General features: G+C 66.4%; 50 protein-coding genes, 5 pseudogenes and 1 riboswitch (1 of these 56 running past the window's edge). Of the genes and pseudogenes, 31 read left to right on the forward strand and 24 right to left on the reverse strand.

The window, feature by feature from the left end:
* Positions 1-780 (forward strand): TRCF domain-containing protein (locus B3I25_RS04110; protein WP_349676522.1); only part of this gene is annotated, 780 nt, incomplete at its 5' end.
* A gap of 144 nt (positions 781-924) precedes the next feature.
* Here B3I25_RS04110 and B3I25_RS04115 read toward each other — a convergent pair.
* The gene (locus B3I25_RS04115; RefSeq protein WP_240505671.1) at positions 925-1,281 is read right to left on the reverse strand and encodes a hypothetical protein; all 357 of its coding nucleotides are present in this window, start codon (positions 1,279-1,281) and stop codon (positions 925-927) included.
* Between the two features lie 194 nt (positions 1,282-1,475).
* On the reverse strand, positions 1,476-2,294 hold the full coding sequence (locus tag B3I25_RS04120; protein WP_404821099.1) for a purine-nucleoside phosphorylase: 819 nt from the start codon (positions 2,292-2,294) through the stop codon (positions 1,476-1,478).
* 364 nt (positions 2,295-2,658) lie between these two features.
* Here B3I25_RS04120 and B3I25_RS04125 point away from each other — a divergent pair, with 364 nt between their 5' ends.
* A complete protein-coding gene (locus B3I25_RS04125) occupies positions 2,659-4,095 on the forward strand; it encodes an NAD(P)H-quinone dehydrogenase (RefSeq protein WP_082943397.1) in 1,437 nt (478 codons plus the stop codon).
* A 130-nt stretch (positions 4,096-4,225) separates the two neighbouring features.
* Here the strand turns inward: B3I25_RS04125 and B3I25_RS04130 are convergent, their stop codons facing one another.
* The 3 genes from B3I25_RS04130 to B3I25_RS04140 form a co-directional block, all read right to left on the reverse strand.
* A complete protein-coding gene (locus tag B3I25_RS04130) occupies positions 4,226-5,632 on the reverse strand; it encodes an MFS transporter (protein WP_131333262.1) in 1,407 nt (468 codons plus the stop codon).
* 244 nt (positions 5,633-5,876) lie between these two features.
* A complete protein-coding gene (locus B3I25_RS04135) occupies positions 5,877-7,682 on the reverse strand; it encodes an acetyl/propionyl/methylcrotonyl-CoA carboxylase subunit alpha (protein ID WP_286737903.1) in 1,806 nt (601 codons plus the stop codon).
* Between the two features lie 104 nt (positions 7,683-7,786).
* The gene (locus tag B3I25_RS04140; RefSeq protein ID WP_098053336.1) at positions 7,787-8,425 is read right to left on the reverse strand and encodes a Maf family protein; all 639 of its coding nucleotides are present in this window, start codon (positions 8,423-8,425) and stop codon (positions 7,787-7,789) included.
* A 156-nt stretch (positions 8,426-8,581) separates the two neighbouring features.
* Here B3I25_RS04140 and B3I25_RS04145 point away from each other — a divergent pair, with 156 nt between their 5' ends.
* The 10 genes and pseudogenes from B3I25_RS04145 to B3I25_RS04190 all read left to right on the forward strand — a co-directional run.
* Complete coding sequence (locus tag B3I25_RS04145; protein WP_143470032.1) at positions 8,582-9,274, forward strand: hypothetical protein; 693 nt, start codon at positions 8,582-8,584, stop codon at positions 9,272-9,274.
* Positions 9,275-9,413: 139 nt separating this feature from the next.
* Positions 9,414-9,590: pseudogene (locus B3I25_RS04150) on the forward strand (IS481 family transposase); the annotation flags it as partial.
* A gap of 66 nt (positions 9,591-9,656) precedes the next feature.
* Positions 9,657-10,523, forward strand: a complete 867-nt coding sequence (locus B3I25_RS04155; RefSeq protein WP_286737958.1) for an SDR family oxidoreductase — start codon at positions 9,657-9,659, stop codon at positions 10,521-10,523.
* A gap of 590 nt (positions 10,524-11,113) precedes the next feature.
* Positions 11,114-11,701: a class I SAM-dependent methyltransferase gene (locus tag B3I25_RS04160; RefSeq protein WP_286737904.1), complete on the forward strand. Its 588-nt coding sequence runs from the start codon at positions 11,114-11,116 to the stop codon at positions 11,699-11,701.
* Positions 11,702-11,875: 174 nt separating this feature from the next.
* Positions 11,876-12,820, forward strand: a complete 945-nt coding sequence (locus B3I25_RS04165; protein ID WP_286737905.1) for an abortive infection family protein — start codon at positions 11,876-11,878, stop codon at positions 12,818-12,820.
* A 262-nt stretch (positions 12,821-13,082) separates the two neighbouring features.
* Positions 13,083-13,667 (forward strand): annotated as a pseudogene (locus B3I25_RS04170) (DUF2726 domain-containing protein); the annotation flags it as partial.
* 723 nt (positions 13,668-14,390) lie between these two features.
* Positions 14,391-14,849: a DDE-type integrase/transposase/recombinase gene (locus B3I25_RS04175; RefSeq protein ID WP_286737906.1), complete on the forward strand. Its 459-nt coding sequence runs from the start codon at positions 14,391-14,393 to the stop codon at positions 14,847-14,849.
* Positions 14,850-14,955: 106 nt separating this feature from the next.
* A protein-coding gene (locus B3I25_RS04180; RefSeq protein WP_096257316.1) for an IS3-like element ISAar43 family transposase occupies positions 14,956-16,106 on the forward strand; the annotation gives its coding sequence in 2 pieces (ribosomal slippage) (positions 14,956-15,226 and positions 15,226-16,106; 1,152 coding nt in all).
* A 143-nt stretch (positions 16,107-16,249) separates the two neighbouring features.
* Positions 16,250-16,693 (forward strand): nuclear transport factor 2 family protein, encoded by a 444-nt coding sequence (locus B3I25_RS04185; protein WP_286737908.1) that lies wholly within the window; start codon positions 16,250-16,252, stop codon positions 16,691-16,693.
* A 27-nt stretch (positions 16,694-16,720) separates the two neighbouring features.
* Positions 16,721-17,109 (forward strand): annotated as a pseudogene (locus tag B3I25_RS04190) (integrase core domain-containing protein); the annotation flags it as partial.
* Here the strand turns inward: B3I25_RS04190 and B3I25_RS04195 are convergent.
* From B3I25_RS04195 to B3I25_RS04230, 8 genes are all read right to left on the reverse strand, one after another.
* Complete coding sequence (locus tag B3I25_RS04195; RefSeq protein ID WP_144999006.1) at positions 17,103-17,573, reverse strand: DUF779 domain-containing protein; 471 nt, start codon at positions 17,571-17,573, stop codon at positions 17,103-17,105. The pseudogene B3I25_RS04190 and the gene B3I25_RS04195 sit on opposite strands and share 7 nt — an antisense overlap.
* 389 nt (positions 17,574-17,962) lie before the next feature.
* Entirely contained in the window at positions 17,963-18,280 is a 318-nt protein-coding gene (locus tag B3I25_RS04200) for a hypothetical protein (protein ID WP_286737909.1), read from the reverse strand.
* 47 nt (positions 18,281-18,327) lie between these two features.
* Positions 18,328-18,606: a hypothetical protein gene (locus tag B3I25_RS04205; RefSeq protein WP_286737911.1), complete on the reverse strand. Its 279-nt coding sequence runs from the start codon at positions 18,604-18,606 to the stop codon at positions 18,328-18,330.
* Positions 18,607-19,263: 657 nt separating this feature from the next.
* Positions 19,264-19,890: a hypothetical protein gene (locus B3I25_RS04210; RefSeq protein WP_286737913.1), complete on the reverse strand. Its 627-nt coding sequence runs from the start codon at positions 19,888-19,890 to the stop codon at positions 19,264-19,266.
* A 125-nt stretch (positions 19,891-20,015) separates the two neighbouring features.
* Positions 20,016-20,567, reverse strand: coding sequence for a hypothetical protein (locus B3I25_RS04215; protein ID WP_286737915.1), 552 nt, complete (start codon positions 20,565-20,567; stop codon positions 20,016-20,018).
* Positions 20,568-20,663: 96 nt separating this feature from the next.
* Positions 20,664-21,218, reverse strand: a complete 555-nt coding sequence (locus B3I25_RS04220) for a hypothetical protein (RefSeq protein ID WP_286737916.1) — start codon at positions 21,216-21,218, stop codon at positions 20,664-20,666.
* Between the two features lie 149 nt (positions 21,219-21,367).
* Positions 21,368-21,955 (reverse strand): hypothetical protein, encoded by a 588-nt coding sequence (locus tag B3I25_RS04225; protein WP_286737917.1) that lies wholly within the window; start codon positions 21,953-21,955, stop codon positions 21,368-21,370.
* A gap of 650 nt (positions 21,956-22,605) precedes the next feature.
* Positions 22,606-23,187, reverse strand: a complete 582-nt coding sequence (locus B3I25_RS04230) for a hypothetical protein (RefSeq protein ID WP_286737918.1) — start codon at positions 23,185-23,187, stop codon at positions 22,606-22,608.
* A gap of 311 nt (positions 23,188-23,498) precedes the next feature.
* On the opposite strand from B3I25_RS04230, the gene B3I25_RS04235 reads away from it, so the two are divergent.
* The 5 genes and pseudogenes from B3I25_RS04235 to B3I25_RS04250 all read left to right on the forward strand — a co-directional run bounded on the left by B3I25_RS04235 (position 23,499) and on the right by B3I25_RS04250 (position 26,761).
* Entirely contained in the window at positions 23,499-23,924 is a 426-nt protein-coding gene (locus B3I25_RS04235; protein ID WP_286737919.1) for a transposase, read from the forward strand.
* A pseudogene (locus B3I25_RS12455) lies at positions 23,924-24,268 on the forward strand (DDE-type integrase/transposase/recombinase); the annotation flags it as partial. The gene B3I25_RS04235 and the pseudogene B3I25_RS12455, both read left to right, overlap by 1 nt.
* A 58-nt stretch (positions 24,269-24,326) precedes the next feature.
* Complete coding sequence (locus B3I25_RS04240; RefSeq protein WP_286737920.1) at positions 24,327-25,724, forward strand: IS30 family transposase; 1,398 nt, start codon at positions 24,327-24,329, stop codon at positions 25,722-25,724.
* 7 nt (positions 25,725-25,731) lie between these two features.
* Positions 25,732-26,022: pseudogene (locus B3I25_RS04245) on the forward strand (integrase core domain-containing protein); the annotation flags it as partial.
* A 604-nt stretch (positions 26,023-26,626) separates the two neighbouring features.
* Positions 26,627-26,761: a hypothetical protein gene (locus B3I25_RS04250; RefSeq protein WP_286737921.1), complete on the forward strand. Its 135-nt coding sequence runs from the start codon at positions 26,627-26,629 to the stop codon at positions 26,759-26,761.
* Positions 26,762-26,894: 133 nt separating this feature from the next.
* On the opposite strand, the gene B3I25_RS04255 is transcribed toward B3I25_RS04250, so the two are convergent.
* The 7 genes from B3I25_RS04255 to B3I25_RS04285 form a co-directional block, all read right to left on the reverse strand.
* On the reverse strand, positions 26,895-28,418 hold the full coding sequence (locus tag B3I25_RS04255) for an aldehyde dehydrogenase family protein (RefSeq protein WP_286737922.1): 1,524 nt from the start codon (positions 28,416-28,418) through the stop codon (positions 26,895-26,897).
* 172 nt (positions 28,419-28,590) lie between these two features.
* Positions 28,591-30,021, reverse strand: coding sequence for a dicarboxylate/amino acid:cation symporter (locus B3I25_RS04260; protein ID WP_064846903.1), 1,431 nt, complete (start codon positions 30,019-30,021; stop codon positions 28,591-28,593).
* 112 nt (positions 30,022-30,133) lie between these two features.
* Complete coding sequence (locus tag B3I25_RS04265) at positions 30,134-31,861, reverse strand: DUF885 domain-containing protein (protein ID WP_414672688.1); 1,728 nt, start codon at positions 31,859-31,861, stop codon at positions 30,134-30,136.
* 197 nt (positions 31,862-32,058) lie between these two features.
* On the reverse strand, positions 32,059-33,204 hold the full coding sequence (locus B3I25_RS04270) for a MauE/DoxX family redox-associated membrane protein (RefSeq protein ID WP_286737925.1): 1,146 nt from the start codon (positions 33,202-33,204) through the stop codon (positions 32,059-32,061).
* 72 nt (positions 33,205-33,276) lie between these two features.
* Complete coding sequence (locus B3I25_RS04275) at positions 33,277-33,600, reverse strand: acyl-CoA carboxylase subunit epsilon (protein WP_242670450.1); 324 nt, start codon at positions 33,598-33,600, stop codon at positions 33,277-33,279.
* A complete protein-coding gene (locus B3I25_RS04280; RefSeq protein ID WP_064846904.1) occupies positions 33,597-35,177 on the reverse strand; it encodes an acyl-CoA carboxylase subunit beta in 1,581 nt (526 codons plus the stop codon). Before B3I25_RS04280 ends, B3I25_RS04275 begins: the two co-directional genes overlap by 4 nt.
* Before the next feature lie 152 nt (positions 35,178-35,329).
* Positions 35,330-35,620, reverse strand: a complete 291-nt coding sequence (locus B3I25_RS04285; protein ID WP_064846905.1) for a YciI family protein — start codon at positions 35,618-35,620, stop codon at positions 35,330-35,332.
* 126 nt (positions 35,621-35,746) lie between these two features.
* Here B3I25_RS04285 and B3I25_RS04290 point away from each other — a divergent pair, with 126 nt between their 5' ends.
* The 4 genes from B3I25_RS04290 to B3I25_RS04305 are packed head-to-tail and all read left to right on the forward strand — an operon-like array spanning position 35,747 to position 39,348.
* Complete coding sequence (locus B3I25_RS04290) at positions 35,747-36,673, forward strand: biotin--[acetyl-CoA-carboxylase] ligase (RefSeq protein ID WP_286737931.1); 927 nt, start codon at positions 35,747-35,749, stop codon at positions 36,671-36,673.
* Positions 36,670-37,281, forward strand: a complete 612-nt coding sequence (locus B3I25_RS04295) for a hypothetical protein (RefSeq protein ID WP_098053332.1) — start codon at positions 36,670-36,672, stop codon at positions 37,279-37,281. Before B3I25_RS04290 ends, B3I25_RS04295 begins: the two co-directional genes overlap by 4 nt.
* Positions 37,274-38,434: an adenylate/guanylate cyclase domain-containing protein gene (locus B3I25_RS04300; protein ID WP_286737934.1), complete on the forward strand. Its 1,161-nt coding sequence runs from the start codon at positions 37,274-37,276 to the stop codon at positions 38,432-38,434. Before B3I25_RS04295 ends, B3I25_RS04300 begins: the two co-directional genes overlap by 8 nt.
* Positions 38,431-39,348: a PP2C family protein-serine/threonine phosphatase gene (locus B3I25_RS04305; RefSeq protein ID WP_286737935.1), complete on the forward strand. Its 918-nt coding sequence runs from the start codon at positions 38,431-38,433 to the stop codon at positions 39,346-39,348. Before B3I25_RS04300 ends, B3I25_RS04305 begins: the two co-directional genes overlap by 4 nt.
* 135 nt (positions 39,349-39,483) lie before the next feature.
* Here the strand turns inward: B3I25_RS04305 and B3I25_RS04310 are convergent, their stop codons facing one another.
* Together B3I25_RS04310 and B3I25_RS04315 are read right to left on the reverse strand one after the other, a co-directional pair.
* Positions 39,484-41,598 (reverse strand): acyl-CoA dehydrogenase, encoded by a 2,115-nt coding sequence (locus tag B3I25_RS04310; RefSeq protein ID WP_064846910.1) that lies wholly within the window; start codon positions 41,596-41,598, stop codon positions 39,484-39,486.
* Positions 41,598-42,299, reverse strand: coding sequence for a TetR/AcrR family transcriptional regulator (locus tag B3I25_RS04315; protein ID WP_286737936.1), 702 nt, complete (start codon positions 42,297-42,299; stop codon positions 41,598-41,600). Before B3I25_RS04315 ends, B3I25_RS04310 begins: the two co-directional genes overlap by 1 nt.
* Positions 42,300-42,371: 72 nt before the next feature.
* Between B3I25_RS04315 and B3I25_RS04320 the strand changes: the two genes are divergently transcribed.
* The 7 genes from B3I25_RS04320 (at position 42,372) to B3I25_RS04350 (ending at position 52,064) form a co-directional block, all read left to right on the forward strand.
* Positions 42,372-43,781, forward strand: coding sequence for an acetyl-CoA C-acetyltransferase (locus tag B3I25_RS04320; RefSeq protein ID WP_064846912.1), 1,410 nt, complete (start codon positions 42,372-42,374; stop codon positions 43,779-43,781).
* A gap of 50 nt (positions 43,782-43,831) precedes the next feature.
* The gene (locus tag B3I25_RS04325) at positions 43,832-45,214 is read left to right on the forward strand and encodes a 3-oxoacyl-ACP reductase (protein ID WP_064846913.1); all 1,383 of its coding nucleotides are present in this window, start codon (positions 43,832-43,834) and stop codon (positions 45,212-45,214) included.
* Between the two features lie 4 nt (positions 45,215-45,218).
* Positions 45,219-46,295, forward strand: a complete 1,077-nt coding sequence (locus B3I25_RS04330; RefSeq protein ID WP_286737939.1) for a MaoC/PaaZ C-terminal domain-containing protein — start codon at positions 45,219-45,221, stop codon at positions 46,293-46,295.
* Between the two features lie 88 nt (positions 46,296-46,383).
* Positions 46,384-48,669 (forward strand): NAD-dependent DNA ligase LigA, encoded by a 2,286-nt coding sequence (gene ligA, locus B3I25_RS04335; RefSeq protein ID WP_286737940.1) that lies wholly within the window; start codon positions 46,384-46,386, stop codon positions 48,667-48,669.
* A gap of 8 nt (positions 48,670-48,677) precedes the next feature.
* Complete coding sequence (locus B3I25_RS04340; RefSeq protein WP_286737941.1) at positions 48,678-49,535, forward strand: inositol monophosphatase family protein; 858 nt, start codon at positions 48,678-48,680, stop codon at positions 49,533-49,535.
* A 434-nt stretch (positions 49,536-49,969) separates the two neighbouring features.
* On the forward strand, positions 49,970-50,692 hold the full coding sequence (locus tag B3I25_RS04345) for a transglycosylase family protein (RefSeq protein WP_286737942.1): 723 nt from the start codon (positions 49,970-49,972) through the stop codon (positions 50,690-50,692).
* Positions 50,693-50,933: 241 nt separating this feature from the next.
* Positions 50,934-52,064, forward strand: coding sequence for an NAD(P)/FAD-dependent oxidoreductase (locus tag B3I25_RS04350; RefSeq protein ID WP_286737943.1), 1,131 nt, complete (start codon positions 50,934-50,936; stop codon positions 52,062-52,064).
* On the opposite strand, the gene B3I25_RS04355 is transcribed toward B3I25_RS04350, so the two are convergent.
* Positions 52,043-54,385 carry a S9 family peptidase gene (locus tag B3I25_RS04355; protein WP_286737944.1) on the reverse strand — a complete coding sequence of 781 codons (2,343 nt, stop codon included), beginning with the start codon at positions 54,383-54,385 and terminating at the stop codon, positions 52,043-52,045. The two genes, B3I25_RS04350 and B3I25_RS04355, sit on opposite strands and share 22 nt — an antisense overlap.
* A 68-nt stretch (positions 54,386-54,453) precedes the next feature.
* Here B3I25_RS04355 and B3I25_RS04360 point away from each other — a divergent pair, with 68 nt between their 5' ends.
* Positions 54,454-55,218, forward strand: a complete 765-nt coding sequence (locus B3I25_RS04360) for a CPBP family intramembrane glutamic endopeptidase (RefSeq protein WP_349676523.1) — start codon at positions 54,454-54,456, stop codon at positions 55,216-55,218.
* A 51-nt stretch (positions 55,219-55,269) separates the two neighbouring features.
* Here the strand turns inward: B3I25_RS04360 and B3I25_RS04365 are convergent, their stop codons facing one another.
* Positions 55,270-55,908: a VOC family protein gene (locus tag B3I25_RS04365; protein ID WP_064846920.1), complete on the reverse strand. Its 639-nt coding sequence runs from the start codon at positions 55,906-55,908 to the stop codon at positions 55,270-55,272.
* A gap of 188 nt (positions 55,909-56,096) precedes the next feature.
* Between B3I25_RS04365 and B3I25_RS04370 the strand changes: the two genes are divergently transcribed.
* Both B3I25_RS04370 and B3I25_RS04375 read left to right on the forward strand, forming a co-directional pair.
* On the forward strand, positions 56,097-56,408 hold the full coding sequence (locus B3I25_RS04370) for a hypothetical protein (protein ID WP_286737946.1): 312 nt from the start codon (positions 56,097-56,099) through the stop codon (positions 56,406-56,408).
* Positions 56,373-56,493, forward strand: a riboswitch (SAM riboswitch). (Overlaps the previous gene by 36 nt.)
* 76 nt (positions 56,494-56,569) lie before the next feature.
* Positions 56,570-57,671, forward strand: the 5' portion of a protein-coding gene (locus tag B3I25_RS04375) for a bifunctional o-acetylhomoserine/o-acetylserine sulfhydrylase (protein WP_286737948.1). The gene runs 287 nt beyond the window's last position; only the first 1,102 of its 1,389 coding nucleotides appear in the window; the start codon lies at positions 56,570-56,572; the stop codon falls past the right edge of the window.

Here is a 57,671-nt window from a genome sequence, read left to right on the forward strand (position 1 = left end):
GGTCGCGTGGGCCGTGGGCGTGAACGTGCCTACGCCTATTTCCTGTATCCCACGGAGAAACCGCTCAGCGAGACGGCACTGGAACGGCTCAAGGCCGTGGCCGCCCACAACGAGCTCGGCTCGGGCTTGCAATTGGCCATGAAGGACCTCGAGATCCGCGGCGCGGGCAACCTGCTGGGCGGGGAACAGTCCGGACACATCGCGGGCGTGGGCTTCGACATGTACCTGCGGCTCGTGGGGGAGGCGGTGGCCGAGTACCGCGGCGACCAGGACACGGGTCCCGCCGAGATGAAGATCGAGCTGCCCGTCAACGCCCACCTCCCGCACGACTACGTGCCCGGTGAGCGCTTGCGGCTCGAGGCGTACCGCACGATCGCGAACGCCGCCACGGAAGAAGCCGTCGCGGAGGCCGGCGAGGAACTCAAGGACCGTTACGGCCCGCTACCCACCCCGGTGGAGAACCTGCTCGACGTCGCCCGGTTGCGGATCCGGGCGCGCGCCGCGGGTCTCACGGACGTGGCCACCCAGGGCACCATGATCCGGTTCTCGCCGGCCGAGCTCACCGAGTCCCGCGAGATGCGCCTGACTCGGATGTACCCGGGCGCGCAGGTGAAGTCGGTCCCGGGGGCGGACACCCGCATGGCGCTGATCCCCAAACCCAAGACCGCGCGGATCGGGGGCAAGGACCTCGTGGACGGGGAGATCCTCGCATGGGCACGGGAGGTGCTGGACGCGATCTTCCCTCCGGTACAGGCACCTACGGAGGAGGTCTCCCAGTAGGGATAGCGCGGCCCCGTCCGGGCGCCGCCTCGCTCGGGTACTGACTCACCCCGGGTACCTTGGCGCGGCGTCGTCGCAGGTCCCCACACGGAAACAGCCCCACTCATCCGGGTGGACGAGTGGGGCTGTCGTGGATGTGATGCGTCAGTGGCTCACGTTGTCCTGGCGCTGACCCGCTCCAATGGGCTGGCGGGCCATCTCGGAGGCGTCGCGCGGGAGGTCCAGGGTGACTTCCTTGCCACCCGTGGAGTGCTTGGCGGTGCTGCCGTTGAGGATCGTGGTGGGGACCATGAGGGCCAGACCGTAGGCCAGGATCCCGAGCAGGAACAGCAACCAGCTGTCCGGGTAGGACGCGAAGAGGTAAAGGCTCACCAGGATGGTGATGAAACCGCCGCCGAAGAGGATGGCGTTCTTCACGACGTCGTCCTGGCCAGAGTACTGCGGCTTGCGGCGGGACGCGGAATCGTGGTCGGAGCGGGCGGCCCGGTGGTCCTCGGTCACCGCGTGGCTGCCATCCTCCACCGTGCGCCCAGCGGAGTACTGATCGCTCGTGTGTGTTTCGGCTCTTCTGACCATGAGTTCACCCTTTCAGACCGCCGCGGCGGGCCCATTACGTTCCTGCGCCCAGTCTAGTGCCTGGGACCGGAACTTGCCGACATTCCGTCGATATCGAGCACCCGAACCGGCGCGCGTTCTCACAACTTCGCGACGACGTCCGCGAGCAGCCGGGAGATCCGGGGACCGGCGGCCTGGCCGGCCTCGAGCACTTCCTCGTGGGACAGGGGCTCGTCGCTGATCCCCGCCGCGAGATTGGTCACGAGGGACATCCCCAGCACCTCGAGGCCAGCGTGGCGCGCGGCAATCGCCTCGAGCGCCGTGGACATGCCCACGAGGTCCGCCCCGAGCACCTTGGCCATCCGAACCTCCGCCGGTGTCTCATAGTGCGGTCCGGTGAACTGGGCGTAAACGCCCTCGTCGAGTCCGGGGTCCACCTGGTGGGCGATGTCCCGCATCCGCCGAGAATAAAGGTCGGTGAGGTCCACGAAGGTGGCGCCCTCGAGCGGGGAATGGGCGGTGAGGTTGATGTGATCGCGGATCAATACGGGGGTCCCGGGCGCCCATGCGGGGTTCAGTCCGCCGCATCCGTTCGTCAGGATCATGATCTCGGCTCCGGCCGCGGCGGCCGTGCGCACGCCGTGGGCCACGGCCCGCACACCCTTGCCCTCGTAGAAGTGGGTGCGCGCCCCGATCACCAGGGCGTGATCCCCGTTCGTGAGCCGGACGGAGCGCAGGGTGCCGCCGTGGCCCTGCAGGGCGGGGGCCGAGAAGCCGGGGATCTCGGTCGCGGGGATCTCGTGCTCGGTCTCACCGATGAGGTCCGCGGCACCGCCCCACCCGGAGCCCAGGGTCAGGGCGATCCGGTGGGTCTGCACGCCGGTGCGCTCACGCAGGACGTCCGCGGCGCGGCGGGCGAGGTCGAAGGGATCCGTGGAAGCAGTTGCGTTCTCAGTCACGGTCATCACTCTAAGCCGCGATCCACCGCTCGGACGTGAAGGGCCCGGGCAATGGACCTGCCGGCCAGGGGGTCGTCCTCAACGATCGGCGGGAGGTGCACCCCGCACCACGTGGCCATTGAGCGGAGGGGCCGGATCGGACGCGGGCGGGCGCTGCCGGCAGAGTGAGGCCGTGAGAACCACCCCGACGACCAGGACGACGACCAGGACGACGAAAAGGACGAAGCCCAGAACGACAACGAGAGCGACGGTGGACATGTCTCCTCCTACGACGTGTGTTCGCTGACTCGGCCATTCGTAACCGGCCCGCGGAAGACCCGGACCACCATCATGGGCGGTAGCACCCGGGGTAAATGCTGCAACAATGGGGACCGTGAGTGTGCAGACTGAATTTGCGAATCCGAAGCTCGTGATCATCGGCGGCGGCCCCGGTGGTTACGAGGCCGCACTGGTCGCCGCGTCCCTCGGTGCGGAGGTCACCGTGATCGAGGAACAGGGCATGGGCGGTTCCGCCGTGCTCACGGACGTGGTCCCCTCCAAGACCCTGATCGCGTCCGCGGACACCATGAACCGGTTCGCGGACGCCAAGGACCTGGGCGTGCACGTGGGGGACGGTCAGGACGCGAGCGAGGAGTTGAACAATCTCCGCGTGGACCTGGACACCGTCAACGTGCGCCTGCTGCGCCTCGCCGCCACGCAATCCCGTGACATCAAGCGCGGACTGGAGCGCGTGGGCGTGCGCGTGGTGCAGGGCCGCGGCCGCCTGGCCGATCAGCACACCGTGGTGGTCAGCCCCTCCGACGACGACGCCGAGTACGAACTCCACGCGAACGTCGTCCTGCTCGCCGTGGGCTCGCACCCCCGGGAGATGGACACCGCCAAGCCGGACGGCGAGCGGATCTTTAACTGGAAGCAGATCTACCAGCTCACCGAGATCCCCGAGAAGCTGATCGTGGTGGGTTCGGGTGTCACCGGCGCGGAGTTCGCCTCCGCGTACAACGGCCTGGGCTCGGAGGTCACCCTGATCTCGTCCCGCGAGCAGGTGCTGCCCGGTTCGGACACCGATGCCGCCCAGGTGCTTGAGAACGTCTTCGAGCGCCGCGGTCTGCGCGTGCTGTCCCGCTCCCGCGCCGACTCCGTGGAGAACACTGGGGACGGCGTGCGCGTGACGCTCTCTGACGGGCGCAAGGTGCGCGGTTCGCACTGCCTGCTGGCCGTGGGCTCAATCCCGAACACCGCGGACATGGGTCTCGAGGAGGCCGGGGTCGCCATGGACGAGCGCGGTCACATCAAGGTGGACTCGGTCTCCCGCACGTCGGTCAGCGGGATCTACGCCGCCGGTGACTGCACGGGCGTGCTGCCCCTGGCCTCCGTGGCCGCGATGCAGGGCCGGATCGCCGTGGCCCACATCCTGGGTGACACCGTGCACCCGCTGCACACGGACGAGGTCGCGTCCAACATCTTCACGTCCCCGGAGATCGCTTCCGTGGGCATTTCCCAGTCGGACGTCGAGGCAGATCCCGCGATGTTCACCGGCATGACCATGAAGCTGTCCACCAACCCGCGCGCCAAGATGATGGCCGTGGACGACGGTTTCGTGAAGATCTTCGCCCGCCGCGGCAGCGGGACGGTCATGGGCGGCGTGGTCGTGGGACCGCGCGCCTCCGAGCTGATCTTCCCGATCGCGCTCGCGGTGACCCACCGCCTGGGCGTGGACGACCTCTCCGACACGTTCGCGGTCTACCCGTCCCTGTCCGGCACGATCGCGGAGGCCGCGCGCCGCTTGCATGTCCACCGCTGACTGCCCCGCTCGGGCGAGCACCGCTCGTTCCGGCCGGGCACGGTTCGCACCCCGGGTACGACGGCGCCGCGGTGACCTTCCGTACGGAAGGTCGGTCACCGCGGCGTCGTCGTCCGTGGAAGCGGAAGGCCTACTTGGCGGCCTTGGTGCGCACGGTGTACATGTTCACGTGCCGGGTCTCGGGGGAGAACCACAGCGCGATGAGCGTAATGACGGCGGCGAAGGACAGGTACAGGCCCACCGCGCCCACGCCGAAGCGCGCGTTGAGCAGCACCGCGATGTAGGGGGTGATCGCCGCACCCAGGATGGACGCCACGTTGTACGCAATGCCCGAACCGGTGTAGCGCACGTTCGTGGGGAACAGTTCGGGCAGGATCGCGGACATGGAACCGAACGTCAGGCCCATGAGGGTCATGCCGATCGTGAGGAAGACCAGCACGCGCAGCAGGGACGCATCCGCGCCCGTGCCCACGAGGTCGGGGTTCATGATCAGGGCGAAGCTCAGGCCGAACAGCAGGATGAGGCTCGTGATCACGAGCTGCGAGGAGCGGCGGCCGTAGCGGTCCGCGAGCCAGCCCGAGACGGGGACCATGGCGGCGAACAGCAGCACGGCGAGCAACTGCAGGATCAGGAACGTGCGGTACTCGATGCCCAGGCCACCGGTCTCCGGCTTGCCGATCCCGTAGGACAGCACCCACGCGGTCATCAGGTAGAACAGAACGTACGTGGCGAGCATGATGAACGTGCCCTGGATGATCTGCACCCACGACGTCTTGAAGACCTCGGCCACGGGGGCCTTGACCTTCTCACCCTGCTGTTCCGCGCGCTGGAACACCGGGGTCTCCTCGAGCTTGATCCGCACCCACAGACCCAGCAGGACCATGACCACGGACGCGAGGAACGGGATCCGCCAGCCCCACACCAGGAACGGGTGGCCCGTGCCCAGGTGGTGACCCGCGGTGCCGAACTGCATGACCACGGTCAGCAGCAGGAAGAAGCCGTTGGCCAGGATGAACCCGAACGGCGCGCCGAGTTGCGGCCACATCGCGGCGCGGGCCCGTTTGCCCTCCTCCGCGTACTCGGTCGCGAGCAGGGAGGCACCGGACCATTCGCCGCCCAGTCCCAGGCCCTGACAGAAGCGCAGGATCGTGAGGATCAGGGGAGCCCAGATGCCGATCTGGTAGAACGTGGGCAGCAGGCCGATCAGGAACGTGGCGATACCCATGGTCAGCAGTGCGCCGATCAGGGTGGCCTTACGCCCGATCCGGTCCCCGTAATGACCGAAGATCACGGAGCCGATGGGCCGGCCGAAGAACGCGGCGGCGAACGTGGCCATGGAGGCCAGCAGCTTGGCGGTGTCGTTCTCGCCCGTGAAGAACAGGGCGGGGAACACGGCCACCGCAGCGGTCGCGTACACGTAGAAGTCGTAGAACTCGATCGTGGTTCCCGCGAGGGACGCCAGGATCACGCGGCTGCGGGGCACACGTGATTGCTCCGCGGGGGATCCCGGATCCACGGTGGACACGGTGGAAGACATGAAGAACCTCACAGGGACTCAGGGGCGAAATGCCTTCAAGATAAGACCGGCCATACCGCATGATGAATTGTGGTGTCCACATTCTGAGATGGAACCTCGACGTCGCTCAGTTCGTGTGCTGGGCCGGTCTCGTCGTCGAGCGGGTGCGTAGCGGCCCCGGTCCTGTTCCGAACCGGGCCACTACGACGGATTGGTGGGAGCTCCGGGGCGATGCCCCGGCCCCGTAAGGCGATGCGCCGGGGCGTCAGCCCGTGATGGAGGCCAGCACGGTGCCGGCGGAGACGGTGTCCCCCTCGGACACGTCCAGGTCCTTGATCACACCGGACTTGTGGGCGGTGAGCGGCTGCTCCATCTTCATGGCTTCGAGCACCACGATCAGGTCCCCCTCGGAGACCTCGTCCCCGTTGGCCACGGCGATCTTCACGATCGTGCCCTGCATGGGTGAGGAGAGGGAATCCCCCGAGGCTCCGCGGGCCGCCGTGCCGCGTCCGCTGCGCTGCTTGCGTGCCTTGGGCTGGGCTGCGGCCGGGCGGGCCGCACCTCCCAGCAGCGGCATGGTCACCTCGAGGCGCTTACCGCCCACCTCCACGACGACGCTCTGCCGTTCGGGTTCGTCCGCCGAGGGTTCGGGTGCCACGGTGAAGGGTTCGATCCGGTTGTCGAACTCCGTCTCGATCCACCGGGTGTGCACGGTGAAGGGGGTGTCGTCCGGGGTTGCGAATGCGGGATCGCTCACCACGGCCCGGTGAAACGGGACGACAGTGGGCATGCCCTCGATCGTCAGTTCCTGCAGGGCCCGGCGGGACCGTTCGAGGGCCTGCGTGCGGGTCGCACCGGTCACCACGAGCTTGGCGAGCATCGAGTCGAAGTTCCCGCCCACGGTCTCGCCGGCCTCCACGCCGGAGTCCACGCGCACGCCCGGCCCGGAGGGCACGGTGAACGTGGTGAGCGTGCCGGGGGAGGGCATGAAGTTGCGGCCGGCGTCCTCGCCGTTGATCCGGAACTCGAAGCTGTGTCCGCGGATCTCGGGGTCGTCGTAGCCGAGGGCCTCACCGCGGGCGATGCGGAACTGCTCCCGCACCAGGTCCAGTCCCGAGACCTCCTCCGACACGGGGTGCTCCACTTGTAGGCGCGTATTGACCTCCAGGAAGGAGATCGTCCCGTCCTGGCCCACGAGGAACTCGCACGTCCCCGCGCCCTGGTACTGGGCTTCCTTGAGGATGGCCTTGGAGGACTCGTAGAGCCGCTCGATCTGCTCGTCCGACAGGAACGGCGCGGGTGCCTCCTCCACGAGCTTCTGATTGCGCCGCTGCAGCGAGCAGTCGCGCGTGGACACCACGACGACGCTGCCGAACTGGTCCGCGAGGCACTGGGTCTCCACGTGGCGGGGTGCGTCCAGGAACCGTTCCACGAAGCACTCACCGCGGCCGAACGCGGCGGTAGCCTCGCGCACGGCCGATTCGTAGAGCTCGGGGATCGCGGCGCGCTCACGCACCACCTTGATGCCGCGGCCGCCACCACCGAAGGCGGCCTTGATCGCGATCGGCAGGCCGTGTTCGTCCGCGAAGTCCAGGACCTCCTGGGCCGAGGACACCGGGTCGGCGGTGCCGGGGACCTGCGGCGCCTCGACCTTCTCCGCGATGTGGCGGGCCGCGACCTTGTCACCGAGCTGGGCTATCGCCGCCGGGGGAGGGCCGATCCATGTGAGTCCCGCCGCGATCACCGCGGAGGCGAATTCCGCGTTCTCGGACAGGAACCCGTAACCGGGGTGGACGGAGTCGGCACCGGCGCGTCGGGCGGCGTCGAGGATCTTGTCGATCCGCAGGTAGGAGTCCGCGGCGGTCGTCCCGCCCAGTGAGTACGCCTCGTCCGCCATGCGCACGTGCAGGGCATCCCGGTCCGGGTCCGCGTAGACGGCCACGGAGGTGATGCCCTCGTCGCGCGCGGCGCGGATCACGCGCACCGCGATCTCCCCTCGGTTGGCCACGAGGACCTTGGTGACGGGGCGGGTTGCGGTGGCGGCCTCTTGCTGCCGCGAGGTGGTTGTCACGTGATAGCTCCTTGTCGACTCTCTGCCGAAAGGTTAGTGCCCCGCGCCGGGGAACGCCTAAGCGCGGGGGCACCGCGGTGCGGTAACTGTGGAAGATCTACAAATCATTGCGCCCCGCCCTGTGCTGCGGCACCCCACCACGAGGACGCCCGGATCCCTACCCCGGCGAGCAGGGTACGCAGGGTGGACAGGCTCAGCCCGATCACGGCGTTCGGATCCCCGTTCACCCGTTCGATGAACTGGGATCCCCGCCCGTCCAGGGTGAAGGAGCCTGCGACCTGGAGGGGCTCACCCGTGGCCACGTAGTCCTCGATCTCCGCGCGTGTCATGGTGGCGAAGTGCACGTCCGCGGAACAGACCAGGCCGTTGCCGGAAGCCTCGCCCGTGCGCGCATCCACGAGCCAGTGGCCCGTGTGTAGCGTGCCCGTGCGCCCGCTCATGGCGCTGATGCGCTCGATCGCGACGTCCGGCTCGTACGGCTTGCCGTAGGGGACGCCGTCGAGCTCGAACACGGAGTCGCAACCCAGCACGAGCCGCCCCTCCGCTTCCGGAAGCGCTGCGACGGCCTCCGCCTTGGCCCGTGCCAGTAGCAATGCGGTCTCTGCGGGGGTCTCGGGGGCTTCCGCGGCCACGAGGGCGTCCTCGTCCACGTGGGAGACGACGGCGCGGTACGGGATGTGCGCGCGTTCCAACAGGGATGCGCGCGCCGGTGATTGCGAGGCCAGGACGAGAGCGGGGTGCACGCCCCTCACTCTACGGCGGATCGGGTGAGGGGACGTCGGTCCGGTGAGGAGGGGTGTGCTCGCGGGAGGGCTGCGATCATACAAATAGGGACAACCTCAAGCATCTGGATGTACCCTGTTACGTCGGCCGCGCGCGTGGAGAGGGAGGTGGCCCGGATGGTCGAGATCGTGCGTCGTGGTGCGCGCATCCCACGGGACCTCCCCGGCGTCACCGGGTCCCGACCAGCGACAGCATCCCATGCCTCGAACGGGCCCGCGCTGTCCCTCGGGACCGGGCTGGCGAACGGGCCGTCCATAGGAGCCGGGCTCCCGCACGGGCCGTGGCTCTCGGACGGCATCGGCCTTACGAACGCCACCGGGACACCACCGGCGCGGCCTTCGCGATGGCTGTCCCGCCCCCTGACGTCGATACTGCTGGACGCCCTGGCCGTGACCCTGGCCCTGATCCTTGCCAACCAGGTGGTGGCTCGAGGCGCGGTGATCGCCCTGCCGGGCGACGCCGGACTCACGTACCCGCAACTGTCCGTTCCACTGGGAACGGGGTGGCTCGCGGCGCTCGCCACATGCCGACGGGTCGTGCGGCTGCCCCGTGGTTATTGGCGCACCGAGTGCCGCTGCATCGCTCGTGCCGCGTTCATCGTGCTCGGTGCGGTGTGCATGGCGGCCGTGGTCCTACCGCTCGACATCGACCGCCCGTTCACGGCCGTGACGTTCGCCGCGGGGCTGCTCCTGCAGCTCGTGAGCCGGTGGCTCATCCGGCGCGCCGCCCTCCGCCGACGGGACGACCGCGCGCGAACGGCGGGTCCGCACCTGGGATCCGAGGCGCGGAGCGCCGCCGTTCACGAGTGACGCGGGCCCGATGAAGGTGCTTCCTAGGTGTTGTGGGGGATGGGGTTGTTGGTACGGCTGTGGTGGTGAAATGAGGGACGGGCTGCTCGTCGCGGGATGGAAGTTCCTACACCACCCACCCGTACGAGAGAGCCCGTTCATGACCCACGCTAATGCACCCCTGACCCCGACCGGCCCTCTGCGGATGGTGCACCGTCATCTCCACGATGGTGTGCCCCAGGCTCACGTGGCTGCAAAGTTCCGGGTTTCCCGGCCGGCCTACACCGAGGCCCTCGAGGATGAGAAAGCAGCCACCACAGTCGGGTTCTTCTCCCGGCTTTTCGGAAGTAATCGAAAGGTGGGGCGGTTATACCTTCCGTCGAGGACCCCATGGAAGGACATCATGAGCATCGTTATCACCGGAGCTACCGGCCAGCTTGGCCGCCAGGTCGTGGAAACACTGCTGGAGCGCAACGTTCCGCCGCAGGAGATTGTGGCCGCAGGGCGTGCAGTTGACAAGATCGCGGATCTGGCACAGCGCGGTGTCCACGTGAGGAAGCTGGACTACACCGACGCGGCCTCCGTAGGAAAGGCCTTGAAGGGGGCCAGCAAAGTCCTCCTGATCTCAGGTTCCGAGGTGGGCCAGCGGGTGGAGCAGCACCGTACCGTGATCGAGGCCGCTCAGCGCGAGGGTATCCAGCTGGTCGCCTACACGAGCATCGCCAACGCAGACGGCAGTGGGATGAAGCTGGCCGTCGAGCACCAAGCCACCGAGACCCTCCTGGAGCAGTCCGGCGTTCCTTTCGTCCTGTTGCGCAACAGCTGGTATCTGGAGAACTACACCGACCAATTGCCGGGCGTGCTCGCTCAGGGTGCCCTCGTGGGCAGTGCCGGCAATGGTCGGGTGAGCGCCGCCTCCCGCGCAGACTATGCCCAGGCGGCCGCCGCGGTGCTGCTGGCCGACGACCAGGCCGGCAGGATCTATGAGCTCGGCGGTGACGAGCCGTTCACCATGGCCGAGCTTGCGGCAGAGATCAGCGCCGCGGCCGGCCAGCACATCTCCTACCAGGACCTGCCGCCGCGCGAATACGCCGCAATGCTCGTCAGGGTCGGAGTGCCCGGGGGGGGGGGCGCGGAAATCCTCGCAGATTCTGATCTGGGAATAGCCCGCGGAGACCTCCTGGTGAACTCTGGAGACCTGAGCAGGCTTATCGGACGCCCGGCCACGTCCATGGCTGAGGCTGTTCGTTCGGCTGTCGCCGCAATCTAACCTCTCGGTAGAACCTGCATGAGTGGGTAGTTCTGTTTGTCCACCCTTCCAACCGGACAACCAGAACTACCCGCCGACCCCGCCCCTGCCGGCAAACCCCACACTGACGTCCGATGGTGACGTCTGCCGAGGGGTGTCCAGATTCTTCTATGTCGGTCAAGAGCCATTCACGCTCGGGGTCGTAGCGTTGAGGGTTCGATAGACGTGACGGGCTAGGTAGTGCTTGATGCAGCGGCGGATCTCTCGATCGTTCCTTCCTTCCGCTCGGCGGTTGGTGACGTATAGCCACGTCTGGGCGTCGTAGGTCACCTTGGTGGTCGAGACCGGGCGTGGGGAACGAGTAGGTGACGACTGATCGTTAGCGTTGAGAGGCGCTGGCGGGGAGGATGTCATCATGCCCGGTCCTCATCCCAGAGAGTTCCGGGAGGACGTTATCGCGGTCGCTCGGGACTGCAGCGCGCCTCGCGGACGTTGCACGACCGTCAGGAACCTGCCGGTCCCCCCCCGAGCAAGTCAAGGACGATCGATCCGCCACCATGAGGGGCAGACGAAGCGCCCGGTGGAGACTGCGGTGTGGGAGGCTGGCCGGCGTGGGAACCCAACCCGGCTACGACGCCCTGGCCGAACAGTACGAGCTTGCCTTCCCGGACCCGTTCCAGACACCTTTGGAACGGCATGCGGTCGCCGCCTTCACGGACATGGTCCTGCAACACCACGGCGAGGGCGCCGTGGTGGACATCGGGTGCGGGACCGGGCACGTCACCGCCGACCTCGCCCACCGCGGCCTTCACGTCGTGGGCATCGATCCCTCAGAAGCCATGCTGGATATCGCCCGCAGGTCTCACCCCGAGGTGGTGTTCCGGCGTGGTGAGGCGAACCTGAACGACTCCTTGGAGTCGACCGATCAGCGGGTTCCGCTGCGGGGCGTGCTGGTCCGGTTCAGCCTGATCCACGTCGAGCCCCACCACATCGGCGGGGTGCTCGCCTCCTGGGCCCAGCGCATGCCAGTCGGCGGCGTGGTGCTCCTGGCCTTCCAGAGCATCGATGACGAGAGACAAACCGGCGGTGCCGTTCGGTCACGCGGTGGCACCAGCCTGGCGCTGGCACCCCGAAGAGATGAGCCGGCAACTTTCCTGGGCTGGATTCGACGAGGCCTGGCGCACGGTGAGCCGGCCTGATCCACTGCACCGCTTCCCCGAATGCCAACTGGCCGCCGTACGTCGCCCCTGACAGCAACCCCCATTGCGCCACGGCGTCAGTGGCTGTGCCACCCACCAACGAGTCGAGGCACATTCCAAGTTAGGAAGCTCGCCCTTCGGTATTTAGAATGCGCCCTCAGATACGATCGAAGCATGTCCATGAACACCAGGCAGATCACCGAAATCACTCGCCGCAAGCTTCTTGATTCGATCGCGTTGTCCGGCGTCTGGTGGGCTGGACGGCTCGAGGAGCCCGACTTCCTGGCACGCATCTACGATTTGGAATCTCTACCAAGCACCGATACCCGGTTCAAGAATGCCGCCGGCGATATCAGGCAACACCGAGTCAATAACCCCGCTGACTGGGAAGACGACTGGATCTTCAATGACAGCCGGTTCCAACTGCAGAGCGGCGATGACGGGATCATCCTCCGGTTCCTCTCGGAAATGCTGCACCCAGTGGTGCGTGCGGACGAGCAAGAGGTCGCCACCCTTCTGGCATCGTTCAACGAGGCACTCACCAGGGATGGCTATGAGCTCTATCCGGCAGACTGGATCAGCGGGCACGCCGTCTATAGCTGGCGCCGACGCGGCAGCTTCCACGGTCTGAGCCCAAAGCTGAAACTACGCGAACGGGCTCTTCTTACCGATCCGCAAGTGCTCGAGGAGCATCTCACCCGGATCCGGGACGGGCTAACCGCGGACCCTCCGGCTACGATCTCGTCCTGCAAGAACCTGCTGGAAAGCCTCTTCAAGATCATCCTTGACCGCAGTCAGGTTGAGTACGACACCAAGGACGACATCCCAAAGCTGTACCGCGAGGTAGCGACCCTTCTCACCTTGAACGCAGAATCAGTGCCCGAGAACGCACGGGCCAGCAAGACCTCTCAACAGATACTGCGCACACTGGTCACGACTGTGAAATCACTGGCGGAACTTCGAAACGAACTTGGCATCGGTCACGGCCAATCCCAACCAAGCATGGCACTTGCCCGCCACGCCAGGCTGGCGCTCAATAGCACTGTCGCCGTCGCCGAGTTCATTCTGGACACCTGGCAGGCACGCGTCGATTCAGGCCAGCTCGATCCTAAGACCTGACGTGCGAAATGACGTTCGGCGGTATGTCGAAAGAAATTCCGGACACGTTCCGCTCCAGACTTGTGGATGGAACGGCACGACCGAAGGCCTAGCAGACAGCTGGAGCCCTTTGGGTGTCTGCTATGAGTGATATTAATAACCCATGACGCATGGTCATCGAGGTGTGAAGCCGTTATTGGTAAACCGCTATGAAAAGGTGACCCATCATTTATTGACCACGGCGGCGGCTGATAACGGAGATGAGCTGTGAGCCAAGGTCCGCCTTGCTGATGTCATCAATGAGGCGGGCTACACCGGTCGGCTCAAGAAGTACGCACTGAGCGCACATCTAGATTTTGTCATGGTCGATCCCGCGACCTCACTGCCCCGATTTGCCGTCGAATTTGACGACAAACAGCACTTCACCGACCTCGCTACTCGGGAGCGAGACCGCCTCAAGGACACCCTGTGTCTCGAGGCGGAACTTCCTTTGTTGCGCATCACCAGTGAGTACACCCGTACTCAAGGCCGCTGGAGAATACTCAGCTACGTGGTGGAAGGCTCCTATCACTCTCTGGCGTTCTTTGAAGCTCAGGAGCATGGGTACATTCCGCCAGACGAGCCCTATGACTTCGGCAACGTGATTGCCACCGTCGAAGACGGTCGGCTGCTGTTTAACACTCTTGATGCCGCCACCCGCCTTCACCTGCTCGAACTGCACAAGGTTAACCATCTGTCAAGCTTTTGTCCCAACGTCTACCTGACCACGAATGCCACCGAGGGCTCAGTAGACGTGCACGCTTTCATGGCAGTAGCAAGGGATCGATATCTTATCGGCCGAACTCGCCTTCGTGATTGTCGATTCTAAGGCGTCAGTCCGCATGAGATCGCTGAGCAGCTGGCTGTGGTTGAGGTCGGCTCTCTCGCTGATCAGTGGTTGGCAGGCCAGCCGGCTGCCTGCAACGGAGCCACCCTTGTCAGATCCATGGAGAAGGTACAGCAGCCATCGACACTGGTGGACTCCTTTCGGTCGCGGACGGTGGCGCCCTACAGGCTGGAGGCCCCCTACTGTTCGACATCACCATCCAGTACCCCTGAACCGAAGCCGACAGCGTCACCATGGCACCGTCGAACTATGCGGAACGCACCCCCAACTGCATCGTCGACCCCGTGGGCGGTGTCCGGTAGCCGGGCCATATGTAAAGCGCACGGGTGTCGGCAAAGCCTTTGATGGCCGTGAACTTTGGGGACTTACCGTCTCCCTGCAGAGCGCCCCAGAGGCAAGCCAGGCCAAGATGACACCTGATCGTGCGGGAGTCCCCTCGCCGTCGTGAGAGCGGAGTCACCATCAAATAGATTGCTACCGACTTCGGTATCAGCGAAGCGACCCATGCAGAACTGGCTCCGTCAGGTCGACTGTGATAAATGAAATCAGCCTGGTCAGACTGCGTCGGACGCGGCGGATGCTGGGGAGCTGAAGAAGTGGATCCGCCTCCTGGGGCAGGACAGCGAGGTGCTCAGCAGGGCTGCGGCGTATTTGTCGCAAGCGAATCTGCGCCTCGGCGGCTGCCCACACTGACATACCCGCTCGTTGCCGAGCGCGCCGGCGCGGGAAGGGGAAGACAACGGGCCCGCCGGTGTTCGAGGACCACCTCCAGCGGTCTTCCGCGCCGACGGGCCGGACCGGCTCTGGCTGAGGGATATCACGGGGGATTGGACGAGGGAGGGCGCGCTCTACTGTTGCGCGATCAAAGACGTGTTCTCCAACCGCGTCGTCGGATACTCGATCTCGAACTGGATGACCGCGAAACTCGCCGTCGACGCGGTCCGCAACGCACTCGCCCGCCGAGGCGACGTCGCCGGGTGCATCCTGCACGCCGACACAGGGAGCCAGTTCCGTGGTCGCGCGATGGCCCGGCAGCTGCGCCTGGCCATCGTGGTCTGGATCGAGTGGAAGTATCACCGTCAACGAGCCCAGGACAGACTCGGCGGGTTGACGCCCCTCGAGTTCGAAGCCAAACTAACCAAGCCGCTCACACTCGCGGCCTAAACCGAAACCGTCACCGGTTCGTTTGGGCTGACCCCGTTTGGTAGGTCCGGTGGTTGTGTGAGTCGTCCTGTTGCCCGGGGGTTCGGGCAGTGAGACTGGTCAGATCATGACGAACAGCAGGAAGCGTCACACCTCGGAGCAGGTCGTCCGTAAGCTCGGGCAGGCCGACAGGATGCTCGCGGGCGGTAGCGACATCGCCGGGGTGTGTCGAGAGCTCGGAGTGTCCGAGCAGACGTACTACCGGTGGCGGAACCAGTACGGCGGGCTGAAGGCCGACGACGCGAAGCGGCTGAAGGAGCTCGAGAAGCAGAACGCCACGCTCAAGCGGCTGCTCGCCGAGGCAGAGCTCGAGAAGGCCGCGCTCAAGGAGCTGGCTGAGGGAAACTTCTAGGCCCGGGCAGGCGCCGCGCCGCCGTCGACCACCTCAAGCGCAAGCTGCGGGTGAGCGAACGAATGGCGTGCCGTCTGGCCGGGCTGAGCAGGTCCGCATACCGTCGCCCGCTCCAGGGTGAGACGACAGCCGACCCGGACCTGGCGTTGCGGGACTGGCTGCGGGCGTATGCGAAGAAGCACCCGCGGTGGGGATACCGCAGGGCCTACCACGATGCCCGCGGCGAGGGGTGGGTCGTGAACCACAAGAAGATCCAACGGCTCTGGCGCGAGGAAGGGCTGCGCGTCCCGCAGCGGCGTCGCCGCAAACGCGTTGGGTCTTCGACCGTCGACGCCCCGGCAGCGGTCGCACCGAACCTCGTGTGGGCGGTGGACTTCCAGTTCGACGCGGACGAGCAGGGCCGTCCGATCAAGATCTGCTCCATCGTCGACGAGCACACCCGCGAGTGCATCGGCGGGCTCGTCGAACGGTCGATCACCGCGGACCGGCTCACCGCCCACCTCGAGGACCTCGTCGCCGTCCGCGGCGCCCCCGCGGTGCTCCGATCCGACAACGGCCCCGAGTTCATCAGCGACGCGATGGCCGACTGGGCCGGCACCCGCACCGGCCTGTTCTACATCCCGCCCGGCTCGCCCTGGCACAACGGGTACGTCGAGTCGTTCAACAGCAGGCTCCGCGACGAGTGCCTGAACATCAACAGCTTCTACTCGCTGCTCCACGCCCAGGTCGTGATCGGCGACTGGAAGACCGAATACAACCACGACCGCCGGCATTCATCGCTCGGCTACCTCGCACCCGTCGACTACGCTCGGCAATGCACCCATCAATCGGAAACCGACGACTCGCACAGCGACCGGACCGAATGAAGGGGGCGGCCCACGTTCCCTACTCCCAACGTCACGCCCTCTTACAACTGGTACAAGAAGGCATCGAGTACCACCCGGCGCCACCCACGTGGCCAACGCCGCAAACCACTGACACATCCGCTCCCAGGTCAAGGAGCCATCACATGACCCAAACCCGTAACCCCATCCCACCGTTCACCGCCGAAACCGCCGCCTGCAAGGTACAGGCCGCCGAAGACGCCTGGAATACTCGCGATCCCGAGACGGTCGCCCAGGCCTACAGCGTCGATACCGTGTGGCGAAACCGTGACCAGACGATCACCGGCCGGGACCAGGTGATTGCCTTCCTCACCGCCAAGTGGGATCGGGAACTCGACTATCAACTCCGCAAGAACCTGTGGGCGTTCACCGAGGATCAGATCGCCGTGCGATTCCAGTACGAGTGGCACGACCATGACGGCCAGTGGTGGCGCTCCTACGGCAATGAGCTGTGGCGTTTCAACGCACACGGCTACATGACCCATCGCGAGGCCAGCATCAACGACCGTCGCATCGGTCAGGAGGAGCGACGCGTCACCCCAGGCCACGGCGAACTTCCCACCTGGTGAGCCTGTCGCCCAGCGATTGAATGCCCCGCCGAGATCCACGACGACGACATTGCCCTCACCGCCACTGCCGTCCTCGTCCGGGCCGTCGAGTGGTTCAACCAGCGTGGTGTCGCCGTCGAGAGGTGCTGTCCGACAACGGCGGCGCCTACCGCTCACACTTGTGGCGAGACACCTGCATCGACCTCGGCATCCGGCACAAACGCACGAGGCCGTCTCGGCCGCAGACCAACGGGAAGATCGAGCGGTTCCACCTCACCCTGGCCGACGGCTGGGGCTACGCCCGCTGCTAGACGAGCGAGGCCGAGCGCCGCGGGAAACTCGAGGGCTGGCTGCACTACTACAACCACCACCGCCCCCACACAGCCTGCGGGAACCAGCCACCCTTCTCACGATTGACCAACGTCTCCGATCAGTACACCTCGATCCCACACAGTTCGCTGCGGGTGAGGAAGCGCCGGCCCGTAGGGGCCTCGAGGGAGAAGCCCCCACCGCGGCCGGGAACGGCGTCGATCACCAACCGCGTGTGCCGCCAGTACTCGAACTGCTCGGCGGAGATCCAGAACTCCAGGCCCCCGAGATCCTCGCCGGTCGGGGACGGCAACCGGGCGGTGCCCAGCAGGACATCGGCCGCGCCCGTGCGGAACTCACCGGCGGGGAAGCACATGGGCGAGGAACCGTCACAGCATCCCCCAGACTGGTGGAACATGAGGGGTCCATGTTGCTCCCACAGTTCCTGCAACAGGGCCACTGCGGGCCCGGTGAAACCGACCCGTGAGGTGGTCTCACCGGGTACCGCAGCGGTCGCCTCGAGCACCACGGGGTGTTCGGGATCCGCGATGTCCGCCGGGGACGGGTCCGCCGGTGATGAAGGGGTGCTCATGACGGTTCCTCGCCTTCCGGTCAGGGTCTAGAAGAAGCCCTGCGCGTTCTCGGTGTAGCTCACGAGCATGTTCTTGGCCTGCTGGTAAATACCTCAATAGTAACCGATCTAGTTGAACTAGCTGCCTTGAAACTAGGGGTTTTAGTCATTTTGTAACAATGATTGTATTGCCGTTGTGGGCTGAGATGGTGCCAAAAAGTGCCATCATACTGATTCTGCCAAATTTTAATAGAACTTGGCACCAGGTTGTGTCAAGTGCGGTACCAAGTTTACGCGGGGCTACCGGGGGGCGCAAGAGGGAAGGAGGGGGCAGTGGAACCTCTATCATTTTTGTCGGGCTACAAAAGTGATAGGGGTTGGTGGTTCTTGAGGCGGGAGCCAGGCGTCCCCTACCGACGGCAGTTGACCTCGATAATCTGTTTTATGGAATCAACCGCGACCTTGGCTAGCCACTCGAGCATTTCCCAGACTGCTACGGCGATGCGCACCCCCGATTTTACGTCGCCCATGAGGATCAAAACGAACTCAAAGAACTGGGGTGCCTGATGAGTGTAAAGCGTTCCTGCTTCGATCAACTCATCAATGAGGATTTGGATGGCCACAAAGTAGGGGATGCCATCAGCTTTCATGGCCGCCAGGAGGATAGTAAGCGCTTCGATGACCTCGGGGTCGCGGTGAACGGGCTGCTGGAAAAGTTTACGGGGCACTCAGTCATTTTATGGGGTGGTGCTGCGCCCACGGGTCCAACACCTCTTTAAATACTGAACGGAGCCTTCTCGACCATATCCTCTATGCCGGGGGATTTGATGACGACGCTGATGCCAAATTCATTCTTGCTGACGGCGGCCAGCTTGAATCGGTTCTTGGCTGCACATAGGTCAACGGAGGTTTCCGGGCGATCCAGATCAACCTTGCGAGTAGCGTCTAAGGCTTCATCTGTGCTGAGGCCGGTGCTGGCGGCGTAGTCAGCGGTGTAGGCACGAGAGTGGTCGTTGTCGAGGCAAGAGGGTGGGTGTTCGTTGCTGGTGCCCATGGTCGTTTCCTTCCGAATGGGTATGGGTCCGGTCCTCTAGTTATCGACCGCTAGTAGTCAAAATCAGCCATTCAGAAGGCAAAACGTCCCCAATCCCAGTGGACAAAAATCGCCGGAAGGTTAAACGGACAACCCCTATCACTTTCGTCGGGATACAAAATTGATAGGGGTTGTCATTGAAGGGTTATCGAGCCAGCCAGGCTCAGGCCATTATGCGCTGCTGGACCGCTACCAGCCGCTCAGCCAAATGCTCGGGGCTGAAAGGTGACCGGATGACGGTGACACGGCGGGGTAGTGGCAGGCAGCCGAGAACGGCCGATACAGCTTCCTCAGCACCCTATACACGCCTCCGCGTCCCACCACACACACTCGTATTCAACCGCCACGCGCTCAGACCACCGCCACGCCGCCGAGAGCGAGTTACTAAGTGACTCCTTGCTTACGCCACAAGGGGCACTGCCGAGAGCAACATGATCGGCAATAAGGACATCGATTATAGAGTCAGAAGGCCCGATTTGGGCGGTCATGAGGGTCCGCAGATCCGTGCTGGGGTTCCAGGTATTGGCCGCTGGCTACTAACGCGTAGACGTGTTCTGGTAGCTGTTGGTCCAGCCGTTGCGTGGACAGGACTGTATTTGCCTCGATCATCGCGCCCTCCTACTGGTCCTCTTTGGCTTCACCCTTTCTATCGACAGTTGAAAGTTTGGCGTGTGACCTACGACCTTGGATAGCAACTGTCTGGTTCAAAGCTCTGAACTCGCCCTGGACATGTGTAAAGAGGGCTGCCAGGGCGTCGCCCGACGCGTCTCTGTGAGCTACAAAATCAGCTTCCACGGCATCTAGGTCTGGGTTAGCAATATCCGTGTAAGAAAGGAATATGTTGTAGGCGGAAAGGGTGGTTTCGCCCACTTTTTCAAGCAAGTCGAGCACTACTGGGTCTGTGACAACGAGGAAGCATGGCTCTTGTGCTGCTTCGAAGCTAGAGAACAGGTCATGATGATTGGTGCTGATATACCGCTCATAACGGCGTCCCAAGTGAAGGTCGTTGCGGACTTCCAGCAAGTATTGGAGGATATCTGACTGAGCTTGCCCTATATTAACCAGAGCTTGATGAGCTGTGGTCCAGGACCATTGCTGATACTGAGCATCCAAGTTGCGATTATGAGACTCCCCATCACGCTTCGAACTGTGGAAGGCACCGAACAGCGCTATAGCGCCCGTCCATACCGCGCCTACCGCCGCACCTACCAGCGTTATGACTGCCGTCCAAGCGGCCTCGGGCACCCTGTCCAGCATAGCTTCTAGCCGGGGGCAATAGAATGGACATACCTTGATGCTATCCAACTAAGGAGCAAGGGACACTCCTTTACCTCCGAAAACAGTTCATCGGCTGGTGTGTGCGCCAGCCCTCAATCAGATTCCTGCCACTTTGACCTTTTGCGTGGTTTTCCCTTTGGCAGTTCCGAGTCCTTGGTCATGACTAGGATGTTACCGCTCACCAACTCCTCTAGTTCTGACCGCGTCGTGATAGAGGTATCAATCGCCGCTCTGACCTGACGCCCGAAAGTCCGTTTGCTCTCGCAGGTGGTCCCGTGGAAGTTGAATAGAAGATCGGCAACACGGTTGGTTTCATCCCGCAGCGCCAACGCCTTGTCTTTAATCTTTGGATTGGGGGTAACAAACGATAGACGGGACACCGCACCAGTAAATGGAACCGATAGACTGTAGTGCTCCGGTTTATCGTCCATGGCTGATGCGCCGTGCTCCTTGGTCCATTCATCGAACCTTGCTTCCGAGGCTTCTTTCTGGGTAGGTTTGACGCCCTTCACCGTGTAATGCCCCGTTATGAGCGCCGCGAGCGTGGAACCGAGAACGGTGAGGAAAATGGTCCAGACGGCCTCTGGAACTTGGGGGATGAGGTCCAGCACCTTGTGAAAGCCTGTGAGGGGAACGGTGAACATAAGCACACCTTAGCGCGCGAGGTGGCTGATATTATACACGTTGCTCGCCGTCCGAGTCATCTATTCGGCGTCTAGGCTGCCCCCACTTCTAATGGGTTATTTTATCGCTGAGAGCAAGTCATTCTGGACATGCTCGACCAGCCGATCTCGCGCCTGTTTACTGCTGCTCACCGCTGCCATAAATTGTGGAACAGTGGTTTCATGAGAATTTTGGAAAGGTAGATAAGTCAACCCAAGACCATGTGACCTTTCGAATGCGGCCTTGAAATCTTTCAGTAGATGTAATGTTTTTTTGTTAGATATAAGGATGCTGAACCGCGACAACTTGTTTCTGAGCTGATTTACTGAATCAATATACTGCTGGTGGGAGTCCTTAGAAGTTGACATGATTGTTGCGCTCGGCGAGTCGATTGGCATTTGATGGTTTGCGATTTTCCGGTGGAGGAAATCAATATCACCCATCAGCTCATATACATTGTTCCATGACCACTCATTGAATTTTTGGTTCTGTAGTTGTCGGTCTTTTATTATTCCGAAGGTTCCAGTGACGATCGCACCCAACAAGGTGCCGCCTATGGATATGAGAGCCACCCAAGCTTCCATGGGGAGCCGTGGGGTGTTCTGAGCGGTCTCGGCCAGCAGGGTCAGCATGGATCAATCCTAGTGGGGGGTTCGTGCTTGGCACCCTCCAGACCGCTCCTGGGGGGCCTGTTGTAACCAAGACTTTCAGGTCCTGACGCTGAGATTGGTCAACCAATCGGGGGGTGTATTGGGAAGGGCAGTGTGCGTCTTGACATTTATTAGCGTTTTCTAATTGTATTTAGCTTCAATGTCATAAATGTCCCTTGAGCCAATTTTACTAGTGCTATCCGCGCCTCGGTAGCTGAGTTAGTTGCGTCCTCGTATTTCTGGTTATCCTCCTCACTCAATTGCCAATTACCTTTAGGCATATCAACTACTATATCGCGCACGTGATTATTGCGCTCTCGAAGCGTTGCGACTTGATTTAGAATGTCTGTATTATTTGTAATGAGTTCCAGTCGTGAGCAATAGTTGTTGAATTTGTGAACTAGCTCTTTGTATTCCTTGAACTTATCGGTGTCGGTTCTGTGCGCTGCCCTGGATGTCTTTACGTAGCTGATTCGACACTGCGCCATTCGCCTGTGTGTGTCGTCTATATTGCTGAACACATCGTAAGCATGGTTCCAGATCCACTCCTCGTGACTGGATTTTCGGGCAGCTCTATGGGTCAGCCATATGCCCACCAGTCCGAGGATGCCCGTGATGAGCACGCCCGATAGGGTGCTGATGAGTGACCAGCCCCCTTCTGACGGGCCTGCTGGTTGATCACAAACTGCGGGTGTGGCCTTAACTAGGAGCAGTATCATGGGTCGAGGGTAGTCCCAATGAAGGGGTGGGGCTATACCTACTCTGGTAAACGAGCGGCATCCCGCACCGGTTGAGAACCTCGAGACCGGCTTCCAGAAATCAGCAATTTCTCTGAACCCTCCATCCACGTCACACTGTTGGGGAGCGATGAGGTTACCTGCTGCGGGGCAATCAGTAGCGAGATCCCCGTTAGAGGCCCGGAACTATCCACCGTTTATCTGGATATGAAGGCTCTGGTGGATTCCACCCAGGGCAAGGCTGCTCGATCGGTCATTAAGTTATCACTCAGCATGACTTCCAGCATCCAGTAACCTCGCTGAGTAATAGTCCCTGATGATCACCTCGTAGCACGTATCCCATGACCACTCAAAAACCGGGCATCCAGACTTGCTCGGTCGCGTCTAACCCAAACCGTCCATTGGGCAGCATCGATGCCTGTCCCCGCGGCGCTTACGGCGGCTCCGTTGAGCGTTTGCCACGCGCGTTCGGACATTGAGTCATGGAACGCATCGATGGCTACCAGCGTGAGTATTAGCATAGCTCGACCGTAAGGCAGTCTGGGATGTCGGTGGGGTCGTGCGGACGTATAAGGTGATCGTCGCGTTGGAGTTCGAGCCTAACGGGATATTGATTTATGTTTCCAAAAAATCTACCGTTTTGGATTCTTTGGGGCGACCGACAGTAAATTCCCCTGAACTAATCTGATGTGAGAGTCCCTTTCTTTGTTAGCTAACTCCTCGTCACGCCAGAATGCCGCCCTGTATTCCTTGCGCGATAGCGTTTCGGCTTTCGGGAACTTCTGAAGGCTTTTGCCCGCAGCACGGGTGCTGGTTCTGACTTTTTCAACCTGATCCAGCATTTGCTTTTCATTCGTCAAGATTACAAACCGGGAAATGGCATTTGCCAGGCTAGCCGAGAGGTTATAATAATCCGCTTCGGAGGTTCGATTAAAGGGGCCTTTTTTGAGCACGGATTCAAAAATCCGAACACGGTTCTGGCAAAGTCTCCGGTGGAGGCTGTCAATTTCGCCCAGAACTTGATAACAATTGTCCCACGTCCACTCCTCGTAGCGGCTCCGTTGATTGTCCCGATTCGACGTTCTGTTATTCAATAGTGTGAAGCCGCCAGCAAGCAGTCCTCCAAGCAAGACACTTCCAAGTGGAATAAGTGCTAACCAGGGATTCAGAGAGGGTTCGCTGGGGGTGGCTTGGGTCTCAGTTAATAGCATCATCTTGGATACAGGTTAGGCTTAAAGGGCTGTAAGAACCATACTTGGTGACTGATAATCAACGACCAGCATCGGTAAGGTAGCCTATGGAACCGTGCTTGCGAACGGCACTGTAGGTCGTGTTCATGCTGCTTGTAGGGCTGGTCTGAATAGCGTGGAGGCCTGTAGAAATAAGGGAATGGCATCGTTCACACCGGGATACTCCATCGAAACCGACTCGAAGCCGGTGAGCGTGGTGTTCCATCGGGACTGTTGTACGGATAGGTGACATCTGATCTGGCTTGCCCACCGGGCGGCCTGGAAGGTTGTGCACCATGCCCGCTCCCTATCCCCAGGAGTTCCGCGACGATGTCGTGCGGCTGGCCCGGACTCGTGAGGACGGCGTCACCATCGCGCAGATCGCGAAGGACTTCGGCGTCCACGAGATGACGCTCCGCACGTGGATCCGCCAAGCTGACATCGACGACGGCAGCCGCCCCGGCCGCAGCCGTGAGGAGTCGACGGAAATGCGCGATGCGAGGAAGCGGATCCGCCTGCTCGAGCAGGAGAACGAGGTCCTCCGCCGCGCAGCCGCCTATCTCTCCCAGGCGAATCTGCCCGGGAAAAGGCTCTTCCCCCGCAAGCGGGAGGTGCCCCCACCGCTCGTGAGCGAGCTCGCCGCCGATGGAATCCCCGTCGCGACGACCCTGCGCTCGGCTACCGATTCCTCGCAGATGAAGCCGCCATCGCTGGCGAGGTGATGAGCCAACGAGCAGCGTGGAAGATCTGTCGGGACAACCAGTGGTGGTCGGTCTTCGGCAAGAAGCGCGGTAAGAACGGTAAGAGCCCCGGACCCCCGGTCCACGACGACCTGGTCCGGCGCGACGTCACCGCGGATGACGTCAACGAGCTCTGGCTTACCGACATCACTGAGCACTGGACCGACGAGGGCAAGCTCTACCTCTGCGCCATCAAGGACGCGTTCTCCGGTCGTATCCTCGGCTACTCCATAGACTCCCGGATGAAGGCTCGCCTGGCGGTGAACGCCCTGAACAACGCTGCTTCGCGGCGTGGCGACGTGGCTGGTTGCATCGTGCATTCGGACCGCGGATCCCAGGGCGAATTCAATTGGTCGTCGCAACACCTTGTTCAGGAGGTGTTAGATGGTTCGTCGTCAGCACGCCGCGGACAGGGCGATTCGGCCGAAGCTCCGCTCGCCGGGGCATCCGAGGTTCCAGAAGCTCGTCGAGGCGGCGTTCTGGGGCGAGATCGCGAAGGGTCTGCTTGCGGAGGAAGCGGCAGGGGTTGTCGGCGTGGCGCCCTCGGTCGGCGCGAGATGGTTCCGACACGCTGGCGGCATGGCGCCGTTCGACATTACCCAGCAGTCATCGGGTCGCTACCTCTCGTTCGTTGAGCGCGAGGAGATCGCGATTCTCAAGGAGAAGGGCAAAGGCGTTCGCGAGATCGCCCGCGCGATCGGTCGTGATGCCGGGACGATCTGTTGTGAGCTGCGGTCCAACGCGGCCACGCGGGGCGGGAAGCTGGAGTATCGGGCGTCGGTCGCGCAGTGGAAGGCGGACATGGCCGCGAAGCGACCGAAGGTTGCGAAGCTCATCGCGGACCCGAGACTGCACGCGTATGTCGCCGATCGCTTGTCGGGGAAGATCACCCGCCCCGGTGGCACGATCGTCACCGGTCCCGAGCCGCCGCGGTTCACCGGCAGAGGCAAGCCGCATTGGAAGGACAGGGCATGGTCGTGGGCTTGGAGTCCAGAGCAGATCTCGCATCGGTTGAGGATCGATTTCCCGGATGATGAGTCCATGCGCATCAGTCCGGAGGCGATCTATCAGTCGCTCTATATTGAGGGTCGTGGCGCGCTGAGGCGCGAGCTCGTCTGGAACCTCCGCGCGGGCCGGGCGTTGCGCGTCCCGAGGGAGCGGTCGCGGCGGAAGACCTGGGCGCACGTGACGCCGGAGACGCTCCTCAGCGAGCGCCCGGCGGAAGCCGCAGATCGTGCTGTTCCGGGGCATTGGGAGGGTAATTTGCTGATCGGGTTGGAGCGTTCCGCGGTCGGCACGGTCGTCGAGCGCAAGACCCGTTTCACGTTGCTCGTCCATCTCCCTCGGGAAGAGGGATACCGGCACAAGGCGACACCGAAGAACGGGCCGGCGTTGGCCGGCTACGGCGCGATCACGATGAAAAACGCCCTGGCGAACACGATGTCGACGCTGCCGGCGCAGCTGGCACGGTCGTTGACCTGGGACCGCGGCAAAGAGATGTCGGCGCATGCGCAGTTCCGCGTCGAGACGGGCATCCCCGTGTTCTTCACATACCCACAGTCGCCCTGGCAACGCGGCACGAACGAGAACACCAACGGGTTACTGCGCCAGTATTTCCCGAAGGGCACCGACCTGTCCCGTTGGAGCGCCGAAGATATCGAAGCCGTCGCATTCGCGCTGAACGCTCGTCCCCGGAAGTCGCTGGGCTGGAGGACTCCGGCGGAGGCCTTCAACGAGCAGCTACTGTTGCTCCAACAGTCCGGTGTTGCATCGACTGGTTGAGCCCGGTCAATTCCGAAGCAGGAAGATGCTCCGCGCGCTAGGCTGCCACAGCTTGGTCGGATCGATGGGACGGGTCGGCGCGGCCGGTGATAATGCCGCGATGGAGAGCTTCTTCGCGTTGCTGCAGAACAATGTGCTGGACCGCCGCCCCTGGGCCACCCGGCAGGAGTTGCGGATCGCGATCGTCACCTGGATCGAACGGACCTATCATCGACGCCGCCGACAGGCCCGCCTGGGCCGATTGACCCCCATCGAATACGAGACCATCATGAACCCAGCCGTGAGCCTCGCTGCCTAACACCACGACTGTCACCTAAACGTGCATCAGTCCCTACTGTCAGCTCAGATGCGTGCTGGGGGCTGAATTCGCACGGCGGCAAGGCGAAGTTCTGGGGATGTATTGGAAGGCCATCCACCTTTACGCCAAGACGCCATATTTCGACGTGGAAACCCACCTCGTGCCGCACAGATGGCTCCATGGTTGCGGGGAAGGGCAGCGAACCCCGCAGGGGATCAACTTTCCCTGTCACGAAAAACAGGGGCGGTCTTGCCCTAACAGGCACAGTGGCGGGTTACGTGTCATGGAAGGCACCAAAACGGGTCCGGAGCAGGTCGTTCGCATGCCCATTACGAAGGCACTGGCTACGGCATTCCGGGCGCACAAAGCTGCGCATGACAAGGAGTTGGCTGCCGCCAAAAAAGCTCGTCGCTTCGACCCCCTGAAATCTGAACACGAGGGTCTAGTCATCACGCGACCTAAGACTGGCGGGGCACTGTCACCCACAAACGACAACAAGGCGTTTGTGAGACTCCTGCGGGAAGCGGAAATTACGCGGCATTACCGCGTCTATGACCTGCGACATACGTCCATTACACGCATGATCTAGGCGACAGATGGCAACTTGCCAGTAGCTCAAAAACTGGCCGGGCACCGCTCGTTCACTATCACCATGAAATACACCCATCCAGACCTCAGCGACCTCGCCGCCGCCCTGAACTCAATGGAGCAGGACGACGGCGAGGGAGCGCTGGAGTAGGTGGTTTGCTGGTTTAAAGGTAGTGCCAAATGATGCCAATACCCACCGACGCGGACCGTCACGGGCCGACAATGATTTCGAGAGCAATAATTAGCCCCACTTATTAACCCTAGTCAGAGCCACAATAGCGATTTTAGAAAAACCCCTGCGGGGTCTCGGTGTAGCTCACGAGCATGTTCTTGGTCTGCTGGTAGTGGTCGAGCATCATGAGGTGGTTCTCCCTGCCGATGCCCGAGGACTTGTAGCCGCCGAACGCGGAGTGCGCGGGGTAGCTGTGGTACTGGTTCACCCACACGCGGCCGGACTGGATGGCCCTGCCGGCGCGGTAGGCGGTGTTACCGCTACGAGCCCACACACCGGCGCCCAGACCGTAGAGGGTGTCGTTGGCGATCGAGATAGCGTCGTCGTACGAGCCGAACTTCGCCACCGAGAGCACCGGACCGAAGATCTCCTCCTGGAAGATGCGCATGTCGTTGGTGCCCTCGAACACGGTGGGCTGCACGTAGTAGCCGCCAGCGAGGTCGCCCTCGAGCTCCGCACGCTCGCCGCCGATGAGAACCTTCGCTCCCTCCTTCTTGCCGATGTCCAGGTAGGACAGGATCTTCTCGAGCTGGTCCGTGGAGGCCTGCGCGCCGATCATGGTGTCGGTGTCGAGCGGGTTGCCGGCGGTGATGCGAGAGACGCGCTCGACCCCGTCCGCGAGGAACTGGTCGTACATCGATTCCTGGATCAGCGCGCGCGACGGGCACGTGCAGATCTCACCCTGGTTCAGAGCGAAGAACGCGAAGCCTTCCAGGGCCTTGTCGTAGAAGCCGTCCTTCTGCTGGGCGACGTCCTCGAAGAAGATGTTGGGCGACTTGCCCCCGAGTTCCAGGGTCACCGGGATGATGTTCTCGGACGCGTACTGCATGATGAGTCGGCCCGTGGTGGTCTCACCGGTGAACGCGATCTTGCGAATGCGCTTGTTGGACGCGAGCGGCTTGCCGCACTCCACGCCGAAGCCGTTGACGATGTTGACCACGCCGTCCGGGATCAGGTCTTGGATCAGCTCCATGAGCACCAGGATGGACGCCGGGGTCTGCTCGGCGGGCTTGAGCACCACGCAGTTGCCGGCGGCGAGCGCCGGGGCGAGCTTCCACACGGCCATGAGGATGGGGAAGTTCCAGGGGATGATCTGGCCGACGACGCCGAGGGGCTCGTGGAAGTGGTACGCCACGGTGTCCTCGTCCAGCTGGGACAGCCGCCCTTCCTGCGCGCGGATCGCACCGGCGAAGTAGCGGAAGTGGTCGATGGCCAGGGGGATGTCCGCGTTGAGCGTCTCGCGCACGGGCTTGCCGTTGTCCCAGGTTTCTGCGACCGCGATCACCTCGAGGTTCTCCTCCATGCGGTCCGCGATCCTGTTGAGCATGAGCGCTCGCTGCGCGGGCGTAGAGGCGTTCCACGACGGCGCTGCGGCCCACGCGGCGTCGAGTGCGGCCTCGATGTCTTCGGCCGTTCCCCGGCCGACCTCGGTGAACGCCTTGCCCGTGACGGGGGTGACGTCCTCGAAGTACTGCCCCTTGACCGGGGGCACCCACGCGCCGCCGATGAAGTGTTCGTAACGGGATTTGAAGCTGACGACGGATCCGTCCGTGCCGGGCTGGGTGTACACGCTCATGGCGACCATCCTGTTGTCCGAAAGTGAGGTGCACCACACTATAGCCAGGCCCCTGACATCATGACAGGCACCCGCATGCCCCCTCATGCGTACACAATGTGCACACGCAACGGGGCGGCCCGGGAGAACCCGGACTGCCCCGTTCACAGAAAGTGCCGGTGGTCGGTGGCGCCTACTCGGTGCGTTGCCCGTCCGACGGCGCGGCGGGAGCGTACGCGTGCGAACCCTGCTCACCGGAGTGGGCGGGCTGCTCCATGAGGGCGGCGTCGTCCTTGAACGGCTCACCCGAACGCGGGGCGTCGTAGAGCCGGGTGTCCAGGATGCCTTCGCGCTTGGAGACGATCGTGGCCACGAGGGCCTGACCGGTGACGTTCAGGGCGGTGCGGCCCATGTCCAGGATCGGGTCCACGGCGAGCAGCAGGCCCACGCCGTCGAGCGGCAAGCCCAGCGTGGACAGCGTCAGGGTCAGCATGACCGTGGCACCGGTGGTGCCGGCGGTCGCGGCGGAACCCAGGACGGAGACCAGCGCGATCAGCACGAAGTGCATGGGGGTCAGGGGCACGCCGTAGAACTGCGCGACGAAGATCGCGGCGATCGCCGGGTAGACCGCGGCGCAACCGTCCATCTTGGTGGTCGCACCCAGCGGGATCGCGAAGGACGCGTAGTGCCCTGGGACACCCAGGTTGCGCTCGCTCACGCGCTGCGTCATGGGCATGGTGCCCAGGGACGAACGGGAGACGAAGCCCAGCTGCATGGCGGGCCACACGCCCGAGAAGAACTGCTTGACGGACAGCCCGTTGAGCTTGATCAACAGGGGGTAGACCACGAAGGCCACGAGCAGCAGGCCCACGTAAACCGTGATCACGAACTTCACGAGCGAACCCATGGAGGTCCAGCCGTACTCGAACACGGCGCGGCCGATGAGCCCCAGGGTGCCCAGGGGAGCCAGGCGGATGATCCACCACACGACCTTCTGCATGATGGCCAGCGCGGACTGCATGAAGGTCAGGAACGGCTCGGCGGCCTTGCCGACCTTCAGCGCCGCGATGCCGATCACGAGCGAGACCACCAGGATCTGCAGGATGTTGAAGTTCACGGCGGTGGTCACGGTCTCCGGATCCACGACCTTGGAGCTGGTCTCCAGACCCAGGAAGTTCACGGGGATCAGGCCCTTGAGGAACCCGAGCCACGAGCCCTCGCTGCCGGAATACGTGCCGGGCTGTTCCTGGCCGGTGCCCACACCGGGCTGCGCGATGACACCGAGCAGCATGCCGATCACCACAGCGATCAACGCGGTGATGGCGAACCACAACAGGGTCTTCCATGCGAGGCGCGCGGCGTTGGAGACGTCACGCAGGTTGGCGATGGAGGAGATCACGGCCGTGACCACGAGCGGGACCACGGCGGCCTTGAGGATGGTGACGTAGCTCGTGCCGATCGTGTCCAACGTGGTCATGAGCCAGTTGGGGTTCTCCTCGGGGTCGCCACCCATGGCAGCGGCCAGCGATCCGAGGAGAAGACCCAAAATCAGAGCGATCAGGATCTGCCACCCGAACGACGTCATCCACCGCGGGAGACGGCGAGTACTTTCTGCGGAATTCATGCGCCCAGGATAGGCCCGGGTATCTTAAACGGCACGGGTCACATGACGAAATATGACAGCGCGACACGGGAATAAAATTCCGCACCCTGAAGAATCCCTGAGAATCCGCCGCCTAGAGGGCCAAGGCGTACGAGAGTGTGTCCAATCCCACGGAGCCCAGGCGCAGTGCGCGGGCATGAAACTGCTTGAGGTCGAAGTCCGCTCCCTCGCGCGCCATGGCCTGCTGCCGGGCGTCGAGCCACATCTGCTGGCCGATTCGGTAGGACGGCGCCTGACCCGGCCATCCCATGTAGCGCAACCATTCGAAGCGCAGCACGGAATCGGCCATCGCTACGTTGTGGCGCAGGAACGCCCAACCGTCGTCGGAGGTCCAGGTCTCACCCGCGCGCGCGCCGCCCAGCAGGTCCCCGAGCACCTCCGGGATCTCGAAGCCGCAGTGGAATCCCACGTCGAAGATCACGCGCACCGTCCGCAGGCGCTGCGAGTCGAGCATGCCCATCCGATCCCCGGGGTCGTCCAAGAAGCCCAGCTCGGCCATGAGTCGCTCGGCGTACAACGCCCAGCCCTCGCCGTGACCGGAGACCCAGATGCCCATCCGGCGCCACCTGTTGAGCTCACCCGCGTTCGCCATGGCTGTGGCGATCTGCAGGTGATGACCGGGGACACCCTCGTGATAGACCGTGGTGGTCTCCTCCCACGTGGCGTGCTGGGAGACGTTCTCGGGGACGGACCACCACATGCGCCCGGGCCGGGTGAAATCACCGCTCGGGGGCGTGTAGTAGATGACGCCGTCGTGCGTGGGGGCGATCCGGCACTCGAGTTCGCGCATGGGCTCGGTGATCTCGAAGTGGGTGTCCGCGAGGGTGTCCAGTGCGGCGTCCGATAGCCGCTGCATCCAGGCCTGCAGCTCCTCGGGGGAGTGCAGTTGCCGTGCGGGGTCCGCGGTGAGGGCGGCCATGGCCTCGGGGATACTCGCTCCCGGCTGGATCTGCTCCGCGATCCGGCGCTGTTCGGCATCCAGCTCGAGCAGTTGCTGCACCGCCCAGTCGTAGACCTCGCGCGGATCCAGCCGGGCGCCCAGGAACGAGGCGAGGTGCAACCGGTAGTCGTCAATCCCGCACGCGTCCGATTCCCGCGCACCGGGGGCGAACTCCTCGCGCAGTGCCCGGGCGACGCCGCGGTACGCCTCGCGCGCAGCGTCCGCGGCGCGGCGCAGCTCCTCGCGAACGCCCTCCGGCGCGGCGGGGTCGTTCGTGAGCATCGCGAAGGAGCCCTCGTTCGACGCGTACTGCTCCGCCTGCTGGGAGGCCTCCACGATCTGCGGGGCAGACGGCGGGCGGTCCAGTTCCACGGCCTCGCGCAGGCCCTCGAGGTACTGCCCCAGGGCCGCGGGGATATTGGCCATCCGGCCGGCGATGTGCTTCCACTCCTGCTCCGTGTCCCGCGGCATGGCGTCCAGGATCTGCCGGATCTCCTGCACCGGGGACGCGATGTTGCTGACCACGGACACGTCCAGGTTCGCCTCGTGGCGGTCCAGCTGCAGGCGCAGCTCGTCGCGCAGCGCGTGCAGCGTCACGCGGTCCACGTCGTCCTGGGGCTCCGCCCGCTCGACGAGCTCGAGCGTGGTGCGGGCCAGTTCCGCGGCGGCCGCGCGGCCCGCAGGCCCGTAGTCCGGGTAGTCGGTCTCGTGGCCGGGAATGCCGTTGAACGTGGCGGCGCTGGGATCCAGGGCCATGCAATGGTCGAAGTAGGTTTCTGCGAGGGTGTCCACGGCGGTCGCGGAGCGGTGCGTGGTGCCCAGGGGTGCCAGGGGTTCGCGGCTCTGCGGGGTGGAGTCGATGTGCGTCACAGAGTGTCACCCTAGTCACGCTCCGGCCGCCGGCAAGCACCCTGGCGAGTCCGACACGCCCGGGCGGTGTGCGCTCGCACGTCGGCGCTGTCGCAATTCGGCGCGGCGACGGCGCGGTTCCCTCGGCACCGGGGAGCGCGCCGGTGTACTCACCGGTGTGGCCGCCGCGAAGCACCGGGGCCGCGAGTTCAGCCCGCGAATCGTTCCTCGAGTTCCGCGAGCAGCTCGAGCACTGCGTCCGTACCCGCGACCGGGCCGCCGGCGAGCAGCCCATCCGCACCGAGCACGACGACCCACGGGGTACCGGGGTGCTCGAACATGGCGCTCACCTCGTGCTCGCGGTCCACCAAACACGCTGCACGCAGGCTAGGAGGGAGCAGATCTCGGTCCTCCTCGCGGGCCACCACGGCGTGCACCGCGACCGGCCCCAGGTGGTCGGGCATCCCCGCCGCACGGTCGATCGCGGGGGCGCATGCCCCGCACGAAGGACTCACGTGGACCAGTGCGCGCGCCACGGTGGCGGCCAGGCCACGCAGGGTCAACGGGTTACCGACGGCGTCCGTGAGCCCCGCGTAGGGAATGGGCAAACGCACGTAGACATCGGGTTCTTCGGGGGCTTTGGAAATGCCGGCCGGTCGAGGGGCTGCGGAGCCTCCCGCGGGTCGAGGCGCGACGGCGCCGGGGACCGCACCCGCCGGTGGGCCCGCCTGCGCGGGGACCGGAGTACCCGCCGTGGGCGCGTAGGCGGGCACAGCGGCGTCGTCGTGCGAGGAACCCGGCAGCGGCGGGATCCCGGCGAGCGCGTGCGGGTCACCGGCGCGGGACGGACCCGGGCGTTCGCTCCACAGGCTCACGAGCATGAGTCCCACGGGGATCGCGACCGCCATGACGACCCACCACGGGACGTCCAGGACCGGTCCGTCGTAACCGCCCACGGTGACGAGCAGCAGGGCCAGGGCGGCCACGATCATGAAGGCGAGGTTGCGCACCACGGTCCGCCTGGACACCGGGGCGCGGGACAGAGAGCCGAAGCACCCGCACGAGGCGGGATCCGACTGCCGGGTGCCGCGGAACACCGCGGCCGTGAACACCGAAAACAGCACCGTGGCGGCGGAGGCCGCGGCCCACAGCACCACCCCGGAGGCCAGCAGGAGCGCGATCGCCAGGACCAGTTCGAGCCACGGCAGGACACCCTGTAGCCAGCGCGCCGTGAGGGGCGTGGGCAGGGACGTCAGCAGGGACGGGCCGGTGGAGGGGGAGACGAGCTTGGCCACCCCGCTGATCAGCAGCACGAGGGCGAGTGAACCCAGGGAGGACGAGGAGATGACAGCCACGGAAACATTATCCATTTCGATGCATCCTCCTCGTATGCGCTGACAAGCCGACAAGGGGGCGGCGGACTGGGCTCAGCGATCGGGCAGGGTGCGCCGCCACGCACCGCGCCCCGGTCGCAACCGCAGGCCCAGGCGCAGTCGCCGGGTCTGGGACCGCGGAGGCTTGGGTGCGCGGGAGGGCTGGGCGTCCTGCGCCGCGGCCTGCGCGGAGAACACCACGGTGAGCGCGGCCAGCTCCTCCGGGGTCGGGTTGCCGTGGGTGACCGTGAACAGGGGGTCCTGGCGACTCGTGGTCTCGGGCAGCGAAGCGACCGCCGCGGTCCCCGGATCATGGGCGGGACGGGACAGGTCACCGGCCGCCCGTGAGGCCGGTGAGTTGTTCTCGGCCGTGCTCACAGCGGGATGTTCCCATGCTTCTTGGCGGGGGTGGACGCGCGCTTGTCCGCGAGCCCGCGCAGGGCCCGGATAATCTGCTCGCGGGTCTCGGACGGGCAGATCACCGCGTCTACATACCCAAGTTCGGCGGCCTGGTAGGGGTTGAGCAGGTCCTCCTCGAACTTCTGCGCGAGTTCGGCGCGCAGCTGCTGGTCCTCACCGGTTTCCTGGGCGGCCTTGAGGTCCCGGCGGTAGAGGATCTCCACCGCACCCTGGGAGCCCATGACACCGATCTGGGCGGTGGGCCACGCGAGGTTGATGTCCGCGCCCAGCTTCTTGGACCCCATCACGATGTACGCGCCGCCGTAGGCCTTGCGGGTGATGAGCGTGACCAGGGGGACCGTGGCCTCCGCGTACGCGTAGAGCAGCTTGGCCCCGCGGCGGATGATCCCGTTGAACTCCTGGTCCGTGCCGGGCAGGAACCCGGGGACGTCCACGAATGTGAGGATCGGGATGTTAAACGCGTCGCAGTGACGCACGAACCGCGCGGCCTTCTCGGAGGCCGCGATGTCCAGGGTCCCGGCGAACTGCATGGGCTGGTTTGCCACGATCCCCACGGTGTGACCCTCAACGCGGGCGTAGCCCACCATCACGTTGGGGGCGTAGAGTTCCTGGATCTGCATGAAGTGCCCGTCGTCCACGACCGTCTCGATCACGGTGCGCATGTCGTACGGCTGGTTCGCGGAGTCCGGTATCAAGGTGTCCAGGGCGAGGTCCTCGTCCGTGACCTCTTCGACCTGGTCGTGGTCGAGCACCGGGCTGTCCTGCAAGTTGTTGCCGGGCAGGTACTCGAGCAGCTCGTGGACGAAGTCGAAGGCGTCCTGCTCGTCCGAGGCCAGGTACGCGGCGGTGCCCGTGCGCTCGTTGTGGGAGCGGGCCCCGCCCAGGGTCTCCATGTCCACGGTCTCACCCGTGACGGTCTTGATGACGTCTGGGCCCGTGATGAACATGTGGGAGGTCTTGTCCACCATGACCACGAAGTCGGTCAGTGCGGGGGAGTAGGCGGCGCCACCGGCGCACGGGCCCATGATGAGCGAGATCTGCGGGACCACCCCGGAGGAGCGCACGTTCATGCGGAAGATGTCCGCGAACATCGCCAGGGAGGCCACGCCCTCCTGGATGCGGGCGCCGCCGCCGTCGTTGATCCCGATCACGGGGCAGCCGTTGCGCAGCGCGAACTTCTGGACCTTGACGATCTTCTCGCCGTTGACCTGGGACAGGGAACCCCCGAACACGCCGAAGTCCTGGGAGTAGACGGCCACGAGGCGCCCGTCCACGGTGCCGAAACCGCTCACCACGCCGTCACCCAGCGGCTTCTTCTTCTCCATGCCGAACATGGTGCTGTGGTGCACGGCCAGGGCGTCGAACTCCACGAACGAGTCGGGGTCCAGCAACATCTCGATGCGTTCCCGGGCGGTGTTCTTCCCGCGCGCGTGCTGCTTGTCCACGGCCGCCTGTCCGGACGGTACCGCGGCCTCCTCGCGGCGCTGCCGGAAGTCGGCGATCTTGCCTGCTGTGGTGGACAGGTCGTGGCTCATAACACCTCGCGTCATCGTGATCGGTACTGGTTGGGCGTACCGCGAGCCCTGGGAACGCCCCCCAGTGTAATTGCAGGGCCCACACGCGCCTTTGTAGAAGTCCCACAACGCAGGCCGGTGCTCTTTCGACGGGCGCGAGCGTCCCGGGTCCCTCAGGCGGAGGTGTCGGACCCCACCGAGCCGATCGTCACGGTCCATTCCCGGATCGTGTGCTCCGTGACCACACCGTGGACCACCAGGGGGTCCTCGGCGATGATCCGTTCGATCTCCTCGGCGCTGTCCGCACGCAGGACGATCAATGCGGCGTCACCTTCCAAGGGCCCCGAGACGATCACGACGCCGCGCTCGTGCAGTTCGCGCAGGAACGCGCGGTGGGCGGGGCGGTGCTCGGTCAGGATGTCCTGCGGGCCGCCGTAGACGTAGTTCAAGGCGTAGACGCTCATACCGGGTCCTCTCGTGGTGGCGCTGGCTGGTCCCAGCATATGCCCGGCTCACGACGCTAGACATAAACTTGCCGTACCGCCCCGTCGTCGACATGCGTCGTCGGCACAGTCATGTGAGGAGTACCCATGGAAGCCACCGAGGACCGGCCCGCCGCGGATTACCGCGCCGCGGAGCTGGACGGGGCGCTGCGCGGCCACGGGTGCCGCCTCACGATCCTGGACAGCGTCCCGTCCACCAACGAGTGGCTCGTCGAACAGCTCTCGCGGGACGCGGCGCACGATGCCGCCGGGGCACCGCTGCGAGCGGTCGTCGCGGGATTCCAGAGCCGCGGCAAGGGGCGCCTGGACCGCAGCTGGTTCACCCCCGCGGGCACCGCCGTGACGTTCTCGGTGGCCCTCACGCCGCGGGACCGCTCGGGCCGCGCGTGGCCGCAGGACCTCCTGCCGTGGCTCACGCTAATGCTCGCGCACAGTGTCACGGCCACCGTGCGCGAGCTGACCGGCGTCCCCGCGGCGGTGAAGTGGCCCAACGACGTCCTGATCCGCGAACGCAAGGTCTGCGGCATCCTCGCGTCCCTCGTACCCTCGCCCCCCGGTGCCGCACACCAAGGACCCACCGTGGTGCTCGGCGCGGGCATCAACGTCCAGCAGTGCCACCTCCCGGTCCCCGGCGCCACGTCCCTGCGCCTCGAGACCGGGAACGACGCCGCTGTCCCCACGCGCAGCGCGGTGCTCACCGGGGTGCTCGCCCACTTCTCCCGCGCCCTCGACCGCGCGAGCGTGGACCCCGCCGCGCAACTCGGGCCGGGTGGGGAACTGCGACGGGAGCTCGAATCCGCTCTCGACACCCTGGGACGCCGCGTGCTCGTGCACCTGCCCGGGCGCAACGCACCATTGCCCGCCACCGCCGTGGGGCTGGGAGCGTCCGGTCAGCTGCGCGTGCGCGACGACGACGGCCGCGAGCACGAGTACGGCGCGGGCGACGTCGTCCACGTGCGACCCGGTCCCCGCACCCCGGAGGACGCCGGACACGAGAACGAGAGGCCCCGATGACACGCTCGCGCCGCGCCCTGGACCTGGCACCGGGTGAGGACACGGTCGTGGCCACCCGCGCCCACCCCTTGAAACTCGTGGCCCCGGCGCTCGCCGCGTGGGCGATCGTGTTCGGTTATTCGGCCCTGCGCCGCGTCCTGGACCTCACGTGGCGGCCCACAGCCACCCCATGGACCACGCTGCACGCGTTCGTGGGGTGGCTGCTGCTCATCGCGGCATTGCTGCTCGCGTGGCGGTTCGTGCTCTCGCCCGCGTGGCGCTGGCTGCGCACGCGCTTCGTGCTGACCACCGCGCGGCTTGCCCTCGTGGGGCCCCCGGCACGGAACGGCGCGGTGTTCCTGCCCCTGAACGAACTGCGCTCGGTGCGCGTCACGCGCGGGGCCACCCGGCCCGGCGAGGCCCGCGAGGGCCTGGACCGCGGCACCGTGCTCGCGGATTTCGGGGGCCTGGGCGGGCTCAAACTCGCCAGCTGCCCGCAACCGGCCCGCTTCGCCGCGTTGGTCCGCGAGTCCGCGGCGGACGGGGGCAACTACAGTGGTGGAGGCAACACGGCCGGACCGGGGTATCCCGGAACCCATATCGCCCAGCAAGGAGGACCGCGTGGCTGACGACCCCTCGGAGCACACGGACGGATACGTCACCGGGCCGCAGACCGAACAGCTCAACCTGAACGTGCACAATCCCGTGCAGTCCAACCTGTACGGGTCGGAGGAGTCCAAGGCGGCGGCGCGCCACCTCGACTCCCTGTTGTTGGGTTCGCAGCGTCACCTGCGGCGCCGGGAGGCCGCGCGCGAAGCGGGGCTGTCCACGGCGTCCGCCCGGAAGATCTGGCGTGCCCTGGGCTTCCCGAACCTCAGCGACGACGACGTCTACTTCACGGGCGAGGACGTCCGGGCCCTGCGGGTGGTCTCCAACCTCGTGCAGGAGGAGAAGCTCAGCGAGGAGGCCGCGCTGTCCCTGGCCCGCTCCGTGGCGCAACTGACCGACCGCATGGTCGTGTGGCAGATCGAGGCGCTCGTCGAGGACATGGTGGCCCACCGGGACATGACGGACGCCCAGGCACGGCGCGAACTGCTGCGCATGCTCCCGGAGGTTCTCGAACCGCTCGAGAATCTGCTCGACTACGCGTGGCGCCGTCAGCTCTCCGCAGCCGTGCAACGACTGGCCATGCGCGGTGAACGCGCGGACGGGTCCACGGTGAGCCTCGGGATGGCGGGCCCGGACGTGGGCTCCTCGTCCCTGCCGCTCGCGCGCGGCGTGGGGTTCGCGGACCTCGTCTCCTATACGTCCCTGTCCCGGCAGATGAACGAGCGCACCCTGGCCAACCTCGTGCAGCGCTTCGAGAAGCGGTGCGCGGAGGTGATCTCGATCGGCGGTGGCCGCGTGATCAAGACCATCGGCGACGAAGTGATGTTCCTGTCCGAGACCCCCGAGGGCGGGGCGCAGATCTCGCTCGCCCTCGCCCGCGTGATCAAGAACGATCCCCTGTTGCCGCAGGCCCGCGTCGCGTTCGTGTGGGGGCGCGTGCTACCGCGACTCGGTGATCTCTACGGGCCCACCGTGAACCTCGCGTCCCGGCTCGTGGCCCTCACGGAACCCGGGGGTGTCATGGTGGACGCCTCCACCGCCCGTGTGCTCGGCGGCGACGACCGGTTCGTGCTGACCCCGCAACCCACCCGCAACGTGCGCGGCTTCGGGGACGTGCGCCCCGTGTCGATCACCCAGGGCCACGGGCCCTTTCTGGAAGACGAGGTCGAATGACCGTTCCCCTGACCATCCGATCGGGCGGTGTCACCGATCGGGGACTGCGTCGTGAGACGAACGAGGACGCACTGATCGTCACGGACACCATGTGTGCCGTCGCGGACGGGATGGGCGGTCACGAGGCCGGTGAGGTGGCCAGCGCGCTGTGCGTGTCCACGCTGGGTGGCTCGGACCTGTTCTCGCTCGACGACTTCCGCGACTACGTGATCGTGGAGCCAGCACCCGGATCGGACGTCGCCCGGTTCCGCGCGACGATCGACCGCCAGCTCAAGCTCGACCCGGACGTGCCCAACGAGGCACTGGAGGCCGTGCATCGGGTGCGCTCGGTGCTGTGGGAAGCGGACCAGGCCATCCAGGCCCAGTGCGGCACGCGCGCCGGGACCACGGTCACGGGTGCGTGGCTCGTGGAGATCGCCGGTAGCTGGCTGTGGCTCGTCTTCAACGTGGGGGATTCGCGCACCTACCAGCTCGTGGGCCCGCCCGTGGGGGAGCCGCCCACGACCGAGACCGGACCCGTGGGAGTGACCCAGCTGACCGTGGACCACTCCGAGGTGCAGTACCTCGTCTCGATCGGCCAGCTCACCCCGGCCCAGGCGCTCGTGCACCCGCGGCGCAACGTCATCACGCGCGCCCTTGGCACGGGTCAGATCTGGGAACCGGACGTGATCGTGGTGCCCGCGGTGCCGGGGCAGCGGTTGCTCATGTGCTCCGACGGTCTCACGGGGGAACTCTCGCCCGCGCACATCGCCCGCGTCCTGCACTCGGTCCCGCACCCCAAGGAGGCCGCAGACGTCCTGGTCCAGGCCGCGCTGCGCACTGGTGGCCGAGACAATGTCACGCTCGTGGTCGCGGACGTGCTGCGCGCGGACGACCCCCGCGCCAACACCACGTCCATCCCCAGGATCCGCTGAGTTCACGTCCCGGGCACCGCTCGGCCGGTGCCTGGGCACGCTTGCGTGCGCGCCTCAACCCGAGCGTTTCGTTCGCGATGAAACGGTCGGGGCGCGGCTCACGCGGACGCGGAACCCCCGCGCGAGCCGGCCGGGTCAGGCGTGGTGGCCGCGCGTCTGGGCGCCCGGGTCCTTGGCGGGCTTGGGCTCCTTGACGGGGGCCTTGCCGCTCGCGCGCAACCGGCGGTAGTAGTCCGCGGCCTCCTCCTGGCGCTCGGCCTCCACCGTGCCACCGATCTCAGCGCGCAGCAGCTCGGGCGAGAGCCCGAACGCGTCCACCAGCTCCAGGGAGTAGGGGCGCAGGCGCTCAATGAGGCGGTTGATGTAGGACTCCAGAGCGCGGCCGCGGCGCATCGAGAGCCGACCGTAGGAGAGGTACCACGCGAGGTCCTGCTCGATCAGGTGCAGGCCGAAAAGGTCCCGCAGCCACGTGAGCACGCGCTTGGTGTCCGGGTCCTCGATCTTCTCGAGACCAGCGGTGAACGCCTCCCACTGCAGCAGCTGGGCGTGGGAGCGGGCAGCCTCGAGCAGCCGGTTCTGGTTGTCGTTGAACGCCTTTGCCTGCTCGGTGCGGGACTTGCGGGACACGGCCCGCAGCTCGTCCGCGATGTCGCCGATCATGGTCTGCACCCGGTCGGTGAGCAGCGCGCGCTGGGCCGCGGGATCGCGCAGGGCGTTGACGGACTTGCGGGAGTCCCCGGTGTCCGAGAACGCCTGGGTCAGCTTGCGCAACCCGGAGCGGTTGAAGCCGGCCTCGGTGGCGCGGTCCGCCACGTAGCGGGCCATCACGCCCACGTCCGCGTTCTTGAACTCCGCCGAGTAATCGTTGAGCAGGCGCTTGGCCACGAGCTGCAGCAACACGGTGTTGTCGCCCTCGAACGTGACGTAGACGTCCAGGTCCGCGCGCAGTTCCACGAACCGGTTCTTGGCCAAGAAGCCCGCGCCACCGCACGCCTCGCGGCACTCCTGCAGCGTGTCCAGGGCGCTCCACGTGGACATCGGCTTGAACGCCGCGGCCAGGGTCTCGAGCTCCTGGCGGTTGCCGTCGGACTCATCCTCGCCGGAGAACACCTCGTGGAACTTGTCGAGCAGCTGTTGGTGCGCGAAGGTCATCGCGTAGGTCTCGGCGATCCGGGGGATCAGCCGGCGCTGGTGGCGCTGGTAATCCAGCAGCGTCTGCTCCTGGATGTCCGAGTCCGTGGTGAACTGCCGACGCTGCTCGGCGTAGCGCACCGCGATGCTCAGCGCGGCCTGGTTCGCGATCGTCGCGGCGCCGTCGAGGGACACGCGGCCCTGCACCAGCGTGCCGATCATGGTGAAGAAGCGCCGGCCCGGGGACGGGATGGGGGAGGAGTAGACGCCGTTCTCGTCCACGTCCCCGTACTTGTTGAGCAGGTTGGTGCGGGGCACGCGCACGTGGTCGAAGTGCAGTCGGCCGTTGTCGATGCCGTTGAGCCCACCCTTGCGGCCGTCGTCCTCGCCGCCCACGCCCGGCAGGAACTCGCCGTTCTCGTCCCGCAGGGGCACGTAGAGGCAGTGCACACCGTGGTTGGTACCGTTGACGATGAGCTGCGCGAACACGGTGGCCGCGCGGCCGTGCACCGCGGCGTTGCCGAGGTAGTCCTTCCACGCGGCCTTGAACGGCGTGTGGATCTCGAACTCGTCCGTCTCCGGGATGTACGTGGCGGTGGTGCCGATCGAGGCAACGTCAGAACCGTGGCCGATCTCCGTCATGGCGAACGCACCGGGCATGCTGAGGTCCAGGATGGAGGGCAGCCACTTCTTGTGGTGCTCCTCGGTGCCCAGGTTCAGCACGGCGGAGCCGAACAGGCCCCACTGCACACCGGACTTGATCTGCAGGGACGGGTCCGCGAGCACGAGCTCCTCGAACGCGGAGAGGTTGGCGCCGGGGCTCATGGCCCCGCCCACGCTCTCGGGCATGCCCAGGTACTGGGGCCCGGCATCCGCGAGCAGCTTGAGCTGCTCGAACGTGACGTTGCGCTGGTCCGCGAAGGACTGGTCGTACTGGGACTGGAAGCGGGGATCCTTCGCTCGCTCGCGTGCCGCCTTGCGTGCTTCGGGCCAGCGGCCCAGCAGGATGGCGCCGAGCTCGGCGGTGTCGATCCCGGACGGGGTGGTGGCACCGTCCTCGGGCAGGTCTTCGATGCGGTCGGTATTGGGAACTGTTCCGCTGACCGAGGTAATGGACATCATGACTCCTGACGGTTCTCTGGGACGGGTGGTTTACCCGTCGTCCTGATGGGGGAAGTTGGTGGTGCGGATTCACTGCCGGTCACGGGGCGCAGGCCCTCCACGGCCCACGTGGTGATGATCCGGCTCATGGTGTGGCGATCCGGTTTCGCGGTATCGCCGCCGAGTTCGAGCCAGGCCTCACCCGCGCCGCGGACCATGCCCACGGTGGAAGCGGCCCAGCACTTCAGGACCCCCTCGGGCGTGGCCCGGCTGCCGTGGTGGCGCATGTGCTGCTCCATGAGCAGGTCCCTTACGGAATCCACGAAGCGTTCGATCGTGGAACCCCGTTCCGTGGGTGCGGTCACCACGAAGCGGTAGACCTCACCGGAGGCCGCCACGGACTTGAGGTACTCGGAGACGAGGGCGTGGATCATGGCGGCGAACGTGTCCGCTTCGCTGGCCACGGCCACCATGCGTCGACGCATCCGGGTCACGAAGTACTCACCCACCGCGGCCTGCACACCGGCCTTGTCCTTGAAGTAGCGGTAGAAGACGGACTTGGAGGTCCCGCACGCCGTGGCGATCTCCTCCATGGACAGCGCAGCACCGTTCGCGGCCACGGCGTCGCGCGCGGCCGTGATCAGTTCGATCCGCCGCACGGCGCGGTGCCGCTGCCAACGCGAGCTCCTGCCGTCCACGGGGTGCGTGACCTGTTTCACGATACCGAGAGTATCAGCTATTCTGGATCCCGAGTGATCCAGATCGCATAAATTCCCCGAAAGGAACTACGCATGAGCGAGAACACGCAGAACACGGCACCGTCCACCCCGGCCACCGGAACCGGTTCCGAACCCGCCAAGCGAGTTGCGGCCCCGGCCGCCTCCTCCGCGCCGCAGGGCGGAGCGACGGGAGCCCGCGCCGTCGTCGTGGCGGGCAACCGCATCCCCTTCTCCCGCGCGGGCGGGCCGTACGCGAACGCGTCCAACCAGGACATGCTGACCGCCGCGATCGACGGGCTCGTGGCCCGGACCGGGATCGCGGGCGAACGCCTGGGCGCCGTGGCGGCTGGTGCCGTGATCAAGCACTCCCGGGACTTCAACCTCACGCGCGAGTCCGTGCTGGGCTCCGCGCTGGACCCCGCGACCCCGGCCTACGACGTCCAGATGGCGTGCGCCACGGGCATGGAGACCGTGAGCTCGATCGCCAACAAGATCCGGCTGGGCCAGATCCGGGCCGGGATCGCCGGTGGTGTGGACTCGTCCTCGGACGCTCCCATCGCCGTGAGCGAGGGGCTGCGCCGCGCGCTGCTCAAGCTGCAGCGCGCCAAGACCACCGCTCAGAAGCTCAAGGCGTTCAAGGACCTGCGCCCGGGCGACCTCGCGCCGTCGGTGCCCTCGTCCGGTGAGCCGCGCACGGGCCTGAGCATGGGTGAGCACCAGGCGCTGACCACCCAGAAGTGGGGCATCACACGCGAGGCCCAGGACGAGCTGGCCGCGGCCTCCCACCAGCACCTGGCCGCCGCGTACGAGCGGGGCTTCTTCGACGACCTCGTGACCCCGTTCAAGGGTCTGACCAAGGACAACAACATGCGCCCGGACTCCACCGTGGAGAAGCTGGGCGGGCTGAACCCGGTGTTCGGCAAGAAGCTCTCCGGTGAGGCCACCATGACGGCCGGCAACTCCACGCCGCTCACGGACGGTGCCTCCACGGTGCTCATCTCGTCCGAGGAGTGGGCCGGTGAGCACCACCTGACCCCACTCGCCGAGGTCGTGGACAGCGAGGCCGCCGCGGTGGACTTCGTGACCGGCAACGAGGGCCTGCTCATGGCCCCGGCCTACGCCGTGCCGCGTCTGCTGGCCCGCCACGGCCTCACGCTGCAGGAGCTGGACCTCGTGGAGATCCACGAGGCGTTCGCCTCCACCGTGCTGTCGATCCTCGCCGCATGGGAGTCCCCGGAGTTCTGCAAGGACCGCCTGGGCCTGGACGCGCCCCTGGGTTCGGTGGACCGCGCCAAGCTCAACGTCAACGGGTCCTCACTCGCCACTGGGCACCCCTTCGCCGCCACGGGTGGTCGCATCGTTGCCTCCACCGCCAAGGAACTGGCCGCACGTGCCAAGGAGACGGGGAAGCCGCAGACTGCGCTGATCTCGGTGTGCGCCGCCGGTGGTCAGGGTGTGGCCATGCTGCTGCGCTCGGTCTAAGCGAGTTCACGGCCACGGCGAGACACCACGATTTCTGGGAGAGGACACAAGTGACGGACACATATCTGGACATGGTCAATTCGGGGCTGGGCAAGCAGCTCGCCGGCAAACTGGGCCTCCCGCGCCCGGTCACGCTGCGCCGGTTCACCGCGGACGGGGACTTCCCGAGCGGCTCCGTGCTGGTGCTCGGCCGGGGTGCGGCGGGCGACGCCGCGTCGTCGGCCCTGCTCGGCTGGGACCTGGACGTGCGCCGGCACGCTCAGGACGTGGACCGGGTGGGTGCGGTGGTGATCGACTACACGGAGGTCGACAGCCCCGCCGATCTCGCGGACGCCGCCCTCGAGCTGGCCTCGGCCGTGCGCAAGCTGCGCCCGGGCGGGCGGGTCATCACGCTGTCGCGACCGGCGCCCGGGATCGGGACCGGAGCGGCGTCGGGCACGCTGCCCGGCGCGCGGCAGTTGACCCCGTCGCAGGCCGCGGCGCGCCAGGGTGTCGTGGGCATGCTGCGCTCGATCGCCCAGGAGATGCGCGGCGGCGTGACCGCCAACGGCATCCTGCTCGCGGACGGCGTCGCTGCGGACGCTCCCGGTGTCACGGGCGCCCTGCGCTTCTTCCTCTCGGGCCGCAGCGCGTACGTGGACGGGCAGTTCCTGACTGTGGGTGACGACCGCGGGGACGCGGACGTGGACTGGGTGCACCCCGTCGCGGGCAAGGTCGCAGTGGTCACGGGTGCCGCACGCGGGATCGGCGCGCAGGTCACGCGTACGCTCGCGGCCTCGGGTGCCACGGTCATCCCCGTGGACGTGCCCGCCGCCGGTGACGCGCTGAGCAAGCTCGCCAACGAACTGCGCGTGCCCGCGTTGCAGCTGGACGTCACGGACCCGCAGGCCGGACAGAAGATCCTGGACCTCGCGGTGTCCCGGTACGGCCGGCTGGACCTCGTGGTGCACAACGCGGGCATCACGCGGGACAAGATGCTCGCCAACATGGACCAGGCCAAGTGGGATTCCGTGATCGCGGTCAACATCGAATCGCAGTTGCGGATCACCGAGACCCTGCTCGCCTCCGATCAGCTGGGCCCGGCGCCGCGCATCGTGTGCCTCGCGTCCACGAGCGGCGTGGCGGGCAACCGCGGTCAGACCAACTACGCCGCCTCCAAGGCCGGGGTGATCGGTGCGGTGGCCGCCACGGCACCGCTGATCGCGGAGAAGGGCGGGACCATCAACGCCGTGGCCCCCGGGTTCATCGAGTCGGACATGACGGCCAAGATCCCGGCGGCCCGCCGCCAGATCTCCCGCCGATTGAACTCCCTGCAGCAGGGCGGTACGCCGGAGGACGTAGCACAGGCCATCACGTTCCTGCTCTCGGACGCCGCCGGTGGGATCAACGGTCAGACGTTGCGCGTGTGCGGCCAGAGCCTCGTGGGAGCATGATCGTATGAGCACTCCCGACCCGGTCCTGCCCACCGTTCCCTCCGACTACGAACTCGTCCAGCCGGCGGGTTCGGTGAAGCTGCCCGCGCTGTACGCGTCCGCGGGGGCGCGCGCGGCGTCATCGGCGGCTTCCGACGCCGCCGCTGCGGCCACGCACAAGGTGCTCCCGGCTCTGCGCGACTCGCCCGTGGGGCGCGTGCTGCCCGGCGCGCTGCGTAAGTCCCGCAAGGAACGCGTGGGGGCTGCCCTGCAGGTGCCGCGCGTGGCCCACGTCGTGGAGGACGTTAGCGCGGAACCCGAGTGGCACGAGAAGTTCTGCCGCGTGGTGCACGCAAGCACGCATCCCGTGGCCCCGGGGTCGCAGCACACCACGGTGTTCTCGGGTGCGCTGCACGCGCTCGCGTTCCCCGTGGCCATGTCGGTGCTCACGCGCAAGGACTTCCCCCTGCCCGTGCTGGGCATGGTGCACCTGAGCAACACCATCCGCCACGTCACGGACGTGGCCGTGGGGGAGCGGCTCACCGCCACGGCGTGGACCGAGAATTTGGGCACCCACCGGTCCGGGACCACGGTGGACGCCGTCGTGACACTGTCCCGCGAGGGCGGGTCCGTGGTCTGGGCCGGGCGCTCCACGTACCTGGCCAAGGGCGTGCACACCGCGATCGCGGACGACGGCGCGCGCGTTCCCGAGGAGTCCTCCCACGAGCGCGCACCGTTCGATCCGCCGCAGCAGACCGCGCAGTGGGTCCTGGGCGCCGGGACCGGGCGGGACTACGCGGCGGTCAGCGGCGACTACAACCCCATCCACCTCTCCGACCCGTCCGCCAAGGCGCTCGGGATGAAGGGGGCGATCGCGCACGGGATGTACACGGCCTCGCGCGCACTGGCGCTGACCGGCGTGCCCGCGGAGGTCCCCTTCGCGTGGTCCGTGGACTTCGCCGTCCCGGTGCAGCTGCCGACTACGGTGGCTGTCTCGGTGGACGACGACGGTCGGGGCGCCCACTGGCGCGGTTCCCGCGTCCTCGTGTGGGACCCCAAGCGGCAACGCCCACACGCGGAGGTCACGGTCACGGCCCTGTGACCGCTCGCTGATCCGCCTGACGAACACCCCCGGGACCGAGGTTCCGGGGGTGTTCGTGTCTGTCGGTGGGGTGGGACACAATGGGGGCGTGAGCACAGACAACGCGCGGCGGGCCACGGACGCCACGGGCCAGAGCCTCAATCCGGACGAGCCCAGCGAGGCACTGCGGGAGGAGTACGCCGATCTCGCGGACCGCGTCCGCGAAGCACGCACGGCGTACTACGTCCACGACCAACCCGTCATATCGGACGCCGAGTACGACCGGTTGTACCGCTCCCTCGAGGAGTTCGAGGCCCTGCATCCCGAACTCAAGGCGAACGATTCCCCCACGCAGGAGGTGGGCGGTGACGTTTCCGCGGCGTTCAGCCCCGTGAAGCACCTCGAGAAGATGTACTCGCTCGAGGACGTCTTCTCCACGGACGAGCTCGTCGCGTGGTTGACCCGCGCCCAGCAGCAGGTCGAGCAGTTGCCGGGTGCGCCCACCGTGGCGTGGCTGAGCGAGGTCAAGATCGACGGCCTGGCCGTGAACCTGCTGTACCGCAACGGTGTGCTTGTCCGGGCCGCCACGCGCGGGGACGGCACCACGGGTGAGGACATCACCCACAACGTGGCCACCATCAAGACCATCCCGCAGCGACTGACCGGTGAGGACTTCCCCGAAGAGGTCGAGATCCGCGGCGAGGTGTTCATCTCCTCCAAGGATTTCCGCGCCCTCAACGAGGCCATCGTGGAAGAAGGCCGTGCGCCGTTCGCGAACCCCCGTAACGCCGCGGCGGGTTCGCTGCGTCAGAAGGACCCGCAGATCACCGCGCGGCGGCCGCTGTCCATGTTCGTGCACGGCATCGGGTTCTCCCGCGGTTTCGAGCTGGAGACGCAGTCCCAGGCGTACGACATCCTGCGGGACTGGGGACTGCCCGTGAGCCCCTACTCCCGGGTGCTGGAATCGGTGGACGAGGTGCTCGAGTTCATCGCGGAGTACGGCGAGAAGCGGCACAGCCTGCTGCACGAGATCGACGGCATCGTGATCAAGGTGGACGACCGCCGCACGCAGTTCCGGCTCGGCTACACGTCCCGCGTGCCCCGGTGGGCCGTGGCGTACAAGTACCCGCCGGAGGAGGTCAACACGAAACTCGTGGACATCCTGGTCAACGTGGGCCGCACCGGTCGCGTCACGCCCTTCGGGCTCATGGACCCGGTGCGCGTGGCGGGTTCCACCGTGGAGATGGCCACCCTGCACAACCAGGACGTGGTCAAGGCCAAGGGCGTGCTCATCGGGGACACCGTGGTGCTGCGCAAGGCCGGTGACGTCATCCCGGAAATCGTGGGGCCCGTCGTCGCACTGCGGGACGGCACGGAGCGGGAATTCGTGATGCCCACCGAGTGCCCGTCGTGCGGCACGCCCCTGCGTCCCGCCAAGGAGGGGGACGTGGACATCCGCTGCCCCAATGCGGAGACGTGCCCGTCCCAGCTCAAGGAGCGCGTCAACCACGCGGCGGGTCGCGGGGCCTTCGACATCGAGGCCCTGGGGGAGGAAGCGGCCAAGGCCCTGACCCAACCCGTTCCCCAGGACGCACCGGACGGCACCGAGTTCTCCGTGCCCCCGCTGCGCAACGAGGCCGGGTTGTTCGATCTCACGCCGGAGGACCTCAAGGAGGTGAAGGTGTGGCGGGACTCCCGGCGCACCGTCACGGACAAGGAGAGGGGGGAGAAGACCCAGCGGGTCACCCCCGAACTCGTCCCGTACTTCTGGACCAAGCCCACCAAGAACAAGCCGAGCGTGCCCTCCAAGACCACGGAGATCATGTTCCAGCAGATGGAACAGGCCAAGGACACCGACCTGTGGCGGGTCCTCGTGGCGCTGTCCATCCGCCACGTGGGTCCCACGGCCGCGCGCTCGCTGGCCACGTCCCTGCGCAGCATGGACGCGATCCGCTCGGCGGACCTGGACACGCTCGCGGGCACGGACGGGGTGGGCCCCATCATCGCGCAGGCCGTCATCGAGTTCTTCGAGGAGCCGTGGCGGTGTGAGGTCGTGGACCGCTGGGCCGCCGCGGGTGTGCGCATGGAGGAAGAGGTGGACGAGTCCACCCCCCGCACACTTGAGGGAGTCACCGTGGTGGTCACGGGATCACTCGAGGCCTACAGCCGGGACTCCGCGAAGGAGGCCATCCTGAAACGCGGCGGCAAGGCGTCCGGGTCGGTGTCCAGGAAGACGGCGTTCCTGGTGGCCGGCGAGAACGCGGGTTCCAAGCTCGACAAGGCGGAGTCCCTCGGGGTTCCCGTGCTGGACGAGGCCGGTTTCGAGCGCTTGCTCGCGCAGGGCCCGTCGGCGTTCGACGACGCCGCTGCATCCCACGACAACGCGGGGAAGTGAGACGCGAGATGGCGGATGCACTGGAAGGGCTGGGTCCGGGGTCGGACGAACTGCAGGAGCTGTTGGAGGTCGCGCTGCGCGCCGCACAGGCCGGGGCCGACGTCCTGAGCGGTCGTGACAGCGCCGAGTTCCACGCACAGACCAAGTCCTCGGACGGCGACTGGGTGACGTCCTTCGACGTCGCCGCGGAGGAGGCTGTGAGCGCCGTCCTGCGCCGTGAACGGCCCCGGGACGCCATCACGGGGGAGGAATCGGGAACGTACGTGCCCGAGCACCGCAGCCCCGTGCGGTGGTCGGTGGACCCGCTGGACGGGACCACCAACTTCATCCGGGACATCGTGTACTACGCCACCTCCGTGGCCGCGTGCGACGAGCACGGGAACTGGCTCGTAGGGGTCGTGAACGCCCCCGCTCTCGGGCGGATCTATTACGGCGTCGCAGGCTTGGGTGCGTGGGTCCGGCGGGACGGACGGGACACGAGGCTCACGGGTCCGGTCCCCGGCCGCCGGGGCGCGCTCTACGGCACGGGTTTCTCGTACGACCCCGCCGTGCGGCGTGAGCAATTCGGTTCTTTCCTGGACACCATGGAGAACTTCTCGGACATGCGGCGCCTGGGAGCGGCCTCCCTGGATCTCTGCATGGTGGCCGACGGCACCCTGGACGGTTACTCCGAACGTGGACTGCACGAGCACGACTGGGCGGCCGGCGCATTGATCGCCCACGAGGCCGGGGCGGTGGTGCAGCGCCCCGATCTGCCCGTTCCACCGGCGCTGAGTGGGCAAGAACACTCAGCGGGCAGTGCAATCGCGAACGCATACGAAAAGGCCCGCGTGACCAGCGTGATCGCGGCCTGGGCCCCGCGCTGAGTAGTGGTAATCACACCGTTATCGGTTGGCAATCACACCGTTATGCGAGTCGGGAACCCGGGCCGGGTTGACCCGTTCGTCGCGGGTGGCCTAGCGTGGCCGGAGTTGATCGGCCGTGGTGGCCGTGATACATGTCCGCGACTGGGGGTGTCCCCAGAAACGGGATAACGAAAAAGTAACTTTCTGCTTGGCAACGCCCGGAACGTTACGTTATCGTTATTATCAACTTCCTCAGCGGACTTTCGTGAGCGGAAGTTCGCTTCCGGGTCCACTCGATCCGTGGCTCGGCTTGTGCTGGATGTTGCCGCAACACCGTACGTCGTCTGTATGGCAGCATTCCGTAGTTTCTACCCCTAACACCAACTGTCAAGGGTGGACGACGGCGCGAAGACACCCAGGGATGGGAACGAGCGTAGGTGGCCTTACGGAGCATAATGAAGACTTCAACCGCTATTCGCCGTGGTGCCGCTGCTGTCCTGATGGGCGGCGTGGCCGTGGGCGCCTTCGCCGTTCCCGCCAACGCCGTTCCCGTCTCCACGTGGGACGCCCTGGCTCAGTGCGAGTCCGGTGGCAACTGGGGCACCAACACCGGTAACGGTTTCTCCGGCGGTCTGCAGTTCACCCCGAGCACCTGGGCTGCCTTCGGCGGCACCGGTTCCGCTCAGGGTGCTTCCAAGGCGGAGCAGATCCGCGTGGCCGAGAACGTCCTGCAGGGTCAGGGCTGGGGCGCATGGCCCGCTTGCTCCGCCAAGCTCGGCCTGTCCGGCAACGGTGGAGGCGTCGCCTCCGCCGCCTCGGTGAGCACCCAGGCGTCCTCCGTGAAGCAGGCTGCCCCGGTGCAGCAGGCTGCTGCCGCTCCGGTGCAGCAGGCCGCGCCCGTGAAGCAGGCTGCCCCCGTGGCCCAGGCCGCTCCGGTGCAGCAGGCTGCCCCCGTGGCCCAGGCCCCGGCCGTGACCTACTCCGCTCCCGCGGCTCCCGTGCAGCAGGCCGCTCCCGCCGCCGGCACCTACACCGTGCAGGCCGGGGACACCCTGGGCACCATCGCCAACAAGCTGGGCGTCAACGGTGGCTGGCAGGCCCTGTTCGCCGCCAACTCCGGCACCGTGGCGGACGCCAACCTGATCTTCCCGGGCCAGGTTCTGAACATCCCCGCCTGATCCAGGCACTCATCGCTCGCGATGACCGGGTGATGCGGTGGACCGAGGTCCGCCGCTGACCCCTCGAAGCCCCGCCCCGCACCGATCCCGGTGTGGGGCGGGGCTTCGTCGTACCCGGAACCGGTCCGGATCCCATGGTGTGGGCTGTCACGCCACGGCATCCTGCGGGGCCCCGATTGCCGAGCCGGAGGATTCCTCTCCGGCTTCCGGGATGCGACCTGTGGGGTGCCACAATGAGGTCATGACGACTGAGATCGCGATCATCGGAGCAGGCATCGCCGGATTGTCCGCGGCCTCGGAGCTGGCGGAACACCGGGGGACTGGTGAGGGAATCCTCGTGTTGGAGGCGGAACGGGACGCGGCAATGCACACGTCCTCCCGGTCCGCGCAGCAACTGATCCCGAGCTACGGTCCGGAACCGGTGCTCGAGCTCACCCGCTGGAGCATTGCCCGGTTGCTCGAAGCTGGCAACTATCTGGCGGCTCCGCTCGCGTGGCCCAGCTCGTTCGTCGTCGCCGGCTCGCCCGAGGACGTGGCCGCCATGACCGTTCCCGGGCTGCGTACCCTTGAGGGCGCCGAACTGTTCGAGCTGTGCCCCGAACTGCGGGTAAACCCGCAGCGCTTCCGGACCGCAGCCGTGGACGAGTCCGCCGTGCGCACGGATGCCACCGCCCTCGTGGCATGGCATCGCGAGCGAGCGCTGGCGGCCGGCGTCGAGATCCGGACGAACAGCCGCGTGACCGATGCCAGGCGGGCCGGGGACCTGTGGGAGCTGACCCTCGACACCGCCCCGCCGAAGACCGTGCGTGCCGCCACGGTCGTCAATGCCGCGGGTGCGTGGGCGGACGAGGTGGGAGCGCTGTTCGGCGGGGCGCCCCAGGGATTACGGCCTCTGCGGCGCACGGCGGCCCTCGTGACCTTGGCGGAGCCCATGCCGCCGGAACACCCCATGGTCGACGATGCCGCCGAGGACTGGTACTACCGCCCCGACGCCGCGGGCGCCATGATCTCGCTCGGGGAGGCCGAGCCCAGCGAACCGTGCGACGCCCAACCGCACGAGGGCGCCGTCGCCGGGCTGATCGCCATGATCGAGCGGGAGACCAGCCTGCGGATCACGGGCGTGGTCAAGGCGTGGACCGGACTGCGCACGGAGCGTCCGAGCGACGTCCCCGTGTGCGGCTGGGACCCGGTGGCACCGGGTATGTTCTGGCTCGCGGGGCAGGGCGGGTACGGGTTCCAGACGAGTTCGGCACTCGCCAGGGCCGCCGCGGAACTGGTGCTGCGCGGTGAGGTGGGGGACTGGCTCAGCTCCGCCACCCGCGATGCCCTGGCCCCGGACGGCTCCCCCGATCAGGCCGCGACCCCCAGGTAGCGCGCGAGCCACGCGTACTCCCAGGCGGTGTCCTTCCACTGCGAGTAGCGTCCGGACGCGCCACCGTGGCCGCCCGCCATCTCACAGCGCAGCACCACGGTCTCCGGGTGCCGGGCATGAGTGCGCAGGGCGGCGACCCACTTGGCCGGTTCCACGTACAGCACGCGGGTGTCGTTGAGGCTCGTGACCGCCAGGACGGGCGGGTAGTCCGCGTCCCGGAGGTTCTCGTAGGGGGAGTACGAACGCATGTACTCGTAGACCTCGGCCGAGTCCACGGGGTTGCCCCACTCCTCCCACTCGAGGGCGGTGAGCGGCAGCTCGGGCATGAGCATGGACGTCAGCGGGTCCACGAACGGGACCGCCGCGAGCGCCGCACAGTACAGCTCGGGCGCGAGGTTGAGCACGGCTCCCACGAGCAGGCCGCCGGCCGAGCCACCCATCACGGCGATCCGCTGGGCGTCCACGTCCGGGCGGGCGGCGAGGTGGCGGGTGACGGCCACGTAGTCGGTGAACGTGTTGGTCTTGGTGTCCTTCTTACCGTTCTCGTACCACCCGCGGCCGAGTTCGCCACCGCCGCGCACGTGCGCGACCGCCCAGATCACGCCCCGGTCCAGCAGCGACAACCGGGACACGGAGAAGCCGGGGTCCGTGCTGATCTCGTAGGACCCGTAGGCGTACTGGAGCACGGGTGCGGGGCGGGTGGGGTCCAGGTCCGCGCGGCGCACGATGCTCACGGGGATCCGGGTCCCGTCCTCGGTCACGGCCCAGTCCCGTTCCACGGTGTAGTCCTGGCTGCGGTACCCGCCCAGCACGGTGGCCTCGCGCCGCAGGACGGGCTCGCCCACGCCGTACTCGTTCGTCCCGGACTCGCCGGGTTCGGCCGTGGGGATGTCGTAGACGCGCGGCGGCGTCACGAAGGACGTGTAGGACACCCGCACCACGGGGTTCTCGTACTCCGCGGAGAGCACGCCACTCGTGTAGAGCTCCTCGTCGAACGCGGCCTCGGCCCCGTCCAGCAGCGACGGCGACGCCGCACCGGCCGCCGCGCTCGACGCCGCGGCGTCGTCCGACTCCGCAAGGCGTCCTGAGCCCGTGTCCGATGTCGAGGGCACGGCCTCGCGTGGGCCCGCAACGATCTCGTCCACCGCGCGGCGCGGGATCAGGCGGACCCGGGGCGTGGTGTCCGCGCGCAGGGCCACGACCAGGTGGGTGGCGGTGGGAACACAGGACTCGATCCGCACGTCCTCCGACGCCGGGATGACGTCCGTGAGCTCGAGGTCCGCGAGGGCACGGCCCGCGTGCCCGAGCGGCATGAGGCTCACCCGGCCGTTGGGGGCGTGCGCGTCGTGGGTCAGGAGCACGTAGTCCTGGCCGGCCACCGTGAGGGGTTCCACCTCGTAGAGCACCCGGTCCTCGCGCGAGATCATGACGCGCCAGGGCAGGGAAGCCGGCCCAGCGGCGTCGTCGGACGCATCGGCGACCGGCTCATCCGTGGGGGAGCCGGTCAGCTCGGTCAACGGCAGGATCCGGTACTCGCTGTACTCGGAGCAGGACGAGGACAGCATGAGCCACCGCTTGTCCGCGGAGAGCTCGGCCCCGAGCCACAGGCCGGGGTCGTCCTCCTGGAACAGCAGCTCGTCGGAGGATGCGTCCCGGCCGATGACGTGCCGGTACACGCGCCACGGCCGCCACGACTCGTCCACGACGATGTAGATCAGCTGGGAGGCGTCCGGTGTGAGGAACGCGCCGTACGAGGTCTGCTCGATCCGGTCCGCGAGCAGTTGTCCCGTGGCGAGATCCTTGACCTGGATCGTGAACCGTTCGTCACCTGCGGTGTCCTCGGACCAGGCCAACCTGGAGCCGTCCTCCGACACGCTGAAGGCGCCCAGCGCGTAGAAGTCGTGCTCCTGGGATGCGGCGTTAGCGTCCAGGAGGGTTTGTTCGCCGTCCAGTGCGGTGCCCGGTTCCACGGTGGGCGGTGTCCACTGCGCGGGGTCGGTGACCGGGACGCGGCAGAAGATCTGGTGGGCGCCGCCCTCGACCGTGCGCGTGAAGTACCACCAGTCCCCGCGACGCGACGGCACGGACAGGTCCGTCTCGAGCGTGCGGTCCTTGATCTCCCCGTAGATCCGCTCGCGCAGGGGCGCCAGATCCTCGGTCGTGGCCTCCGCGTAGGCGTTCTCGGCGTCCAGGTGCGAGCGCACCTCGGGGGAGTCCTTGTCCCGGAGCCACTCGTAGGGATCGGCGAAGGTGTGCCGGTGGAACGTGCGTTCTACCGGGCGGCTCGGGGCCACGGGATAGGACGGCTGCTCGGAAGTCATGCCCACAGTCTAGGGGCGGGTGGGGATGCGCAGACGTGGTCCCGCTCGCGAGCGGCCACAATGGTCCCGTGCAGACTCCCACCCCTTCGCAGTGCGCTATGTCGCGCACCGACACGTGGCTTCAGATCGTCCTGGTGCTCGGCGTGTCCCTCGGAGCGTCCGCGGTTTACGCCGTGCTGGATCTGGCCGAGGTGCTCATGCGGTCCTCGCTGGCCGACACCACGACGACGCTCAACCGGCCCCTGAGCAGCGTCCCCCTGATCGACGCGTTGCGCCAGCTCACGGGCATCGGCTTCGCGCTCGTCCCCGTGCTGCTGGCCCTGTACCTCATGGCCGGGGTGGCGCGGGGGATCCCCGGCGTGCTGTGCAGGATCGGGGTGGATGGGCGCAGACCCGCGTGGGACACGCTGTGGGGAATGGGCCTGTTCGCGGTGATGGGCGGCGGCACCCTGGTGCTCTATCAGGTGGGCCGGTCCCTGGAGATCACCGCGCAGATCACCACATCCACCATGGAGCAGACCTGGTGGGCGGTTTCTTTGCTCGTGCTCTCCGCGCTGCGCCACTCGATCGTGGAAGAGATGATCGTGGTGGCGTTCCTGTGCGAGCGCTTGCGATCCCTCGGATGGTCGTGGTGGCTCGTGGCGGTGGCCTCCGCGGTGGCGCGGGCCAGCTATCACCTGTACCAGGGGTTCGGACCCGCGCTCGGGAACCTGGTCATGGGACTCGTGTTCGTGTGGCTCTACCGCCGCGGCGGTCGACTCATGCCGCTGCTGATCGCCCACGCTCTCCTGGACACCGTGGGCTTCCTGGCCCCGCAACTGCTCGCGGGCTGATGCCGGAGACCGGGCGGAGCGGCGTCGTCGGCCGTCCCGAAGGGAATCAGATCAAATGGTGACGGTGCCGTCCGGGGTGTCGAACGAGACGGCCATGACCCCGGGGGTGCCATTGGGGGCGCACCAGGTGACGTCCAGCGAGCCCAGGACGTCCTCCACGGGACCGCCGAGCCACTCCGTGACGCGGTCGGGGGAGCCGGCGATCTCCATTCCGCTCAACCGGACGTCCGTGATCCGCGCCTGGGACGGGTGCATCTCGTCCTCGGAATCGAAGTGCACCATGAACGGCAACTGCGGGTCGGAGATCAAACCCTTCACGCCGATCTGATGCCATTCGAGCTGCCGACCGTCGGGGAACAACCGGCCACCGGGCACGGAGGGGCGGCCCAGCTTGGCCTCGAAGGGCGCGAGGTCGGGGACCTCTACGACCCAGCCGAGCCAGCCGCCGCCGGCGTCAGAACGGGCACGGACGGCCTGACCGAACGGCGCCTTCTCCGCGGCGGGGTGCTCGAGCACCGTGACGACCTCCACGTACTGGTGGTCGGTGAGCGGCAGGATCATGTTCCGGGTGCCGAAACGGGGGTGCACACCGCCCTTGACCGGTTCGATCCCCAACCGGTTCGCGATGCGTTCGGTGGTGGCCTCGAGGCCGTCGGGCTGAGCCGCGAAGGAAACGTGATCCAAGTTCATGACGCCATGGTGGCACCGGCCACACGGGCCACCAAATCGAGCGCGAGCCCGGCGAGTGTGTGACCTGCGCCGCCCGGTCCGGTGGGCAGGGCAGGCTCTCCGCACCTCCCGAGACCTGGCATCGGGACGGCTGATCCGGGCGGCGACTGTGTTGGTCCAGGTCAACGAGACGCGCGTCTCAAAGGCTGGTGTTCGAACCGTTCTTCGGGGGCGGGTTGGTCACGGCGCTGGCCATCCCCGTCATCTACCTGACCGGTGTGGGGCCGTTGTTCTTCGTGATGCTCGCGGTGTTCGTGATCGCGGTGCTCACGGGTCTGTTCTACTTCCATCCACGTGAGACGAAGGACCGGGAACTGCACACCCGGGAGATGGAACAGCAGGAACGAGCGGCCACTGACCCCGAGCCCGCTCGCAGCGTCCCCGGCTTGACTCCCGCCCCGCCGGGTTCGGACAATGAGGTAATAGGTCACGAGAGTCAGCGCGAAGCCCCAGCTAGCTGACCGGCAACCCTCCCTTCCGCGGTGGGGTGCCCTGGGTGAGGACCTGGCCGTGGCGTCGACCGACGTCGTGCGGCAAGCGCGGGTCATTGGTGCCCGGTCACAGCACGGGCACCGTGCGGATCGCCACCGGACCCCTGATCCTTCCGAGAAGGAGTACGGCCATGAGCACCGCTCCCACCCCCGACAATCCCCAGGGCTGGTCGTTCGAGACCCGACAGATCCACGCGGGCCAGAACCCCGACCCTGTGACCGGGTCGCGCGCCCTGCCGATCCACCAGACCACGTCCTTCGTGTTCCCGGACGCCCGCACGGCGGCGGCCCGGTTCGCGCTCGAGGAGATGGGTCCCATCTACTCGCGCCTGACCAACCCCACCACGGAGGTCGTGGAGAACCGGGTCGCGTCCCTCGAGGGCGGCGTGGGGGCCCTGATGGTCTCCTCCGGGCAGGCCGCGGCCACGCTCGCGATCCTCAACCTGGGCGGCGCCGGGACCCACGTGGTGGCCAGCCCGTCCCTGTACGGCGGGTCGTACAACCTGCTCAAGCACACGCTGCCGCGCATGGGCGTGGAGACCACGTTCGTCTCGGACCCGGACAATCCCGCGCAGTGGCGGGACGCGGTGCGCGAGAACACCGTGGCGTTCTTCGGTGAATCCATCCCGAACCCCCGCAACGACGTGTTCGACATCGAGACGATCGCCGGGATCGCCCACGAGGCGGGTGTCCCGCTCATCGTGGACAACACGATCGCCACGCCCTACTTGGTGCGGCCCATCGAGTGGGGCGCGGACATCGTGCTGCACTCGGCCACCAAGTTCCTGGGCGGCCACGGCACGGCGATCGGCGGGTTCATCGTGGACACCGGAGCGTTCGACTACTCGCGGGACCCTGAGCGCTTCCCCGGTTTCAACCAACCGGACGAGACGTACAACGGACTCGTCTACGCCCGCGATCTCGGTGCCGACGGGGCCTTCGGCGTCAACCTCTCGTACATCCTCAAAGCGCGCGTGCAGTTGCTGCGCGATCTGGGGACCTCGATCTCTCCGTTCAACGCGTTCTTGATCGAGCAGGGCATCGAGACGCTGTCGTTGCGCATGGAACGTCACGTGGCCAACGCGCAGAAGGTCGCCGAGTGGCTCGAGGCCCGCCCCGAGGTGCGCTCGGTGTCCTACGCCGGTCTGGAGTCCTCGCGCTGGCACGACCGCGCCCTGAAGTACGCGCCCAAGGGTGCCGGGTCGGTGCTCGGTTTCGTGCTCGACGGCGGCC

It is taken from the genome of Kocuria sp. UBA1838 (assembly GCF_002338785.1).
GTDB lineage: Bacteria > Actinomycetota > Actinomycetes > Actinomycetales > Micrococcaceae > Kocuria > Kocuria marina.

Coding starts and splice junctions, on each gene's coding strand:
- B3I25_RS04305 (WP_286737935.1), top strand. CDS start 38,431: ATGACCGTTCCCCTGACCATCCGATCGGGCGGTGTCACCGATCGGGGA.
- B3I25_RS04125 (WP_082943397.1), top strand. CDS start 2,659: ATGGGGACCGTGAGTGTGCAGACTGAATTTGCGAATCCGAAGCTCGTG.
- B3I25_RS04345 (WP_286737942.1), top strand. CDS start 49,970: ATGAAGACTTCAACCGCTATTCGCCGTGGTGCCGCTGCTGTCCTGATG.
- B3I25_RS04215 (WP_286737915.1), bottom strand. CDS start 20,567: ATGTTCACCGTTCCCCTCACAGGCTTTCACAAGGTGCTGGACCTCATC.
- B3I25_RS04350 (WP_286737943.1), top strand. CDS start 50,934: ATGACGACTGAGATCGCGATCATCGGAGCAGGCATCGCCGGATTGTCC.
- B3I25_RS04165 (WP_286737905.1), top strand. CDS start 11,876: ATGTCCATGAACACCAGGCAGATCACCGAAATCACTCGCCGCAAGCTT.
- B3I25_RS04220 (WP_286737916.1), bottom strand. CDS start 21,218: ATGCTGACCCTGCTGGCCGAGACCGCTCAGAACACCCCACGGCTCCCC.
- B3I25_RS04330 (WP_286737939.1), top strand. CDS start 45,219: ATGAGCACTCCCGACCCGGTCCTGCCCACCGTTCCCTCCGACTACGAA.
- B3I25_RS04195 (WP_144999006.1), bottom strand. CDS start 17,573: ATGAGCACCCCTTCATCACCGGCGGACCCGTCCCCGGCGGACATCGCG.
- B3I25_RS04260 (WP_064846903.1), bottom strand. CDS start 30,021: ATGAATTCCGCAGAAAGTACTCGCCGTCTCCCGCGGTGGATGACGTCG.
- B3I25_RS04365 (WP_064846920.1), bottom strand. CDS start 55,908: ATGAACTTGGATCACGTTTCCTTCGCGGCTCAGCCCGACGGCCTCGAG.
- B3I25_RS04240 (WP_286737920.1), top strand. CDS start 24,327: ATGGTTCGTCGTCAGCACGCCGCGGACAGGGCGATTCGGCCGAAGCTC.
- B3I25_RS04255 (WP_286737922.1), bottom strand. CDS start 28,418: ATGAGCGTGTACACCCAGCCCGGCACGGACGGATCCGTCGTCAGCTTC.
- B3I25_RS04230 (WP_286737918.1), bottom strand. CDS start 23,187: ATGATGCTATTAACTGAGACCCAAGCCACCCCCAGCGAACCCTCTCTG.
- B3I25_RS04285 (WP_064846905.1), bottom strand. CDS start 35,620: ATGAGCGTCTACGCCTTGAACTACGTCTACGGCGGCCCGCAGGACATC.
- B3I25_RS04235 (WP_286737919.1), top strand. CDS start 23,499: ATGCCCGCTCCCTATCCCCAGGAGTTCCGCGACGATGTCGTGCGGCTG.
- B3I25_RS04185 (WP_286737908.1), top strand. CDS start 16,250: ATGACCCAAACCCGTAACCCCATCCCACCGTTCACCGCCGAAACCGCC.
- B3I25_RS04295 (WP_098053332.1), top strand. CDS start 36,670: ATGACACGCTCGCGCCGCGCCCTGGACCTGGCACCGGGTGAGGACACG.
- B3I25_RS04130 (WP_131333262.1), bottom strand. CDS start 5,632: ATGTCTTCCACCGTGTCCACCGTGGATCCGGGATCCCCCGCGGAGCAA.
- B3I25_RS04355 (WP_286737944.1), bottom strand. CDS start 54,385: ATGACTTCCGAGCAGCCGTCCTATCCCGTGGCCCCGAGCCGCCCGGTA.
- B3I25_RS04320 (WP_064846912.1), top strand. CDS start 42,372: ATGAGCGAGAACACGCAGAACACGGCACCGTCCACCCCGGCCACCGGA.
- B3I25_RS04290 (WP_286737931.1), top strand. CDS start 35,747: ATGGAAGCCACCGAGGACCGGCCCGCCGCGGATTACCGCGCCGCGGAG.
- B3I25_RS04310 (WP_064846910.1), bottom strand. CDS start 41,598: ATGTCCATTACCTCGGTCAGCGGAACAGTTCCCAATACCGACCGCATC.
- B3I25_RS04225 (WP_286737917.1), bottom strand. CDS start 21,955: ATGATACTGCTCCTAGTTAAGGCCACACCCGCAGTTTGTGATCAACCA.
- B3I25_RS04205 (WP_286737911.1), bottom strand. CDS start 18,606: ATGGGCACCAGCAACGAACACCCACCCTCTTGCCTCGACAACGACCAC.
- B3I25_RS04155 (WP_286737958.1), top strand. CDS start 9,657: ATGAGCATCGTTATCACCGGAGCTACCGGCCAGCTTGGCCGCCAGGTC.
- B3I25_RS04340 (WP_286737941.1), top strand. CDS start 48,678: ATGGCGGATGCACTGGAAGGGCTGGGTCCGGGGTCGGACGAACTGCAG.
- B3I25_RS04145 (WP_143470032.1), top strand. CDS start 8,582: ATGGTCGAGATCGTGCGTCGTGGTGCGCGCATCCCACGGGACCTCCCC.
- B3I25_RS04280 (WP_064846904.1), bottom strand. CDS start 35,177: ATGAGCCACGACCTGTCCACCACAGCAGGCAAGATCGCCGACTTCCGG.